General features: G+C 73.9%; 47 protein-coding genes, 1 tRNA gene and 1 pseudogene (2 of these 49 running past the window's edge). 21 read left to right on the forward strand and 28 right to left on the reverse strand.

The features are described from left to right. The 8 genes from topA to KIN34_RS03055 all read right to left on the reverse strand — a co-directional run. Nucleotides 1-156, reverse strand: partial view of a type I DNA topoisomerase gene (gene topA / locus KIN34_RS03020; RefSeq protein WP_214346469.1) — the 5' portion only. 2,559 nt of this gene lie to the left of the window's left edge; only the first 156 of its 2,715 coding nucleotides appear in the window; the start codon lies at nucleotides 154-156; its stop codon lies beyond the left edge, outside the window. Between the two features lie 97 nt (nucleotides 157-253). After that, the gene (locus tag KIN34_RS03025) at nucleotides 254-1,177 is read right to left on the reverse strand and encodes a phosphatase PAP2 family protein (protein ID WP_214346471.1); all 924 of its coding nucleotides are present in this window, start codon (nucleotides 1,175-1,177) and stop codon (nucleotides 254-256) included. 174 nt (nucleotides 1,178-1,351) lie between these two features. Then, nucleotides 1,352-2,443, reverse strand: coding sequence for an ABC transporter ATP-binding protein (locus KIN34_RS03030; protein ID WP_214346474.1), 1,092 nt, complete (start codon nucleotides 2,441-2,443; stop codon nucleotides 1,352-1,354). After that, nucleotides 2,440-3,429: an ABC transporter permease gene (locus tag KIN34_RS03035; RefSeq protein ID WP_214346489.1), complete on the reverse strand. Its 990-nt coding sequence runs from the start codon at nucleotides 3,427-3,429 to the stop codon at nucleotides 2,440-2,442. The genes KIN34_RS03030 and KIN34_RS03035 overlap by 4 nt, the downstream gene beginning before the upstream one ends. A 3-nt stretch (nucleotides 3,430-3,432) precedes the next feature. Then, nucleotides 3,433-4,410, reverse strand: a complete 978-nt coding sequence (locus KIN34_RS03040; RefSeq protein ID WP_214346492.1) for an ABC transporter permease — start codon at nucleotides 4,408-4,410, stop codon at nucleotides 3,433-3,435. Continuing rightward, complete coding sequence (locus KIN34_RS03045; protein WP_237689032.1) at nucleotides 4,407-5,525, reverse strand: ABC transporter ATP-binding protein; 1,119 nt, start codon at nucleotides 5,523-5,525, stop codon at nucleotides 4,407-4,409. The genes KIN34_RS03040 and KIN34_RS03045 overlap by 4 nt, the downstream gene beginning before the upstream one ends. A gap of 109 nt (nucleotides 5,526-5,634) precedes the next feature. Continuing rightward, nucleotides 5,635-7,332 carry an ABC transporter substrate-binding protein gene (locus KIN34_RS03050; RefSeq protein WP_237689247.1) on the reverse strand — a complete coding sequence of 566 codons (1,698 nt, stop codon included), beginning with the start codon at nucleotides 7,330-7,332 and terminating at the stop codon, nucleotides 5,635-5,637. Between the two features lie 212 nt (nucleotides 7,333-7,544). Next, a complete protein-coding gene (locus KIN34_RS03055; RefSeq protein ID WP_307858060.1) occupies nucleotides 7,545-10,109 on the reverse strand; it encodes a beta-d-glucosidase in 2,565 nt (854 codons plus the stop codon). A gap of 103 nt (nucleotides 10,110-10,212) precedes the next feature. On the opposite strand from KIN34_RS03055, the gene KIN34_RS03060 reads away from it, so the two are divergent. Further along, nucleotides 10,213-10,920: a TetR/AcrR family transcriptional regulator gene (locus KIN34_RS03060; protein ID WP_372449520.1), complete on the forward strand. Its 708-nt coding sequence runs from the start codon at nucleotides 10,213-10,215 to the stop codon at nucleotides 10,918-10,920. Between the two features lie 161 nt (nucleotides 10,921-11,081). After that, nucleotides 11,082-11,378, forward strand: a pseudogene (locus tag KIN34_RS03065) (winged helix-turn-helix domain-containing protein); the annotation flags it as partial. Nucleotides 11,379-11,525: 147 nt separating this feature from the next. Here KIN34_RS03065 and KIN34_RS03070 read toward each other — a convergent pair. The 4 genes from KIN34_RS03070 to KIN34_RS03085 form a co-directional block, all read right to left on the reverse strand. Next, a complete protein-coding gene (locus tag KIN34_RS03070; protein ID WP_214346507.1) occupies nucleotides 11,526-12,338 on the reverse strand; it encodes a hypothetical protein in 813 nt (270 codons plus the stop codon). Nucleotides 12,339-12,403: 65 nt separating this feature from the next. After that, on the reverse strand, nucleotides 12,404-14,050 hold the full coding sequence (locus tag KIN34_RS03075) for an ABC transporter permease (protein ID WP_307858061.1): 1,647 nt from the start codon (nucleotides 14,048-14,050) through the stop codon (nucleotides 12,404-12,406). Then, nucleotides 14,047-14,973 carry an ABC transporter ATP-binding protein gene (locus KIN34_RS03080; protein WP_214346510.1) on the reverse strand — a complete coding sequence of 309 codons (927 nt, stop codon included), beginning with the start codon at nucleotides 14,971-14,973 and terminating at the stop codon, nucleotides 14,047-14,049. Before KIN34_RS03080 ends, KIN34_RS03075 begins: the two co-directional genes overlap by 4 nt. Next, complete coding sequence (locus tag KIN34_RS03085) at nucleotides 14,970-15,716, reverse strand: TetR/AcrR family transcriptional regulator (protein ID WP_307858062.1); 747 nt, start codon at nucleotides 15,714-15,716, stop codon at nucleotides 14,970-14,972. Before KIN34_RS03085 ends, KIN34_RS03080 begins: the two co-directional genes overlap by 4 nt. Nucleotides 15,717-15,839: 123 nt before the next feature. Between KIN34_RS03085 and radA the strand changes: the two genes are divergently transcribed. Continuing rightward, nucleotides 15,840-17,318, forward strand: a complete 1,479-nt coding sequence (radA, locus tag KIN34_RS03090) for a DNA repair protein RadA (protein WP_237689033.1) — start codon at nucleotides 15,840-15,842, stop codon at nucleotides 17,316-17,318. 71 nt (nucleotides 17,319-17,389) lie between these two features. Beyond that, on the forward strand, nucleotides 17,390-18,466 hold the full coding sequence (gene disA / locus KIN34_RS03095; protein WP_214346513.1) for a DNA integrity scanning diadenylate cyclase DisA: 1,077 nt from the start codon (nucleotides 17,390-17,392) through the stop codon (nucleotides 18,464-18,466). Between the two features lie 14 nt (nucleotides 18,467-18,480). On the opposite strand, the gene KIN34_RS03100 is transcribed toward disA, so the two are convergent. Then, the gene (locus tag KIN34_RS03100; protein ID WP_214346515.1) at nucleotides 18,481-19,191 is read right to left on the reverse strand and encodes a hypothetical protein; all 711 of its coding nucleotides are present in this window, start codon (nucleotides 19,189-19,191) and stop codon (nucleotides 18,481-18,483) included. A gap of 133 nt (nucleotides 19,192-19,324) precedes the next feature. Between KIN34_RS03100 and KIN34_RS03105 the strand changes: the two genes are divergently transcribed. Beyond that, nucleotides 19,325-20,266, forward strand: a complete 942-nt coding sequence (locus KIN34_RS03105; protein ID WP_372449521.1) for an iron-sulfur binding domain-containing protein — start codon at nucleotides 19,325-19,327, stop codon at nucleotides 20,264-20,266. Nucleotides 20,267-20,424: 158 nt separating this feature from the next. Here the strand turns inward: KIN34_RS03105 and KIN34_RS03110 are convergent, their stop codons facing one another. After that, entirely contained in the window at nucleotides 20,425-21,414 is a 990-nt protein-coding gene (locus tag KIN34_RS03110; RefSeq protein ID WP_214346517.1) for a sugar-binding transcriptional regulator, read from the reverse strand. Between the two features lie 188 nt (nucleotides 21,415-21,602). Between KIN34_RS03110 and KIN34_RS03115 the strand changes: the two genes are divergently transcribed. The 5 genes from KIN34_RS03115 to KIN34_RS03135 all read left to right on the forward strand — a co-directional run bounded on the left by KIN34_RS03115 (nucleotide 21,603) and on the right by KIN34_RS03135 (nucleotide 27,119). Continuing rightward, entirely contained in the window at nucleotides 21,603-23,414 is a 1,812-nt protein-coding gene (locus tag KIN34_RS03115) for a glycerol-3-phosphate dehydrogenase/oxidase (RefSeq protein ID WP_214346520.1), read from the forward strand. 137 nt (nucleotides 23,415-23,551) lie between these two features. Beyond that, nucleotides 23,552-24,304, forward strand: a complete 753-nt coding sequence (locus tag KIN34_RS03120) for an MIP/aquaporin family protein (protein ID WP_214346523.1) — start codon at nucleotides 23,552-23,554, stop codon at nucleotides 24,302-24,304. Nucleotides 24,305-24,444: 140 nt separating this feature from the next. Then, complete coding sequence (gene glpK / locus KIN34_RS03125; RefSeq protein WP_214346526.1) at nucleotides 24,445-25,968, forward strand: glycerol kinase GlpK; 1,524 nt, start codon at nucleotides 24,445-24,447, stop codon at nucleotides 25,966-25,968. 215 nt (nucleotides 25,969-26,183) lie between these two features. Beyond that, nucleotides 26,184-26,321 (forward strand): hypothetical protein, encoded by a 138-nt coding sequence (locus tag KIN34_RS03130; RefSeq protein ID WP_214346529.1) that lies wholly within the window; start codon nucleotides 26,184-26,186, stop codon nucleotides 26,319-26,321. Between the two features lie 9 nt (nucleotides 26,322-26,330). After that, on the forward strand, nucleotides 26,331-27,119 hold the full coding sequence (locus KIN34_RS03135) for an exodeoxyribonuclease III (RefSeq protein WP_214346531.1): 789 nt from the start codon (nucleotides 26,331-26,333) through the stop codon (nucleotides 27,117-27,119). Nucleotides 27,120-27,126: 7 nt separating this feature from the next. On the opposite strand, the gene KIN34_RS03140 is transcribed toward KIN34_RS03135, so the two are convergent. The 4 genes from KIN34_RS03140 to KIN34_RS03155 form a co-directional block, all read right to left on the reverse strand. Next, nucleotides 27,127-28,635 (reverse strand): polyamine aminopropyltransferase, encoded by a 1,509-nt coding sequence (locus KIN34_RS03140; protein WP_214346533.1) that lies wholly within the window; start codon nucleotides 28,633-28,635, stop codon nucleotides 27,127-27,129. Between the two features lie 128 nt (nucleotides 28,636-28,763). Beyond that, on the reverse strand, nucleotides 28,764-28,967 hold the full coding sequence (locus KIN34_RS03145) for a DUF350 domain-containing protein (protein ID WP_214346535.1): 204 nt from the start codon (nucleotides 28,965-28,967) through the stop codon (nucleotides 28,764-28,766). A 40-nt stretch (nucleotides 28,968-29,007) separates the two neighbouring features. After that, a complete protein-coding gene (locus KIN34_RS03150; protein ID WP_214346537.1) occupies nucleotides 29,008-29,727 on the reverse strand; it encodes a hypothetical protein in 720 nt (239 codons plus the stop codon). Next, nucleotides 29,724-30,104 (reverse strand): S-adenosylmethionine decarboxylase family protein, encoded by a 381-nt coding sequence (locus KIN34_RS03155; protein WP_214346539.1) that lies wholly within the window; start codon nucleotides 30,102-30,104, stop codon nucleotides 29,724-29,726. The genes KIN34_RS03150 and KIN34_RS03155 overlap by 4 nt, the downstream gene beginning before the upstream one ends. 143 nt (nucleotides 30,105-30,247) lie before the next feature. On the opposite strand from KIN34_RS03155, the gene KIN34_RS03160 reads away from it, so the two are divergent. Together KIN34_RS03160 and KIN34_RS03165 are read left to right on the forward strand one after the other, a co-directional pair. Next, nucleotides 30,248-30,967, forward strand: a complete 720-nt coding sequence (locus KIN34_RS03160; protein WP_214346542.1) for a DUF4190 domain-containing protein — start codon at nucleotides 30,248-30,250, stop codon at nucleotides 30,965-30,967. Next, entirely contained in the window at nucleotides 30,964-31,578 is a 615-nt protein-coding gene (locus KIN34_RS03165) for a septum formation family protein (protein ID WP_237689034.1), read from the forward strand. Before KIN34_RS03160 ends, KIN34_RS03165 begins: the two co-directional genes overlap by 4 nt. A gap of 37 nt (nucleotides 31,579-31,615) precedes the next feature. On the opposite strand, the gene KIN34_RS03170 is transcribed toward KIN34_RS03165, so the two are convergent. From KIN34_RS03170 to clpB, 3 genes are all read right to left on the reverse strand, one after another. Then, nucleotides 31,616-32,662: a Gfo/Idh/MocA family protein gene (locus tag KIN34_RS03170; protein ID WP_214346545.1), complete on the reverse strand. Its 1,047-nt coding sequence runs from the start codon at nucleotides 32,660-32,662 to the stop codon at nucleotides 31,616-31,618. Between the two features lie 4 nt (nucleotides 32,663-32,666). Beyond that, the gene (locus KIN34_RS03175) at nucleotides 32,667-33,395 is read right to left on the reverse strand and encodes a DedA family protein (RefSeq protein WP_214346548.1); all 729 of its coding nucleotides are present in this window, start codon (nucleotides 33,393-33,395) and stop codon (nucleotides 32,667-32,669) included. Nucleotides 33,396-33,629: 234 nt separating this feature from the next. Next, nucleotides 33,630-36,221: an ATP-dependent chaperone ClpB gene (gene clpB / locus KIN34_RS03180; protein ID WP_214346561.1), complete on the reverse strand. Its 2,592-nt coding sequence runs from the start codon at nucleotides 36,219-36,221 to the stop codon at nucleotides 33,630-33,632. Between the two features lie 213 nt (nucleotides 36,222-36,434). Here clpB and KIN34_RS03185 point away from each other — a divergent pair, with 213 nt between their 5' ends. From KIN34_RS03185 to KIN34_RS03200, 4 genes are all read left to right on the forward strand, one after another. Then, nucleotides 36,435-37,091, forward strand: coding sequence for a histidine phosphatase family protein (locus KIN34_RS03185; protein WP_214346563.1), 657 nt, complete (start codon nucleotides 36,435-36,437; stop codon nucleotides 37,089-37,091). 108 nt (nucleotides 37,092-37,199) lie between these two features. Next, nucleotides 37,200-38,189, forward strand: a complete 990-nt coding sequence (locus KIN34_RS03190) for an alpha/beta hydrolase (RefSeq protein ID WP_214346565.1) — start codon at nucleotides 37,200-37,202, stop codon at nucleotides 38,187-38,189. Between the two features lie 2 nt (nucleotides 38,190-38,191). Next, nucleotides 38,192-39,070, forward strand: coding sequence for a YhjD/YihY/BrkB family envelope integrity protein (locus tag KIN34_RS03195; RefSeq protein WP_214346567.1), 879 nt, complete (start codon nucleotides 38,192-38,194; stop codon nucleotides 39,068-39,070). Nucleotides 39,071-39,184: 114 nt separating this feature from the next. After that, on the forward strand, nucleotides 39,185-40,741 hold the full coding sequence (locus KIN34_RS03200; protein ID WP_307858063.1) for a cellulose binding domain-containing protein: 1,557 nt from the start codon (nucleotides 39,185-39,187) through the stop codon (nucleotides 40,739-40,741). Nucleotides 40,742-40,781: 40 nt separating this feature from the next. On the opposite strand, the gene KIN34_RS03205 is transcribed toward KIN34_RS03200, so the two are convergent. Both KIN34_RS03205 and KIN34_RS03210 read right to left on the reverse strand, forming a co-directional pair. Further along, complete coding sequence (locus KIN34_RS03205; RefSeq protein WP_214346570.1) at nucleotides 40,782-41,798, reverse strand: cation diffusion facilitator family transporter; 1,017 nt, start codon at nucleotides 41,796-41,798, stop codon at nucleotides 40,782-40,784. Beyond that, nucleotides 41,795-43,216 carry a chloride channel protein gene (locus tag KIN34_RS03210; RefSeq protein ID WP_214346585.1) on the reverse strand — a complete coding sequence of 474 codons (1,422 nt, stop codon included), beginning with the start codon at nucleotides 43,214-43,216 and terminating at the stop codon, nucleotides 41,795-41,797. The genes KIN34_RS03205 and KIN34_RS03210 overlap by 4 nt, the downstream gene beginning before the upstream one ends. A gap of 56 nt (nucleotides 43,217-43,272) precedes the next feature. Here KIN34_RS03210 and trmB point away from each other — a divergent pair, with 56 nt between their 5' ends. Further along, on the forward strand, nucleotides 43,273-44,010 hold the full coding sequence (gene trmB, locus KIN34_RS03215; protein WP_214346587.1) for a tRNA (guanosine(46)-N7)-methyltransferase TrmB: 738 nt from the start codon (nucleotides 43,273-43,275) through the stop codon (nucleotides 44,008-44,010). After that, nucleotides 44,007-44,870 carry a LysR substrate-binding domain-containing protein gene (locus KIN34_RS03220; protein ID WP_214346589.1) on the forward strand — a complete coding sequence of 288 codons (864 nt, stop codon included), beginning with the start codon at nucleotides 44,007-44,009 and terminating at the stop codon, nucleotides 44,868-44,870. The genes trmB and KIN34_RS03220 overlap by 4 nt, the downstream gene beginning before the upstream one ends. A gap of 41 nt (nucleotides 44,871-44,911) precedes the next feature. Here the strand turns inward: KIN34_RS03220 and KIN34_RS03225 are convergent, their stop codons facing one another. Next, the gene (locus KIN34_RS03225; RefSeq protein ID WP_214351731.1) at nucleotides 44,912-45,292 is read right to left on the reverse strand and encodes a DUF5997 family protein; all 381 of its coding nucleotides are present in this window, start codon (nucleotides 45,290-45,292) and stop codon (nucleotides 44,912-44,914) included. A 127-nt stretch (nucleotides 45,293-45,419) separates the two neighbouring features. On the opposite strand from KIN34_RS03225, the gene KIN34_RS03230 reads away from it, so the two are divergent. Continuing rightward, nucleotides 45,420-45,578, forward strand: a complete 159-nt coding sequence (locus KIN34_RS03230; protein WP_214346591.1) for a hypothetical protein — start codon at nucleotides 45,420-45,422, stop codon at nucleotides 45,576-45,578. A 144-nt stretch (nucleotides 45,579-45,722) separates the two neighbouring features. On the opposite strand, the gene KIN34_RS03235 is transcribed toward KIN34_RS03230, so the two are convergent. Together KIN34_RS03235 and KIN34_RS03240 are read right to left on the reverse strand one after the other, a co-directional pair. Further along, on the reverse strand, nucleotides 45,723-48,197 hold the full coding sequence (locus tag KIN34_RS03235; RefSeq protein ID WP_214346593.1) for a glycogen/starch/alpha-glucan phosphorylase: 2,475 nt from the start codon (nucleotides 48,195-48,197) through the stop codon (nucleotides 45,723-45,725). A 105-nt stretch (nucleotides 48,198-48,302) separates the two neighbouring features. Next, nucleotides 48,303-50,123 (reverse strand): MSCRAMM family protein, encoded by a 1,821-nt coding sequence (locus KIN34_RS03240; RefSeq protein ID WP_214346595.1) that lies wholly within the window; start codon nucleotides 50,121-50,123, stop codon nucleotides 48,303-48,305. Nucleotides 50,124-50,269: 146 nt separating this feature from the next. Here KIN34_RS03240 and KIN34_RS03245 point away from each other — a divergent pair, with 146 nt between their 5' ends. Continuing rightward, a complete protein-coding gene (locus tag KIN34_RS03245) occupies nucleotides 50,270-54,694 on the forward strand; it encodes a beta strand repeat-containing protein (RefSeq protein ID WP_214346598.1) in 4,425 nt (1,474 codons plus the stop codon). Between the two features lie 126 nt (nucleotides 54,695-54,820). Here KIN34_RS03245 and KIN34_RS03250 read toward each other — a convergent pair. Further along, nucleotides 54,821-54,893 (reverse strand) — tRNA-Arg (locus KIN34_RS03250). Between the two features lie 129 nt (nucleotides 54,894-55,022). Here KIN34_RS03250 and KIN34_RS03255 point away from each other — a divergent pair. After that, the gene (locus tag KIN34_RS03255) at nucleotides 55,023-55,481 is read left to right on the forward strand and encodes a GatB/YqeY domain-containing protein (protein WP_214346601.1); all 459 of its coding nucleotides are present in this window, start codon (nucleotides 55,023-55,025) and stop codon (nucleotides 55,479-55,481) included. A 120-nt stretch (nucleotides 55,482-55,601) separates the two neighbouring features. On the opposite strand, the gene KIN34_RS03260 is transcribed toward KIN34_RS03255, so the two are convergent. Next, a protein-coding gene (locus KIN34_RS03260; protein ID WP_214346604.1) for a lamin tail domain-containing protein crosses the window boundary here: on the reverse strand, nucleotides 55,602-57,671 show its final stretch. The gene runs 3,129 nt beyond the window's last position; the window shows 2,070 of its 5,199 coding nt (coding positions 3,130-5,199); its start codon lies beyond the right edge, outside the window; it ends in the stop codon at nucleotides 55,602-55,604.

Consider the following 57,671-nt stretch of genomic DNA (forward strand, 5'->3'; position numbering starts at 1 on the left):
GCCCTTCTTCATGTCCGCCGGCAGCTCGGAGGGCTGCGGCAGGTCACGGATGTGCCCGACGCTCGCCTCGACGTCGAAGTCGTCGCCCAGGTACCCCGCGATGGTGCGGGCCTTGGCCGGCGACTCGACGATGACGAGCTTGCGCCCTGCCGACATGCGTGCGCCTCTTCCTCCGGGTCGTGGCTCCTGCCGCGCGGCGGTCGACGACCGCCCGGCGCACCAGGACTACCGCTGGGGACTCTACGACGAAGCGTCAAGCGCTCCGCAATCGGAGCGACGCCCCGGCCCGGAGCGCGAGGATGACCGCGAAGGCCCACGACGACGCCCAGACGGTCGCCGCGACGCCCCCGCCATAGGCGACGAGCAGCGCCTCGCGACCCTCGACGACCGGCAGCGCGTCGTACGTCTGCCGCAGCGCGACCAGCGCCACGACCCCCGCACCGACGCCCAGCGTGATGAGCCCGGCGAGCACCGCGTTGCGGCTGACGCGGGCCGGCGGCGGGCCCTCGAACCGGTCCTCGCGCGCCCGCGCCGGCCACAGCGCCGTGACCGCGCACGTGGCGGCGGTCCACGCGAGCACGACGAGCACGGCGGCCAGGACGTCCGAGGGCCGGTGCCAGCGCCCGACGAGCGTCGCGATCCCCGTCGCCGCGGTGTAGCCCGCGCCGATCACGGCGACCGGGGGACGCGCCCGGGCCGGCACGACGAGCAGCAGCACCACCGCGATCGACATCGCCGCCGTGGTGTGCCCGCTGGGCAGGGAGTTGTCCTGAGACCCGAGCGTGATCCCGTGGTCCGGCCGCGGCAGCAGCGCGTACTTCACGAGCTGCGTGGTGATGTTGGCGCCGCCCGCCACGATCGCGACCTGCACCGCGAGCTCCCACCGCCGCCGCACGACCGCGATGACGATGGCGACCAGCAGCACGATCGCGATCGCGCCGACCGACACGACGTCGAGCACCTTCTCCGCGACGCGCCACAGGTCCGTGCGCCCGTACCGCGCCCCGTCGAGCACGGCGGCCTCGACGAGCTGGCCGTCCTCGGTGTCGACGAACACGCGCCACAGCGCCCACACGCCGACCATGCAGCCGACGCACACGAGCAGGCACGCCACGACCACGCCCGCGCGGCCGCGCGGCGTCACCAGGCTCGTCGAGCTCGTCGTCGTGGTCACCACGCGCCCAAACTAGGCCACCGCGCCCACGCGCCACGGCCGCGTCCACACCCCCCACACGCGACCTACCCCACCCCCCGACGACACCCCCCGACGACGTGCCGGGGAGGGAGTGCGCCGCCCCGCCCGACGAGCGAGCTCGACGGAGGTGGGCGGGGCGGCGCGAGGACCGGCTCGTCAGGCCACGGTCAGCCGGTCCGGCAGGGGGCGGGGCTCGTACCCCGCGCGCGCGACGAGCTCGGGCGTGTGCAGGTGGCACGCGACCGAGCGCCGCGGGTCGTCGCCCGGCACCAGCGAGGGCGACAGCTCGGGCTGGATCGCGGCGCACGCGTCGAACGCGAACGCGCAGCGGTCCCGGAACGGGCAGCCGGACGGCAGGTGGGCCATGTCCGGCGGCGAGCCGGGGATCCCGCCCAGCTCCTTGCGCGGCCCGCGCAGCGGCGGGAACGAGTGGAGCAGCCCGTCCGCGTACGGGTGCCGCGGCCGGCGGTAGACGTCCTGCGCCGAGGCGTCCTCCACGATCTCGCCGGCGTACATGATCGCGATGCGGTCGGCGATCTCGATCAGCAGCGACACGTCGTGCGTGATGAAGATGACCGAGAACCCGAGCCGCTCCCGCAGGTCGGCGATCTGCTCGACGATCTGGCGCTGCATCACGACGTCGAGCGCGGTCGTCGGCTCGTCCATGATGAGGACCTGCGGGTCGAGCGCCAGCGCCATCGCGATCATCACGCGCTGCCGCATGCCGCCCGAGAGCTGGTGCGGGAAGTCCCGCAGCCGGTCGGGGTTGATCCCGACGAGGTCCAGCAGGTCCGCGGCTTTCTCGAGCGCCTCGGCCTTCTTCATGCCGGGCACGTGGGCCAGGATCGCGTCGGCGATCTGCCGGCCGATCCGGTGCACGGGGTTGAGCGAGTTCATGGCGCCCTGGAACACGATCGCCATGTCCTGCCACCGCGACGCGCGCAGCGCGGCGTCGTCGAGCGCCAGGACGTCCCGCTGCGTCCCGTCCCGGTCGGTGAACACCACCTGGCCGCCCGTGATCAGCCCGGGCGGCGGCAGCAGCCGCGTCGCCGCGTAGGCGAGCGTCGACTTGCCGCACCCGGACTCGCCCGCGAGCCCCAGCACCTCGCCGCGGTTCAGCGTCAGGGACACCTGCCGCAGCACGTGCGTCGGCTCGTCGTACCCGTAGTCCACCGACAGGTTCTTGATCTGGAGCACCGGGTCCTTCGCGGGGGCGAAGGCCCGGGACTCGGCGGCCAGCGCGCTCACGACCGGTCCTCCTTGGCCTCGTACACGACCGGCGTGAAGCCGATGCGGGGGCGGATGCGGCGCTTGCGCAGGCTCTTGGCGTTCAGCCCCGTGGAGCGCAGGCGCGGGTTGACGAACTCGTCGATCCCGAAGTTGATCAGGGTCAGCGAGATCCCGACGAGCGCGATGCACAGGCCCGGGAACATGTACCACCACCACGCTCCGCGCTGGAGCGCGAGCTGCGCCTGCGCCCAGTACAGGACCGTGCCCCAGTTCCACGTGTCCGTCGGCGTGATGCCGATGAAGGACAGCGTGATCTGGGAGAGCACCGCGAAGGACACGGTCCCGACGAAGCCGGCGGCGATCATCGCGGTGAGGTTGGGCAGGATCTCCGAGAGCACGATGCGCCAGGTGCTCTCGCCGTTGCCGCGTGACGCCTCGACGAAGTCGCGCTTGCGCAGGGACAGCGTCTGGGCGCGCAGCACCCGCGCCCCCCAGGCCCAGCCCGTGATGGCGATGACCACCGCCACGGTCAGGCCGCCCGCGGACGGCAGCATCCCCGCGATGATGATGATGAGCGGGAGCTGCGGGATGACCAGGAAGACGTTGGACAGGACCGACAGGCTCTCGTCGCCCACCCCGCCCACGTAGCCGGCCGTGATGCCGACCACGATCCCGATGAACGTCGCCAGGATGCCGGCGACGAAGGCGATCAGCAGCACGGACCGCGTGCCCAGGATGACCTGGGACATGACGTCCTGGCCCATGTGCGTGGTGCCCATCCAGTGCTCCCACGACGGCGGCTGCAGCAGGTCGCTGCTGCGCTCGTCGGGGTCGTACGGCGCGATCCAGGGCCCGATGACCGCGATCACGACGAAGAACGCGAGGATCGCCAGGCCGGTCAGGGCCTTGGTGTTGCGCGCCCACAGGAACCGGCGCTTCTTGCCGGTCGGTGCGACGTCCTGCTGGCCGATCGTGTCCGGCTCGAGGATGATCTCGGCTGCCATGGGTCAGCCCTCCTGACGCGTGCGGGGGTCGAGCACGCCGTACGCGAAGTCGGCGATGACGTTGGCGAGGAGCACGGCGACCGTGATGACCAGGAAGCACCCCTGCATGAGCGGGTAGTCCTTGGCGGCCGTCGCCTTGAGGAGCTGGTAGCCGATGCCCTGGTAGCTGAAGACCGTCTCCATCACGAGCGTGCCGCCGACGATGAAGCCGAGGGACAGCGCGAAGCTCGACAGCTGGGGCAGGATCGCGTTGCGCGCGGCGTAGCCGAACATCACCTTGCGCTCCGGCAGGCCCTTGGCCTGGGCGACCGTCACGTAGTCGTCCGACGAGACCGTCACCATCATGTTGCGCATCCCCAGGATCCAGCCGGAGACGGACGTGATGATGATGGTCAGCGCCGGCAGCGTGCCGTAGTAGATCACCGACCCGGCGAACTCCCAGCTGAGGTTCGGCACCATGCTGCGGTTGTAGCTCCCGCTCGCGGGGAACCAGCCCAGCCGCACCGCGAACAGCGCGATCACGACGAGGGCGAGCCAGAAGTACGGCACGGTCGAGAAGAACGTCGAGATCGGCAGCAGGATGTCGGCGCGCGTGCCGCGGCGCCAGCCGATCGCCACGCCCGCGAGCGTGCCGATCGTGAAGCTGATGATCGTCGCGATCCCGACGAGCCCGATCGTCCAGGGCAGGGACCGCGCCAGGATGTCGACGACCGGCTCGCGCCCCGAGAACGAGATGCCCAGGTTCCCGTGGAACAGCTGCGTCCAGTAGTTCACGTACTGCTGCCACAGCGTGGTGTTCTCGTCGAGCCCGAACAGCTTGGTGATCGCCTCGATCGCGTCAGGGCTGATCTTGCCCTGGTTGGCGGCGATGAGCGCCGTGACGGGGTCGCCCGGCATGACGCGCGGGATGAAGAAGTTGATCGTCATCGCGGCCCAGAAGGTGATGACGTAGAAGATCGTGCGTCGGACGAAGAACCTCATCGGTCGGCCTCCTGCAGGGCGTCGGGGAGGCCGGCGGCCGGTCCGGTGCCGCTCGCGGCGCCGCCGTCGACGCTCTCGGCGCCGGGGACGTCCGGACGGTCGGGACGGTCGGAGTAGCCCCAGCACGCGGCGGAGCGGCCGGGCCCGACGGGGATCAGGGGCGGCACCTCCGCGCGGCACACGTCCGTGGCGTACGGGCAGCGGGGGTTGAACCGGCAGCCGGACGGCGGCCGGACCAGGCTGGGCGCCTCGCCGCGGGCGCCGCGCGCCCGGGCGTCGAGGTCGTCCGGGTCCGGTGCGGACGCGATCAGCAGCTGCGTGTACGGGTGCTTCGGGTCCTGCGTGACGGACTCGGAGTCGCCCTGCTCGACGACGCGGCCCGCGTACATGACCATCGTCCGGTCCGCGAAGTACCGCGCGGACGCGATGTCGTGCGTGATGTAGAGGATCGCGATCTGCAGGCGGTCGCGCAGGTCGCGCAGCAGGTTGAGGATGCCCAGGCGGATCGAGACGTCGAGCATGGAGATCGGCTCGTCGGCCAGCAGCACCTCGGGGTCCGCGGCCAGGGCGCGCGCGATCGCGACGCGCTGGCGCTGCCCGCCCGAGAGCTCGTGGGGGAACTTGTCGACGTAGCGCGCGGGGGGCGTGAGCTGCACGCGCGTGAGCAGCGCGTCGAGCTCCGCCTCGAGCTCCGCGCCGCGCAGCCGGCCCTGGTGGATCCGGATGCTGCGGGTCAGGGTGTAGCGCACGGTGTGGACCGGGTTCAGCGAGCCGAACGGGTCCTGGAAGATCATCTGCACCCGCCGCACGTACGCGCGGAAGGCGCGGCGGCCGCGGGCGGTCGCGTCCTGGCCGTGCAGCAGGATCTGGCCGCCGGTCGCCGGCATGAGCTGGGCGAGCAGCCGCGCGATCGTCGACTTGCCCGAGCCGGACTCGCCGACCAGGGCGACGACGTGGCCGCGGTGGAGCTCGATGTCGACGTCGTCGACCGCGTGCACCACGGCGTGGGAGCGGAAGCCGCGCACCGGGAAGTGCTTGCGCAGCTGGACGGCCTGCAGGACGGGCGCCCCGTCACCGGGGTCCGCCGGCGGTGCCGGTCGGGGGGTTGTTGCCATCGGTTTCACCTTGGGGACGTGGGCCGCGGCGGGCCGGTGCGCGGGTCGGGTGGACCCGCGCACCGGCCTGCCTCTCGTGCAGGAGGCCGGCGAGCGGCCAGCGGGCGGCTCAGTCCGCGGTCGGCTTGAGCTTCGTCAGGATGAGGGCGGCCTGCGGACCCGTCGGCTGCGGGTTCGCGTAGGGGTCCTCGGCCGTCGGGAAGCCCGTGTAGTTGACCGTCGAGTACTGCGCGACGGCCGGGCGGGACCAGATGACCAGGCCGGGGACGTCCTCGACGAAGTGCTTCTGCACGGTGCCGAGGGCGGCCATGCGGTCGGCGTCGGACGTGGCCGACTTGAAGTCGGCGAGCGCCGCCGTGACCTCGTCGTCCTGGTACCGGCCGAAGTTCCAGTTGGCCGGCTCACCCTGGGGCACGTAGGACGCGCCGTCCATGATGTTCGAGTACAGGTTCCACGGCGTGGACCCGCCGTCGGTCCAGTGCAGCGACGCGTCGAAGTCGCCCAGGTTGATCACCTGGTTGAACCAGGTGTCCTGGACCACCGGCTCGACCTTGGCGTCGGCGCCGAGCGCCTTGGCGCCCTCGCCGATGATCGCCAGCGCGTCGAGGTAGTCGGTCCAGCCCTGCGGGTTGGTCAGCGTGAAGGAGACCTTCTCGCCATCCGGGTCGACGAGCGCGTCGCCGTCCCAGGTGTACCCCGCGTCGGTCAGCACCTGCTTGGCACCGTCGACGTCGACCGAGAGCTCCTGGCCCTTGTACTCGTCCATGATGAAGTCGTCACCCGAGGGCTGGGGCAGCCCGGTGACCGACTTGATCTGCGGCCACACGCCGTAGCCGGCGGTCGCGGAGATGTCCGCCCGGTCCACCACCATGTTCAGCGCCTTGCGGAACGCGACGTCGTTGAACGGCTTCTCCTCGTTGTTGAGGTAGAGCACGTCGACGCCGAAGCCACCGCCCGCGACCTGGTTGAAGTGGTCGGGGTCCTGGGCGATGAAGGTGTTCTCGAAGTCGGGGATGAAGACCCAGCCCCACTGCGCCTCGCCCGAGGTCAGTGCGGTGGTCAGGCCCGGGTTGTCCTTGAACGCGTCGTAGCGCAGCTCGCCGACCAGCGGCTTCTCGCCCCAGTAGGAGTCGTTGGGGACCAGGGTGACCGACTGCGGCGTGAAGCTCTTCAGCGTGAACGGACCGGTGCCGATCATGTCGTCGGCCGTGTACGTGACCGGGTCCTCGTTCTCCCAGATGTGCTTGGGCACGATCAGGAGCTTGTAGAGCTTGACGGCGTTGACGTACTGGCCGGAGGTGAAGCCGACCGTGACCGTCGAGCCGTCCGTGGTGATGTCGCCGTACTGGCCCGGGAAGTCCGGGTTGAGCTCGTCGTTGTCCTTGCGGATCTGCAGGGAGTACGCGATGTCGTCGGCCGTGAAGTCCTCGCCGTCGCTCCACTTGACGCCCGCGCGCGGGGTGATGACCGCCTCGGTGTAGTCGTCGTTCCACTCGATCTTCTCCGCCAGCCACGGGGTCGGCGGGTCGTTCGGCTTGATCTCGTTGACCTGCATCAGCGACTCATAGATCGCGTAGGCGTAGCCGAACGAGGTGGACCCGGCGCCGGGGGCGATCGGGTTCTGGTTGGCGGACGCCTCACCGTTCGGCATGCCGACGGTCAGGACCTTGTCCGACCGCTCGTTGCTCGTGGCCTGCGTCGGCTTGTCGCCGTCACCGTCGGCGGGGTCCTCGCCGCCACCGGAGCAGGCGGTGGCGAGCAGGGCGACGACCGCCGCGCTCGCCGCGACCGTCGTGAACTTGCGCATCCTCACGGAGTGCCTCCTTGCACTGTGTTCTTCCCGGATGTGTCTTCGGCGGACGGGTCGCCCCGCCCGGGTCTCGCAGGCCGGGTCTCCCCGGCCGGTTGACCCGACGGGACTGCGGAGACCGTCGGGCCGGCGTGCGGTGGATCAAGTCGTGCGGTGGATCAAGTCGTGCGGTGGATCAGGTGGTGCGGTGGATCAGGTGCTGCGGTGGATCAGGTGGTGCTGCCGGGCGGCTGCCCGGTCCCGGCCGGCGCGGCCTCGACGGCCACGTCGACGACGGAGCGCAGGTCGCCCGACGAGCGCCCCGCGTGGAGCCGGTACGTGCCGGCGGGGACCGCCCAGCCGCCACGTGCCGTGTCCCAGGTCCGGAACGCCGAGGCGTCCACCCGGACCCGGACGTCCTGCTGCTCGCCGGCGGCCACCTCGGTGCCGGCGAACCCGCCGAGCCAGCGCACGGGGCGGTCGGGCGACCCCGCCGGCGGCTCGACGTAGACCTGGACGACCTCGCGCCCGGCGCGGGTCCCCGTGTTGCGGACCGGGACGACGACCTCGACGCTCCCGTCCGCGGACCGCGTCGCGTGCGCGGCGCCGTGCTCGAACGTGGTCCACCCGAGCCCGTGCCCGAACGGCGCGGCCGGCGTGCGGCCCAGCCGGAGCCAGGACCGGTAGCCCACGTGCACGCCCTCGTGGTACTCGACGACCCCGTCGACCGGGACCGCGTCGCGCACCGGCACGTCGGACTCGTGCGCGGGCAGCGTCCACGGCAGGCGCCCCGCGGGCTCGGTCCGGCCGCTGAGCACGTCCGCGAGCGCCTCGGGCCACTCCTGGCCGCCGAGCCACGCCCACACCACGCACGGCACCTCGTCGAGCCACGGCAGGAGGACGGGTGCGCCGGCGTTCACCACGACGACCGTGCGCGGGTTGGCCGCGACCACCTCCTTGACGAGCTGGTCCTGCGTGCCGGGCAGCGCGAGCGACGTCCGGTCGTACCCCTCGGACTCGATCTCCTCGTTGGTGCCGACGACGACGACCGCGAGGTCCGCGGCCGCCGCGGCGCGCACGGCGTCCGCGAGCAGCTCGTCGGGCGAGGTCCCCGGCGTGCGGTGGACCAGCTCGGCGCGGGCGAACGACGCGTACCCGACCGGGTGCACCGCCTGGACGGTCGCGTCGAGCTCGACCGTCGTGGGCACCAGGGTCTCGACGACGAGCGTCGCGGGCACCGGGGCGTTGACGCTCGAGTCGAGGATGACCTCGGCGCCGACCAGGCCCTCGGCGGTCGAGAGCACCTCGCCGCCGACGACGATCCGGTGCCGGCCCACGGTGCCCACGCCGACCTCGTGCCGGCCGGGCTCGTCGAGCGCGACGGTCGTGCGCAGGCGGACGGCGTGCGCCTGCGCCGGCACGTCCCGCAGCCAGCCCGACCACTGCGTCACGGTGGTGGCGCTGATCACGGCGCCCTGCTCGTCGAGCAGCTCGACCAGCGCACCGGGCTCCCCGGCCGGGGACGTGCAGCGGGCCGCGAGGTCGAGGGCGGGCGGCAGCAGACGCGAGACCGCGCCGGCGTGCACCGTGACCTCGGCGCCGAACGCGTCGCGCGCGGCCTCGGCCAGGTCGCCGTGCCGCTGCGGGCGCACGTAGCCGGAGCCGCCGCCCTGCACGAACGGGGCGACCGCGTTGGGCCCGAGCAGGGCGACCCGGCGGACGTCGTCGGCCGCGAGCGGCAGCGAGCCCTCGTCGTCGCGCAGCACCACCATCGAGCGTCCGACGAGACGGCGCAGCGTCTCCCGGACGTCCACCCGGTCCAGCAGCCCGCGCAGCGCGCCCGCGGGCTCGACGCCCTCGAGCGCACCGACGCGCTGGGCGAGCAGGAGCAGGCGGTCGACCTTGTCGTCCAGCACCGCCTCGCTCACCTCGCCGGAGCGCACGGCGTCCAGCAGGCCGTCGCCCCACACGCCGTCGGGGCCGGGCATCTGGAGGTCGAGCCCGCCCTCCGCCGCGCCGGCGACGGACTTGGTGGCGACCCAGTCGCTCACCACGACGCCGTCGAAGCCCCACTCGTCCTTGAGCACCTCGGTGAGCAGGGGCCGGTGCTCGAGGACGGGCGCCGCGGTGGTGCCGTCGTCGACGCCCGAGTACGCGCCCATGACCGACCACGCGCGGGCCTCGTGGACCAGCCGCTCGAACGGCGCGAGGTACACCTCGCGCAGCGTCCGCTCGTCGACCCGCGCCAGGTAGCTGGTGCGCTGGGTCTCGGAGTCGTTGGCCACGAAGTGCTTGACGCACATGCCGACGCCGCGGTCCTGGGCCGAGCGCACCACGTGCACGGCGATGTCGCCGGTCAGCAGCGGGTCCTCGGAGTAGCACTCGAAGTGCCGGCCGGCCACGGGCGTGCGCTGCAGGTTGACCTGCGGGGCGAGCACCACGTCGACGCCGTGCCGCCGGGCCTCCGCCGCGAAGAGCGCGCCGACCTCGTCGGCCAGGTCCCGGTCCCACGTCGCCGCGAGGGCGCTGGGGGCGGGGAACGACGCGGAGGTCTCGGCCGGGTCGTCGGACACGCCGCGCACGCCGGCCGGGCCGTCCGAGAGGTGCAGGGCACGCAGGCCGATGTGCGGCACGGGCGTGGTGGACCACAGGCCGGCGCCGACGACGAGCCGCACCTTCTCCTCGAGGGAGAGCTGCCGGCGCAGCGCGGCGAGCGGGTGCTCGGTGCGCGTGGCCACGCCACCGGGGGTGGCGGGGCGGTCCGCAGCGGGGGGCTGCGCGGTGTCGAGGGACACGGGGTGGATCTCCTTCGTCGACTGCGTTGTCGTCTGGGCGAGATCCAAACACATGACTTACTGACTTGTCAGTAAGTGGGTAGGTCACAGTATGGTTGCGGTCATGGACGACGAGGTTCGGGCTGCGGCACCGTCCGCCGCAGCGACGCAGACGGGGCCCGCGGGCACTCCCGCGCCGGCGCCGGGCACGCGCGCGCCCCGGACCCGACGGCCGCGGCAGGCCACCGTGGAGCGCCGCGCGGAGATCCTGCGCGCAGCCGCCAAGACCTTCGGCTCCAAGGGCTACATGAACGGCTCGCTCGCGGACGTCGCGGAGCAGGTCGGCATCACGCACGCGGGCGTCCTGCACCACTTCGGGTCCAAGGACCAGCTGCTCGTCGAGGTGCTCGAGTACCGCGACAAGGAGGACGTGCGGGACCTCGAGGGCCAGCACATCCCCGGCGGCATCGAGCTGTTCCGGCACCTGGTGCGCACCGTCCACATGAACGAGGACCGTCCCGGCATCGTGCAGGGCTACACCGTGCTCACGGGCGAGTCCGTGACCGAGAACCACCCCGCGCGCGGCTGGGTGACGCAGCGCTTCACCGTCCTGCGCGGGGAGATCGCGGACGCCGTCCGGGAGGTGGGCGGCCCGGGCGTCTCCGACGAGGCCGCGCGCCGTGCGGCCAGCGCGATCATCGGCGTGATGGACGGCCTGCAGGTGCAGTGGCTGCTCGACGACACGCTCGACCTCGCGGCGGCCACCGAGTTCGCGATCTGCGCGATCCTGACCGCGACCTGCACGGACGTCACCATCCCGTCGCTGTCCTGACCCTCGACACCACCGTCGTCGCCCTCGTCGTCGCCCCGGGCGCCGCGCACCTCGTCCGGGGCGCGGCCGACCGCGTTCCCAGGCAATTCCCAGGCTCGGCCCAGGATCGCCACAGGCTGCGCTCGCACCGTGGGTGCATGACAGCCACGACCGACCAGCGCACGCTCGTCGTCGGCGACCTCTGCCTCGACGAGGTCAGCGGCGAGGTCACGCGCGCGGGTGAGCCCATCCACCTCACGCCCACCGAGCGGGACCTGCTCACGTACTTCATGCGCAACCCGCGGCGCGTGCTGTCCAAGCGGCAGATCCTCGACCGCGTGTGGCGCCACGACCGCGGCGGCGAGGCCGGCGTCGTCGAGCTCTACGTCAGCTACCTGCGCCGCAAGATCGACAAGGGCCGCGACCCGATGCTGCACACCCAGCGCGGCATCGGCTACGTCCTGCGCCCCACGGCCTGATCCCCGCTGCGCTGCCCGCGCGAGATCGTCAGGACGTGGCGGAGTCGTCGGAGAGCTCTGACGACCCCGGGCAACTACTGACGACTTCGGCGGCTGCCGGGTGCGGTGCCGCGGGTGCGGCGGCACGGTTGCGGCGGTCCGGTGCCGTCAGACGGGGTAGGCGCGGTAGAAGTCGAGGGCGTCGGCCACCGGGGCGACCACCCGGAACACGCCGGTGCCGTTGAACCAGACGACCACGGCCGTGCCGTCGCCCAGGTCGGCGGCGGTGTAGGTACCGACGCGCTGGTCGCCCACGCGCACCGGGCCCGTCTGCGGGAGCTGGTCCCGGCCGGCGGTCGGCGCGGGGTCGGGCGCCTTGCCGGTCGCGTCGTCCGCCGGCGCCGTGGCGTCGTCCGCCCCGCCCGCGGCCTGCGCGAGCGGGAGGTCCTCGGTCAGCGTCTGGGCGAGCTTCTTGGCGTCCTCGGCGGTCTCGAGCTGGCCCGCCTGCACCGTGACGGTGGCGTCGCCGCCGTCGGTGTACTCCTCCACGTAGGCCTCGAGCGCGCCCTGGTCGAGCCACCCCGCGGCCTCCTTCGAGGACGCCAGCGCGTACTGCAGGACGGTCGTCGGCAGGGTGGCCGCGAACGGCGTCGTGGCCGTGCGCGCCACCGGCTCCACCGAGGGCGTGGGCGAGGGCAGCCGGATCGTCGTAGCGACCACGGGCTCCGGCGGGAGCGCCTCCTCGTCGTCGCCGCCGGTCGCCAGCACGATGCCGACGACGACCGCGACGACGACCAGCACGCCGGCGCCGATCGCGACGGGCAGGAGCCAGCGCGGGCGGGCCGCCGGCTTCGCCGCCGCGTCGTCGGGCGCGGGCGGGGCCGCCGCGCTCCCGGGGCTCGCCGGACCGGCCGCCGCGCCGGGCTCGCGCGGCGGCTCGCCGGGTCGGTTCGGGTCGTCGGGACGTCCGCCGTCGCTCATCGCTCCCCCTCGGCTCGCGTGCGTCCGCCGGTCAGCCGGACCTCCCGCAGCCTACCGAGCGCGGGTCAGGCTGCCAGGTCTCGGCGCCGCACGCCCACCAGACCGAGCCCGACGAGCGCGCCGGCGACCGCCGAGACGACGAGCACCGGCGGCCACGTCATCGCATCGGCCGGCAGCGAGGGCAGGTAGGCGAACGGCGAGAGGGCGTCGGTCCCGTCGGGCAGGATCTCGCCGAACATCGCCCACACGCCGACGTAGGACACGTACGCCCAGACGGCGCCGAACGCGCGCGGCAGCCAGCCCAGCACCGCGACGGCGACACCCAGCACGACGAGCACGCCCGGCACGGTCACCGCGGCGGCGCCGAGCAGGCTCCCCACCTGGCTGTCGTCGTCGAGGGCCGCCGCGGCCGCGACCCCCATGAGGAGCCCGGCGACGACGAGCGCGACGGTCGCGACCACCGCCGCGAGCGCCACCTGCGCGCCCAGCCACCGCACGCGCGAGACCGGCAGCGCCAGGAGGTTCGCCGCGCGGCCGGACGTCTCCTCGGTGCGCGCCGCGCCGACCGCGGTGCCCGCGTACGCGGCCGCGAGCACCGCGAGGAACACCACGTACAGGGCGAACACCGAGGCCACGGCACCGGCCGGGCCGGCCGGGAAGAGCTGGCCGAGCTCCGGGTCGTCGGTGACGAAGTCGACCACGGCGTCCGCGAGGAACCCGATCAGCAGCGCGCTGAGCAGGATCGCGACCGACCAGGAGACGATCGACGTCCGCTGCCGTCGCCAGGTCAGCCCGACCACCGTGCCGAGCCGCCCGCGTGCGCGGCCGAGGCGCTGCTGGAGCAGCCCCGCCCCGTGGTCCCGACGGTCCACCAGGGCGAACGCGAGCGCCACCGCGACGACCGTCGCGCCGACGCCGACGAGCAGCGGCCACCAGCGGTCGAGCACGAACGGCGCGGTCGCCTGGCTCCAGCCGAACGGCGACAGCCACGTCCAGACGCTCCCGCTCTCGGGCTCCCGGACGTCGCCCACCGCGCGCAGCACGAGGGCCAGCCCGATCGCGGCCATGCCCAGGGCCGAGGCGGCGCGCGCCGTCCCCGCGACCTGCGACGCGGCCGCGGAGACGGCCGCGAACACCAGCGCCTGCACCACGACGCCGAGGCACAGCAGCGCGCTCCCGGTGGGGTCGAGGCTCGTCGTCAGCATCGCCACGAACGTCGCGGCCCCCACCGCGAGGGTCGCGACCGTCGCGGCGACCAGCCCGGCGACCACGGGCGCGGACCGGCCGACGGGCTGCGAGCGGACCAGCTCGAGGCGCCCGTCCTCCTCCGGCGCCCGCAGGTGCCGGGTCACCGCGAGCACCGCCATGATCGCGACCGGGATCATGATCCACAGCGCGAGCTCGTTCGCCGTCATGGCGCCGATCGTGTAGTCGTCGAGCCCGTACCCCGGGCCCGCCAGCGCGGTGGCGGCGGGCGAGGAGATCAGCTCGGCACGCGCCTGCCGGGCCTCGGCGCTCGGGAAGAGCCGGTCGTAGGCGGGGACCGAGACCGCCATCAGCCAGCCGACCGCCAGGGCCCACACGACGATCCGGAACCGGTCCGCGCGCAGCGCGAGGCGCACCAGCCCGCGCGTGCCCGCGAGCGCGTGGGTGGGACCGGCCGGCGCCCGACGAGCCAGCGCCGGACCGCCTGCCACCGCCGGCGCCGTCACCGCTCGTCCTCGGGCACGCGGGCGGCCGCGAGCTCGTCGGAGTACTCGCGCAGGAACAGGTCCTCGAGCGTCGGCGGGTGCGCGACGAGCGAGCGCACGCCGTGCTGCGGCAGGCTCGCCAGGACGCCGTCGAGCGCGTCGGTCTCGGTCTCGAACGCCAGGTGCTCGTCCTCCCGGCGCAGGTGGTGCACGCCCGCGATCCGGGCGAGCGCCGCCTGGGCGGCGTCCGCGTCGCGCACGCCCGCGGTCACCGAGGTCCGCGTGAGGCCGCGCAGCTCGTCGAGCGAGCCGGAGGCCACCGCGCGGCCGTGGCGGATGATCGTGACCCGGTGGGCCAGCGCCTCGACCTGCGCCAGGATGTGGCTGGACAGCAGCACCGTGCGGCCGTCCGCCGCGGCCTCCCGCACCACCTCCTGGAACAGCGCCTCCATGAGCGGGTCGAGCCCGCTGGTCGGCTCGTCCATCAGCAGCAGCTCGACGTCCGCCGCGAGCGCCGCGACCAGCGCGACCTTCTGCCGGTTGCCCTTGGAGTACGCGTGGCCCTTGATCCGCGGGTCGAGCTCGAACCGTTCCACCAGGTCGTCGCGCCGTCGCGGGTCCAGGCCGCCGCGCAGCCGGCCGAGCAGGTCGATCGACTCGCCACCGGACAGGTTGGGCCACAGGTTGACGTCGCCCGGCACGTAGGCGAGCCGGCGGTGCAGCGCCACCGCGTCGCGCCAGGGGTCCCCGTCCAGCAGCCGCACGTCGCCCTCGTCGGGCCGCAGCAGACCCAGCAGCACCCGGATGGTGGTGGACTTCCCGGCCCCGTTGGGTCCCAGGAAGCCGTGCACCTCACCCGTGGCGACGTGCAGGTCGAAGCCGTCGAGCGCCCGCTTGGGGCCGAACGTCTTCACGAGCCCGTCGACCGCGATCGCGTCCGTCATGGAGTCTCCTCGAGGGTGGTGGTGGTCGGAGGTGGGGTGGCCGGAGGTGGGGTGGTCGGAGGTGGCGTGGCTGGGGACGGGGACACGGGGGGTGGGGCGGCCTGCGCGGTGACCGCCAGGTCGTAGGCGTCCAGGTACGACGAGTCCGCGAACACCCCGTGCGTGTAGAGCTCGAGCACCGCGCGGACGTCCGCACCCATGGCGGCAATGGCCGCACGCGGGTCGCTGGTGGGTGCGGGCCCGGTCCCGGCGGACGCGCGGACCTGCGCGACGAGCAGGAGGCCGAGGTCCACCGCGACGAGCACGCGCGCCATCGCCGCGACGTCCGTGCCCGCGCGCACCGCACCGTCGGCGACGCCGTCGGCCAGGTACCGCGCGCTCGCCTCGACGAGCCCGTCGACCAGGTGCGCCGCCAGCGCACCGCCGGCCAGCAGCGAGCGGACGAGGTACGCGACGATCGGCGCCAGGTCGTCCGCCTCCGCGATCCGCGCGGCGGTCTGCTCCGGCGTCGCGTGCCGCATCGTGGTCGCGAGCTCGTCGCCCACGACCTCGAGCACGTGCGCGTCGCACGCCGCACGCAGGCCGTCCTTGGTGCCGAAGTGGTGGATGACCAGGGCCGCGGACACGCCGGCGTCGGCCGCGATCGCCCGCAGCGGGGTGTCGAAGCCGTCCCGGGCGAACCGCTGCATCGCCGCGTCGCGGATGCGCGCGCGAGCGGTCAGGTCGTCCGGTGATGAACGCACGTGCAGCAGGCTAAACACTTGTTCAGTCGCGCCGCAAGACCCTCGCGCGCGGGGCGGCCGGTGCGCGCCGGCGCCGCGGGCTCGTCGGTTCCGGTCCCGGTCTCCGGCGGGGGCGGGCTCGCCATGTCAGAGCCGGTGCGTACCGTGCTCCGCGTGACGAGGACCAGTACGCGCGCCGGCGCGACGAGCCGCGCGGGCTTCCGCTGCACCGAGTGCGGCTGGACCGCGACCAAGTGGGTCGGCCGCTGCGGCGAGTGCCAGGCGTGGGGGTCGGTGGTCGAGGACGCGGGGCCGGGTGGCGGCGCGCCGCGCACGGCCGCGGCTCCCCCGCCGCGCGGACCGGCGCTCCCGATCGACCAGATCCCGGGCGAGACCGCCCAGGCGCGCCCGACCGGGGTGGACGAGCTCGACCGCGTGCTCGGCGGCGGCCTGGTCCCCGGCGCCGTGGTGCTGCTCGCCGGGGAGCCCGGCGTGGGCAAGTCGACCCTGCTGCTGGACGTCGCCGCCCGCGCGGCGCGCGGCGGCCGCCGGGTCCTGTACGTCACGGGCGAGGAGTCGGCGGCCCAGGTGCGGCTGCGCGCGGGCCGGATCCGGGCGCTGGACCCGAACCTGCTGCTCGCGGACGAGACGGACCTCGGGGCGGTGCTCGGCCACATCGAGCAGTCCGCGCCGGACCTCTTCGTGCTCGACTCCGTGCAGACGGTCGCGTCGGCGCAGGTCGAGGGCACGGCGGGCGGCGTCGCGCAGGTGCGGGAGGTGAGCTCGGCGGTCATCCAGGCGGCCAAGTCGCGCGGCATGCCGGCGGTGATCGTGGGCCACGTGACCAAGGACGGCTCGGTCGCCGGGCCGCGCACGCTCGAGCACCTGGTCGACGTGGTGTGCCAGTTCGAGGGCGACCGCCACTCGCGGCTGCGTCTGCTGCGCGCCACCAAGAACCGCTACGGCCCGACGGACGAGGTCGGCTGCTTCGACCTGTCCGAGCAGGGCATCGTGGGCCTCGCCGACCCGTCCGGCCTGTTCGTCTCCCAGGCGCTGCACGCCGTCCCCGGCACGTGCCTGACCGTGACGCTCGAGGGCCGGCGTCCGCTCGCGGTCGAGGTCCAGGCGCTGGTCGCCCCGTCGGCGGCGCCCAACCCGCGCCGCACCACCAGCGGCGTGGACTCGGCGCGCCTCGCGATGGTGCTCGCCGTGCTGCAGCGCCGCCTCGGCGCGCGGCTCGCCGACCAGGACGTCTACGTCTCGACCGTGGGCGGCGCGCGCGTCGTCGAGCCGGCCGGCGACCTCGCGCTCGCGCTCGCCGCGGTCGGGTCGCGGGAGGACGTCGCCCTGCCGCGCGGGCTCGTCGCGCTCGGGGAGGTCGGCCTCGCCGGCGAGATCCGGGCGGTCCCGGGCATCGGGCGCCGGCTCGCGGAGGCCGCGCGGCTGGGCTTCCGACGCGCTATCGTCCCGGCGTCGTCGGTCGAGGACCTCGTGGCACCCGAGGGCGTCCACGTCGTCGGGGCGCGGGACCTGGCGCACGCGGTCTCGGTGCTCACCGCGTCCGCGGCCGCCGCCTCGGCGCCGGAGCCGCGACCCGGCGTCGACGCGGCCGCGCGCCGCTGAGGCACGCCGTCGACGCGGAAGTCACCCGCGCGGCGCCGGGGGTCCCACGATGGCGTCGTTACCATGCTCCCGTGGCCGCCTCGCACGCTTCCGATGACCTGCTGCGCTCGACGCTGGCCGCCGTCGCGCCCGGAGGCGAGCTGCGGGACGGTCTCGAGCGGATCCTGCGGGGCCGCACGGGTGCGCTGATCGTCCTCGGCTTCGACCGGACGGTCGAGAGCATCTGCTCCGGCGGGTTCGTGCTCGACGTCGAGTTCTCCGCCACGCGCCTGCGCGAGCTGTGCAAGATGGACGGCGCCGTCGTGGTCGACCGGGACATCTCCCGCATCGTGCGCGCGGCCGTGCAGCTGCTCCCGGACGTGACGATCGAGACCTCCGAGTCCGGCACGCGGCACCGCACGGCCGAGCGCGTCGCCAAGCAGACCGGGCTCCCGGTCATCTCGGTCTCGGCCTCCATGCGGATCATCGCCCTCTACGTCGAGGACCGCCGCTACGTCCTCGAGGACTCGACCACGATCCTGTCCCGGGCGAACCAGGCCCTGGCCACGCTCGAGCGCTACAAGTCCCGTCTCGACGAGGTCTCGGGCACCCTCTCCGCGCTCGAGATCGAGGACCTCGTCACGGTCCGCGACGTCTCCGCGGTGGTGCAGCGCCTCGAGATGGTGCGCCGCATCTCCGACGAGATCGAGAGCTACGTCGTCGAGCTCGGCACGGACGGCCGTCTGCTCGCGCTGCAGCACGACGAGCTCGTCGGGACGATCGGCTCCGACCGCGAGCTCGTGATCCGCGACTACGTCGAGAACGGGCGCACCGACCTCGACACCGTGCTCGCGGCGCTCGGCGAGCTGGACGCCACCGAGCTGCTCGACATCGCGCGCATCGCCCGCGTGCTCGGCCTGCCCGGCGCCGGCGACGCGCTCGACGCGGCCGTCGGACCGCGCGGCTACCGGCTGCTCTCGCGCGTGCCGCGGCTGCCCGGCGCGATCGTCGACCGGCTCGTCGCGCACTTCGGTGGCCTGCAGAAGCTGCTCGCCGCCAACATCGACGACCTCATGGCGGTCGACGGCGTCGGCGAGCAGCGGGCCCGTGCCGTCCGCGAGGGGCTGTCCCGGCTCGCCGAGTCGAGCATCCTCGAGCGCTACGTCTGACGCCCGGCCGCACGTCAGCCGAGGTCGAAGACCGCCTTGCCGACCGTCTCGCCGCCGAGCTGCAGCCGGGCCGTGTAGGTGCCCGCGCCGGGGGCGGTCCGTCCCGTGACGCACCCCGGCTCCGACCGCACGCGGGACCACGTGAACGTCTCCTTGCTGCTCACCCCGGGCCCCAGCAGCAGCCGCCGGCTCTCGGGGTCGGCGCCCAGGCAGTGGTTCGTCGACCAGACCACGTCGTCCCCCGAGGTGATGGTCACGCGCCGGTTCTGGTCGCCGGCCTCGAGCAGGCACGTCTCGTCGCCCGTCGTCCGGATCGTGATGGCGAGCTGGGGCTTCTCGGCGCCGGTGTACCGCTCGTGCGTGGCCTCGACCGTCACCCGCAGGTCGTCGGACGCGCACACCGCGACGCCCGCGGCGCGCGCGGCGACCTCGACGTCCGAGAGGGTGGGCGACGGGTCCGGTGCGGCGGGGGACGACGCGTCGGGCGACGGGGTGGTGGGCACGGTCGCCGTCGAACGCGTCGTGCCCGCTGTGCTCGTCGTGCCCGTCGTCCCTGCGGCGTCGGCGGGTGAGGACCCGCCCCGGCCGGTGAGCCACCACACCAGGAGCAGCACGAGCAGCACCGGCACGGCCAGGACGACGAGCCGCCGCAGGAGGTAGACCCGCCGCGGCAGCGGAGCGGGTCGCTGCGGGCCGGGTCGCTGCGGGCCGCTGCTCTGTGCCACGGAGCTCCTTGTCGTCGCGGGACCGGCCGCGGGGTGGACGGCGGCGCCCACCACGGTACGAGCCGGGCGGCACCGCCCGGGTGACCGTGCACCGGCGCGCCGCGTGACCCCGATCGCTTGGCAGGATGCGGGGGTGACCGCCTCGACCCCGCCGCGCCCGCCCGTCCCGGGCCTGGGTGCGGGCATCGCCGGCGCCCTCGTCGGCGTCGTCGTCGGCTGGTACGACGAGCACGCGCGCGACCTGCCGTGGCGCGCCCACGACCGGACGCCGTGGGGCGTCCTGGTCAGCGAGGTCATGCTGCAGCAGACGCCCGTGGTGCGGGTCGAGCCGGCGTGGCGGGCGTGGTTGGAGCGCTGGCCCACGCCCGCCGACCTGGCCGCCGCGTCCTCCGCCGACGTCCTGCGCGCGTGGGACCGGCTCGGCTACCCGCGGCGCGCGCTGCGGCTCCAGGAGTGCGCCCGCGCCCTGGTCGAGCGGCACGGCGGCGCGGTGCCGGACGACGAGGCCGCGCTCCTCGCCCTGCCCGGGATCGGCTCCTACACCGCGGCGGCGGTGCGGGCCTTCGCGTTCGGCCGCCGCGCGGTGGTGCTCGACACGAACGTGCGCCGGGTCCTGGCCCGCGCGGTCGACGGGCACGCGCTGCCCGCGCCCTCGCAGACCGTCGCGGAGGTCGCCCGCGCCGCGGCCGTGGTGCCGCCCGACGACGCGTCCGCCGCGCGCTGGGCCCAGGCGAGCATGGAGCTCGGCGCGGTGGTGTGCACGGCCAGGTCGCCGCGCTGCGGGGCGTGCCCGCTGGTCTCGTCGTGCGCGTGGGTGGCGGCCGGACGCCCGGGCGACGTGCACGCCCACCGCCGTCGCACGCAGGGCTGGGCGGGCACCGACCGGCAGGTGCGCGGGCGGCTCATGGCGCTGCTGCGGGACGCGCCGGCCCCGGTCCCCGAGCCCGCGCTGGACGACGCGTGGCCCGCGACCGAGCAGCGCGCGCGGGCGCTCGCCGGCCTGCTCGCGGACGGCCTCGCGCGCGAGCTCCCGTCGGCCGACGACGCCCCGCCGTCGTACGCGCTGCCCTCCTGAGGCGCCGTCGTCGTCCCGGCCTCGCTGCCGGGGCGCGGTGCACGCGCACCCGGGCACCCGGGCACGGCACCCGGCGACCGTCGCCCGGCACGGATGTGCAGCGGTACGGATGAGGTGCGCCGCCGTGCGGTGGCGGCGACCCGGTGACCGGTGCGCGGTCAGCCGGAGCGGGACCGCGTCCGGCGCGCGGGCGGGTCCGCCGCCTCGAGGAGGACGCCGGCCGTCATCTCGTCGACGACGAGGTCGGTGACCACGCCCGCGCGCAGCGCCGCGAGCAGGGGCGTCACCTTGTTGTCGCCCGCGACCACGCACACGCGGCGCGGCAGGCGCTGCAGCTCCGTCGGCGTCGGGCCGGTGGCCCGCGCGTTGAGCGGCACGTCCTGCCACGAGCCGTCGGCGCGCAGGAAGACCGTGCACACGTCGCCGACCACGCCCTCGTCGTGCAGGACGCGCACGTCCGCGTCGTCGAGGTAGCCCGCCGAGTACACGTGCGACGGCACCGCGCCCGCCACCGCGCCCACCGAGAAGACCGCGATGTCCGCGCGGTGCTGCATGTCGAGCACGCGACGCACCGAGCGCTCGCGCCACATCGCGGCCTTGGTGTCCGAGAAGTCGAAGAACGCCGGGACCGAGAAATGGTGCACGGCCGCCCCGAAGGCGGTGCCGAAGGAGGAGATCAGGTCGCTTGCGTAGTCGACGCCCGACGTGCGCATGTTCGCCGCTCCGTTGAGCTGGACCACCGCCGCGCCGCGCGTGGGCTTGGGCGCCAGGAACCGCGAGACCGAGGCGAGCGTGGTGCCCCACGCGACGCCCAGCACCATGTCCGAGTCGAACCACGAGGACAGGAGCTTGGCGGCGGTCATCGACACCTGGTCGAGGCGTTCGATCTGCGACGACGAGTCCGGCACGGGCACCACGTAGGCGTCGATGCCGAACGCGCTCGCGAGCGAACGCCCGAGCCCGGGCGCCCGCGTGCTCGCCGGGCGCAGCGTGATCTCGACCAGGCCGGTCTCCCGCGCACGCTTGATCAACCGGGAGACGGTGGACCGGGACGTGCCGAGGTGCCGGGCGATGACCTCCATCTTGAGGTCCTGGAGGTAGTACATCGAGGCCGCCCGGAGCACGTCCTGCTCGCGTTCGGTGTCCATGCCCACGACCCCCTCGCCGCCGCCGCTGCCGGCGCGTCCCGGGATGCACGTATGTGCACTCGGGTTGCGCATCTGTTCCGCCCGTGATGACCATAGCGAGCGACGGCCGCGGCGGCGAGGGGAAGCCCACGCCCGGGGACGTCGACGGGAGCCGGGTGAACCGGACGGCGACACCAGGAGGACGTGCGATGAGGACGGCGCCGCTGACGGCCCAGGCCCGGCAGGACGCGCTCACGAGGCTGCGGGACTCGGCGCAGCAGGGCGACGAGCTCGACGTGCTCGTCATCGGCGGCGGCGTGACCGGCGCGGGCATCGCGCTCGACGCCGTGACGCGCGGGCTGTCCACCGCCGTCGTCGAGGCGCAGGACTGGGCCAGCGGGACCTCGAGCCGGTCCAGCAAGCTGGTGCACGGTGGCCTCCGCTACCTGCAGATGCTCGACTTCCACCTGGTCCGCGAGGCGCTGACCGAGCGGGACCTGCTGATCACCCGCATCGCGCCGCACCTGGTCAAGCCGGTGTCGTTCCTCTACCCGCTCGAGAACCGCGTCTGGGAGCGGGCGTACGTCGGCGCCGGCGTGGCCCTGTACGACACGCTGGCGAGCGTGTCCGGCTCGCGCCGCGCGATGCCGATCCACAAGCACCTGTCCCGCAAGGGCATGGAGCGGCTGTTCCCCGACCTGCGGCACGACGCGGCGATCGGCGCGGTCCGCTACTGGGACGCGAGCGTCGACGACGCGCGCCTGGTCTCGACGCTGGTGCGGACCGCGGTGAGCTACGGCGCGCACGCGGCCAGCCGCACGCAGGTGCTGGACCTGCAGACCACGACGGGCGGCGCCGTCACCGGCGCGGTCGTCGAGGACCTCGAGACGGGCGAGTCCATCGACGTCCGGGCGCGCCACGTCATCAACGCGACGGGCGTCTGGACCGAGCAGACCGAGTCGCTGGCGGGCTCCGAGGGCGGGCTGCGGGTGCTCGCGTCCAAGGGCATCCACATCGTGGTGCCGCGCTCGCGCATCGCCGGGAACACCGGCCTGATCCTGCAGACCGAGAAGTCCGTGCTCTTCATCATCCCGTGGTCGCGCTACTGGGTGATCGGCACCACCGACACCCCGTGGGAGCAGGAGCTCACGCACCCCGTGGCGACCAGCGCGGACATCGACTACGTCATCGACCACGCCAACGCCGTGCTCTCCCGCCCGATCACGCGGGACGACGTCATCGGCACCTGGGCCGGGCTGCGGCCGCTGCTGCAGCCGGGCACCAAGGAGGGCACCTCGTCGGCCAAGGTGTCCCGCGAGCACACGGTCGCGTCGCCGACGCCGGGCCTCACCGTGATCGCCGGCGGCAAGCTCACCACCTACCGCGTGATGGCCAAGGACGCCGTCGACTTCGCGATCGGCTCGCGCGCCACCACGCTGCCGTCGCTCACGCACGACCTGCCGCTCGTCGGCGCCGAGGGGCTCGCCGTGGTCCAGCGGCAGGCCCGGGCCATCGGCAAGCGCTACGGCTGGGACCGTCCGCGGATGGACCACCTGCTGCACCGGTACGGGTCGCTGCTGAGCGAGCTCACCGACCTGGTCGACGAGCGTCCCGACCTCGCGCAGCCGCTCGCCCACGCGCCGGCGTACGTGGGTGCCGAGATCGTCTACGCCGCGAGCCACGAGGGCGCGCTGCACCTGGACGACGTCCTCATGCACCGCACGCGCCTCAACTACGAGGTCGCGGACAAGGGCGTCGCCGCGCTGGAGGAGATCGCCGACCTCGTCGCGCCCGTCCTCGGCTGGGACGACCGCACGCGCAGCCAGGAGATCGAGGCGTACCGCGCCCGCGCGGAGGCCGAGGAGCAGGCGGCCGAGCAGCCCGACGACGACGCGGCCGAGCGCGTCCGCCTCCGGGCGCGGGACGTGGCGCCGATGCGCCGGATCGGCGAGGGCGCGTCCGGCGGCACCAAGCCCGGGTCGCCGCCCGGCCGAGGAACCTCGGGGCCGGCCGGCACCTGAGCGGCGGTGCGGCGGCAGCCGCCGCGCCGTCAGCACCACCCGCGCGGTGCCCGCACCGCGCACAGCACACCCCCCGCACGCACGCGGGTGCACGTGACAACGAGGTCCGTCAGAAGGGATAGGCCGTGGACACACTGATGCAACAGGCATTCTGGTCCGAGATCCTGGGTACAGCGATGCTGCTGCTGCTGGGAGCGGGCGTCGTCGCGAACGTCATCCTGCCCAGGACCAAGGGGTTCGGCGGCGGCTGGCTCCTGATCAACTTCGGGTGGGGCCTCGGCGTCTTCGCCGGCGTCTACGTCGCGTTCAAGTCCGGGGCTCACCTCAACCCCGCGGTCACGGTCGGCCTGCTGACCGCCGACCAGCCGTTCTTCCAGATGAAGGACGACGCGGGGATGGTCACCGACTCGATCGACCCCACGTTCGGCAACGCGATGTGGTACATCCTGGCGCAGATGATCGGCGCCTTCGTGGGTGCGGTCCTGGCGTGGCTCGCGTACAAGAAGCACTTCGACCAGGAGGCCGACCCCGCCGTCAAGCTGGGCGTCTTCTCGACCGGCCCGGAGCTGCGCTCCTACGCGTGGAACTTCATCACCGAGGTCATCGCGACCTTCGTGCTGGTCTTCGTGGTCCTGGCGTTCGGCCCGACGCCGTCCGGGCTCGGCCCGCTCGCGGTCGCCCTCCTCGTCGTCGGCATCGGCGCCAGCCTCGGCGGACCGACGGGGTACGCGATCAACCCCGCACGTGACCTGGGTCCGCGCATCGCCCACGCCGTCCTGCCGATCCCGGGCAAGGGCTCCAGCGACTGGTCGTACGCCTGGGTCCCGGTGCTCGGACCGCTCGTCGGCGGCCTGCTCGCCGGCCTGCTCGGCCTGGCCTACATCTACTGACCGGTGGTGGCGGGGCGCCGCGCGCGCCCCGCCACCCGTCGAGCGACGCGCCGAGCCCTCGGGGCTCGCCTCGCTCCCCTCGACCAACTCCCCCGTACCTCCCCCGCACCCGGCCGCACTCCGGAGCAAAGGATCACCCCATGGCTGACACGAAGTACGTCCTGGCGATCGACCAGGGCACGACGAGCACGCGCGCGATCGTGTTCGACCACGGCGGCCAGATCGTCGCCACGGGCCAGAAGGAGCACGAGCAGATCTTCCCGCGCGCCGGCTGGGTCGAGCACGACCCGGAGGAGATCTGGACCAACACGCGCGAGGTCGTCGGGCTCGCGCTGACGCGGGCCAACCTCACGCACAACGACATCGCCGCGGTCGGCATCACCAACCAGCGCGAGACCGCGGTGGTCTGGGACCGCACCACGGGCAAGCCGGTCTACAACGCCATCGTCTGGCAGGACACCCGCACGCAGAAGATCGCCGACGAGCTCGGCAACCTGGGCGGCGGCGCCGAGCGGTACAAGGCCAAGGTGGGCCTCCCGCTGGCGACGTACTTCTCCGGCCCGAAGGTGCGCTGGATCCTCGACAACGTGGACGGCGCCCGCGAGGCGGCCGAGCGCGGCGACCTCGCGTTCGGCAACACCGACTCGTGGGTCCTGTGGAACATGACGGGCGGGACCAACGGCGGCGTGCACGTCACCGACGTCACCAACGCCTCCCGCACCATGCTGATGAACCTCGACACGCTGACGTGGAACGAGGAGATCGCCGGCGAGATGGGCATCCCGGTCTCGATGCTGCCCGAGATCCGCTCCTCGTCCGAGGTCTACGGGCAGGGCCGCGAGGGCGGCATGCTCCCGGGCGTGCCGATCGCCGGCATCCTCGGCGACCAGCAGGCCGCGACGTTCGGTCAGGCCTGCTTCGAGGTCGGCCACGCCAAGAACACGTACGGCACGGGTAACTTCATGCTGCTCAACACCGGCACGGAGATCATCCCGTCGAAGAACGGGCTGCTGACGACGGTCTGCTACAAGATCGGCGACCAGGACACGGTGTACGCGCTCGAGGGCTCGATCGCCGTGACCGGCTCGCTGGTGCAGTGGCTCCGGGACAACCTCGGGATCATCTCCTCGGCGCCCGAGATCGAGCAGCTCGCCAAGACGGTCGACGACAACGGCGGCGCCTACTTCGTCCCCGCGTTCTCCGGCCTCTTCGCCCCCTACTGGCGCTCGGACGCCCGCGGTGCGCTCGTCGGGCTCACCCGGTACGTCAACAAGGGGCACATCGCCCGCGCCGCGCTCGAGGCCACGGCGTTCCAGACCCGCGAGGTGCTGGACGCGATGAACGCCGACTCGGGCGTGGACCTCACCGAGCTCAAGGTGGACGGCGGCATGGTGGCCGACGAGCTGCTCATGCAGTTCCAGGCGGACATCCTGGGCGTCGACGTCGTCCGGCCGAAGGTGGCCGAGACGACCGCCCTCGGCGCTGCGTACGCCGCGGGCATCGCGGTCGGGTTCTGGGAGGGCGAGCAGGACGTCATCGACAACTGGGCCGAGGACAAGCGCTGGAGCCCCGACATGGCGGACGACGAGCGCGACCGCCAGTACCGCCTCTGGAAGAAGGCCGTCACCAAGACCTTCGACTGGGTCGACGACGACGTGAGCTGACGCATCGGCAGGCGAAGCCTGTCAGAGCGTTCCTCCACGCACACCGCCGCGAGGGGGCCGGGCGCCCGGACGCCCGGCCTCCTCGCGGCGTCCGGGTGCGGCGCGTCGGCGCGCGCCGCGTTCGGTGCAGTGCCGCGTTCGGTGCGGTGCGCCGTTCGATGTGCTGTGGCCCGTTCGGTGGGCGTTCGGCGGGAGGGAGTGTCGGCGTCTGGCCTGTGCACGACGACGGCCCGGTCGCCGTGCGTGGCCTGGCGTCGCTCCGCATGGGCTGGGGCGACGAGGACGACGACCTGTTCCTGGAACGCATCGAGGCCGACGCACGGGCCCGCATGGCACGGGGTCGGCACGGGTAGGGTCGGCGCGTGCTGCTGGCGACGTGGAACATCAACTCGATCCGAGCGCGCGTGGAGCGAGCCACCGCCTTCCTGGAGCGCAGCGGCGTGGACGTCCTGGCGCTCCAGGAGACCAAGTGCAAGGACGAGCAGTTCCCGCACGAGGCGTTCGAGGCGCTGGGGTACGAGGTCGCGCACGTGGGGCACAGCCAGTGGAACGGCGTGGCGATCGTGTCCCGCGTGGGCATCGAGGACGTCGCGGTCGGCTTCCCCGGCATGCCGACCTGGGGCGACCCCGCGGCGGCGGAGGCGCGCGCGATCGGCGCGACGTGCGGCGGCGTGCGGCTCTGGAGCCTCTACGTGCCCAACGGCCGGGAGATCGACGACCCGCACTTCACCTACAAGCTCGACTGGCTCGCCGCGCTCCGGGAGGCCGCGGGCGGCTGGCTGAGCACCGACCCGCAGGCGCAGGTGGCGCTCGTCGGCGACTGGAACATCGCGCCCCTCGACACCGACGTCTGGGACCCTGCGTTCTTCGCCGGGCGCACGCACGTCACGCCCGCGGAACGCTCGGCGTTCGCCGCGATCGGCGAGGCGGGCTACACGGAGGTCTCCCGCGTCCACGTGCCCGCGGAGCACACCTACACGTACTGGGACTACCAGCAGCTCCGGTTCCCCAAGAACAAGGGCATGCGCATCGACCTGACCTACGCGTCGCCGGCCCTCGCGGCGCGGGTCCAGGGCGTGACCATCGTGCGCGACGAGCGCAAGGGCAAGCAGCCGTCCGACCACGTCCCCGTGGTCCTCGAGCTCGCATGATGCCGGGTCAGTAGCGCCACCGGCGCATGTCGTCCTGGTAGGCGCGGTAGATCGCGGGCGACAGCAGGGTCGAGGCCGGCATCGCCTCCTCGGTCAGGTCGCCCGGCAGACGGGCCGTCGCCGCGAGCGACGTGGCGTCGTGGAACCGCAGGCCCGCGGGCAACGGTGTCGCCGCGAACAGGCCGGAACCCGAGCCAGGCAGCGAGAGCGCGAAGCCCCACTCGCCGAACGACGGCACGTTGACCGTCAGCGGCACCACGCTGCGCCGCGGTCCGCCTTCCCGCATCGTCGCGACCACCTGCCAGAACGCGTGGGGCGTGAAGTACGTCGAGGTGGCCTGCGTCGCGAACGCTCCGCCCGGCCGCAGGTGCGCGACGACCGAGGAGTAGAACTCGGCCGAGTACAGCTTCGCCACGCGCTCGTCGGACGGGTCCACGAGGTCGATGAGCACCGCGTCGAACGTCGACGCGGCGTCGCGCATCCACCCGAACGCGTCCTCGTTGACGACCGACACCCGAGGGTCCGCGAGCGCGTCCTCGTTGAGACCGCGCAGCAGCCGGTTGGTCTGCGCCAGGCGCGTGACCGCGGGGTCGAGGTCGACGACGACGACCTCGCGGACCGTGGGGTAGCGCAGCACCTCGCGGGCCAGCAGACCGTCGCCGCCACCGAGGATCGCCACGGACGCAGGGGCCTGCACCGACGTGAGCGTCGCGTGCGCGAGGGTCTCGTGGTAGCGCGCCTCGTCGAGCGAGGAGAACTGGAGCTGGTCGTTGAGGTACAGGCGCACGTCGCCCTGGTACTGGGTCACGACGAGCTTCTGGTACCGCGATGTCGTCGCCGTCACGACCGGGTCCTGGTAGAGCCGCGTCGACAACGCGGCCTCCAGCCCGGACGACGCCGCGAAGACGACGAGCAGGGCCGCGAGGGAGCCCGCGGTCACCCACGTCCACCGCGGGCGGTGGCCCATCCGCGCGAGCATGAACAGCGCCACGCCGACGTTGAGGATGGCGACCGCGAGGGCGGTGCGGACCAGACCGAGGACAGGCAGCAGCAGGAACGGGAACAGCAGCGACGCGAGCAGCGCACCCAGGTAGTCGAGCGCGAGCACCTTCGACAGCAGCGAGACGGACTCGTCGCGGCCCTGCTCCTTGAGCAGCGCGACGAGCAGCGGGATCTCGATGCCGATCCCGATCCCGATGCTCACCGACAGCAGCACGAAGACCGGCCAGTACAGGTCGGTCTGGCCGTACGCCCAGAACAGCACGAGCACCGACGAGCCGCCGACGAGGCCGAGCAGGAGCTCGTTGCGCACGAACGCGAGGCCCGACGGCCCCGGCAGCCGTGGGGCGAGCAACGAGCCGACCCCCATGCCGAACAACGACAACCCGGTCGCCACCGAGAACGCGACGACCGAGTCGCCGACGAGGTAGGACGCCGCGGTGCCGAGGATCAGCTCGTAGACGATCCCGCCGACCGCCACGAGCAGCGCCGCGGCGAAGACGGTCGGCCGGTCCATCGCCCGCGCTCGACCGCCGCCCGTCCTGAGCCCCACAGGCTCGGGTGCAGCGGGCTCGGGTGCAGCGGGCTCGGGCGCAGCGGGTTCGGGCGCAGTAGGCCCCGGTTCGGGCTCGACGAGAGACACGCTCAGGAGCTGATCGTGCCCGCGATGATCAGGCCGATCGCCACCGCGACCCCCGCGATGAGGATGCCGAACGCGACGTTGTGCTCCTCGACGAGCTCGTGGCGCAGGTTGAGCCGGAACATCTTGTCCGCCCCGACGATCGCGAGCAGCAGCAGCACGATGCCGAGCACCGAGTACAGGATGGTCGACAGGAACTCGATGATCACGCGTTCTCCTCGTTGGTCGGGCCCGCGCTCGTCGGGCCGGTCACTTGCCCACTCCGGAACCGCCGCCGCCGTACAACGGCCGCATGTGGCACTCCTCCTGCGTCGTCACCTGCCCCGTGACGCTCGTGACGGTGCGCGGCGTGCACTCCTGACGCACCGGCACGCACGACGCGGCGACCATGCCGACGAACAGCACGACGAGCACCAGGCACCCGATCCCGCCCATCCGCCGGCGCGCCACCCGCTTGCCGAAGTGCGCCTTCTGGTCAGCGGTGTCCAGGACGATGCCGTGGTAGACGTCCAGCACGCGCTCGTCGAACCGCTCGACGGACAGGACGAAGCCCTGGCCCTTGAGCTCGGCGTACGCGACCTCCTGCCCGATCGTCAGGTCGTACGTGAACGCCCCGTCGAGCGACGCGATCCGTCCGACCCCCACCTCGTGCACCCGGACGTCGTGGCGGTACCCGCCGAACGTGACGACGAGCTCCTGACCCTCGCGCAGCTCGGACGGGTCCAGGCGCTCCGCGACCCGCATCGGACGGTAGAGGGTGACGGCATTCGTGTAGTGGTCGTACTCCACCCAGAAGTCGAGGTTCTCGTAGCCGAGGACCTCCCACTCCTCCCAGGTGTACGTCGTCTTGTCCTCCGGGTCCCACTCCTCGTACACGACGACGCCGTGGGGCATCGAACGCCACGGCGGCAGCCCGACGAGGTGGCGGCCCAGCTTCATCCGGGCGCGCGGCCGTCGGCCGACGCTCACGAGCCCGCCACCGCAGGGCGTGCGGGCGTCAGGGTGCGGACGACGGCGTCCCCCGCGAAGCGGCGCGCCAGGTCCGCCCGCGTCTGCTCCGCGAAGCCGTCGGGGGGACGCCGGCACGACGTGAGCGTGACGTACGCGGCGCCGTGCTCCGGCCACGTGTGCACCGCGACGTGCGACTCCGCGAGCAGGATCGCCAGGCTGAGCCCGTGCGGCGCGAACCGGTGCTCCGCCTCCGCCCCGACCGGGTGCAGCCCCGCGCGCTCGACGACCGCGTCGAGCGCCGCGCGGACGGTCGCCGCGTCGTCGAGGAGCCGCGACCCGGCACCGAGGACGTCGAAGACGTAGACGTGGTTGAGGGGTGGCTCGCGCCCAGGCACTCCGCGGCCTCCCGTCGTCCGAGCGCCCGACGGCGCGGTGGTCGGTGCGCACCGTATCCGACCCCCGGCCACCCCGGGTGGAGTTGTGCACACATCGAGCCAGCACTCGACCCGCGAGCGCCGGCGTCGGCTAGGTTGCGCGCATGAGCAACGCCGCCGGGGAGCCGAACCCCTTCGGTCCGCCTGCCGAGCGCAGCGACCCGCCGGTCCCGCCCACGACGCTCTACGGGTCGCCCCCCGGGTACGGGCACCAGCCGACCGACGGCACCGCGCCGGGCTACGCGCCGACCGCGCCGTACGGCACCGCGCCGGGCTACGCGCCGACCTCGCCGTACGGCCCCCCCGCGGGGTACGGGGCGCCCGCCGGGTCCGCCGCGCCGACGGCGTACCCCGGGTCCGCCGCGCCCGCCGCCTACCCCGGCTACGCCGCGCCCAGCGCCTACCCCGGCTACGCCGCGCCCGGCGCGTACCCGGGCTACGCCGGCCCGCCCGGGTGGGCCGGCTACGTCCCGCAGGTGCCGCTGCCGACCGACGGGCTGGCGATAGGCTCGTTCGTCACCAGCCTCGTCGGGCTCGTCCTGCTGGCCGGCCTCAGCTCGCCGGTCGGGCTGGTGCTCGGCATCGTGTCCCTGCGGCGGATCCGGCGTACCGGGAAGGGCGGGCGCGGGTTCGCGATCGCGGGCATCGTCACCGGCGTCCTCGGCACGCTCTACCTCCTCGCCCTCGTCGCCCTGTTCCTGTGGGCCGCCCTGTCGCTGCCCGGCTCCGGGTCGGACCCGGGCTGGACCGGGGGCTACACCACCACGGCGTGGGCGCCCGGGCCGGCCGCGGCGACGAGTCCCGCCGGGGCCGCGACGCCATGACCGCCTACCCCGAGCCCCACTACGCACCCGGCTGGGACCGGCCGGCCCGCCGCGGCACCGACGGGTTCGCGGTGGCGTCGATCGTCACGGCGCTCCTGGGCCTCGGCCCGCTCGCGCTCGGGCTCGGCATCACGGGCACCATCACGACGCGACGGCGCGGCACCGCCGGGCGCGGGGTCGCGATCGCCGCCGTGGTGCTCGGCGCCCTGGAGACGGTCGCGCTGCTGGTCGGCGTCGCGCTGCTCGGCACGTCCTGGCTGCAGTCCCGGCCGCTGCCGGCGGACGTCGCGGAGCCGCGCACCGCGCACGCCGTGCAGCTCGTCGTCGGCAACTGCCTGGCGGACCTGCCACCGGACGGCGACGTCGACACGGTGCGCGTGGTGCCGTGCGACGGACCGCACACCGCCCGCGTGGCGAGCAGCTACGCGTTCAGCGCGGACGCGATCTGGCCCGGCCAGGGCGACGCGGACGCGCTCGTCGCGCGCTCCTGCGTGCTGACCGCCGACGAGCAGGCGGTCGGCCGGGTCGTGGTGACGTGGGCACCCACCGAGCAGAGCTGGGACCGCGGCGACCGCACCGGCCTGTGCGTCGTCGTGACCCCCGCCGGCTGAGCCGCCCGGGCGACGGCCGGTCCGCTGCGTGACCGGGTCAGCCCTCGCCCGGGAACACGACCCCCAGGGACGCCCGCACGGCGTCGGCGACCTCGAGCGTCGCGACCACCTCGTCGAGCGGGTGCAGCGGGCTCTGCGTGCGGCCCTCGGCGACGTACCGGGCCAGGGCGGCGGCCTGGAAGCACAGCCCGTCGTGCTCGGTGACCCGGTTGTCGTCCCACGTCGCCCGCTCGTCGTCGACCTGGACGTGCAGGCTCGTCGGGCACCAGAACCGCGGCCCGGTGACGGCCCACCCGCGCTCGCCGTGCACGGCGGCGACGTCCGGCGTCGGCGCGAGGATGGACGTGAAGAGCTGCGCCTCCAGCCCCGGGTAGGCGAGCTGCAGGGAGACCTGGGCGTCGACGCCGGTGCGCGCCAGGCTGCCGGACGCCTGCACCGCGGACGGCCGCAGCGGGGCGCCGGCGGTCGTCGCGACGAACGACGCGAACGACAGCGGGTACACACCGATGTCGAGCAGCGCCCCGCCCGCGAGCGCGGGGTCCATGAGGCGGTGCTCGTCGGGCACCACGGTGCGGCCCGCGAACTCGGCCGTCACCCGACGCACCGTGCCGAGCGTGCCGTCCTCGACGAGGCGGCGCAGCACGTCGACGTGCGGCAGGTACCGCGTCCACATCGCCTCCATGAGGAGCACGCCGGCGGACTCGGCCGCGGCGACGAGCGTGCGCGCCTCCGCCGCGTTGCGCGTCAGCGGCTTCTCGACCAGCACGTGCTTGCCCGCCGCGACCGCGTGCAGCGCCAGGTCCAGGTGGTGCGAGTGCGGGCTGGCCACGTAGACCACGTCGACCTCGGGGTCCTCGACCAGGCCCTGGTACGACGAGGCCGCGCGCTCCACGCCGTGCGCGGCGACGAACTCCTGCGCGCGCGCCGCGTCCCGGCTCGCCGCGGCGACGACGCGCTGGTCCGTGTGCCGGCGCACCGCGTCCACGAACAGGCCGGCGATCCACCCGGGCGCGAGCACGCCCCACCGGAGGACGGGCGCGTCGCGCGGGTCGGGGAACCGGGGCTCGGGCAGCACGAGGGTCACGCGCTCACCCTGCCACGCCTCCGTCGTCGTGCGGGCTCGTCGTGCCGTCCCCCGACGCCCCCGAGCGGCGACGACGCACCCGGGCCCAGACGAACCGGCCGACCAGCCACGCGAGGATCACGTACACGACGAGGTTGAGCCAGTCGCTGTACCGGCCGATGTCCTCCCACCGCTCCCCGAGCGCGTACCCCGCGACGACGAGGCCGCCGTTCCAGACGAGCGAGCCGAGCGTCGTGTAGAGGCTGAACCGCCCCAGCGGCATCCGCTCGACGCCGGCGGGGACCGAGATCAGGCTCCGCACCACGGGCACGCACCGGCCGACCAGCACCGCGGTGCCGCCGTGGCGGCCGAACCAGTCCTCGGCGCGGTCCAGGTCCGCCACCTCGACGAGCGGCACCTTCTCGAGCCACCGCCGCAGTCGCGCCCGCCCGACCGCCGCACCGATCCCGTACAGCGCCCACGCCCCGACGAGCGAGCCCAGCGTCGCGGCGACCACGGCCCAGACCAGCGACATCCCGCCCTGGCTCGCGACGTACCCGGCGACCGGGAGCACGACCTCGGACGGCAACGGCGGGAACAGGTTCTCCAGCCCGACCAGCAGGCCGACGCCCAGCGGGCCGAGCGACTCGATGACCGAGACCACCCACCCGACCAGCCCGGTGAGCTCGGCGTCCCCGGACGTGCTCGTCAGGACGACGGTCGCGCTCAGGGCGTGGGGGACGGCAGGGGTCACCGCCCCGATGCTGCCATCCCCCCGCACCCCCCGCCCCCGGGCCCCCGGGCCGGGCCCCCCGGGCCCGGGCCCCCCGGCGGCCCACCCCACGCCGACCACGCGATCTCTCCGGCTCTGAGCGCTCAGAGCCGGAGAGATCACGTGGTCGCGGGGTGGTTCAGGACGTGTCGCGGGGGTCAGGACGTGTCGCGGGGGTTCAGGACGTGTCGCGGGGGTTCAGGACGTGTCGCGGGGTCAGGACGTGGTGAGCGACAGGCCCCCGTCGGTGCGGTCGACGTGGACCGTCTGGCCGTCCTTGACCTCGCCGGCCAGGAGGGCGCGGGCCAGCGTGTCGCCGATCTGCCGCTGGACCAGGCGGCGCAGCGGGCGCGCGCCGTACGCCGGGTCGTAGCCCTCGAGCGCGAGCCACTCGCGCGCGGCGGACGTCACGTCCAGGGTCAGGCGCCGGTCCCGGAGCCGACGAGCGAGCGCCTCGACCTGCAGGTCCACGATGTGCCCGATCTCCTCGAGCGACAACGGGTCGAAGAGCACCACGTCGTCGAGCCGGTTGAGGAACTCCGGCTTGAAGGAGGTCCGAACGGCGCCCATCACGGCGTCGCGCTTCTCGGCCTCCGTGAGGAGCGGGTCCACCAGGAACTGGCTGCCGAGGTTCGACGTGAGGACCAGGATCACGTTGCGCAGGTCGACGGTGCGGCCCTGCCCGTCGGTGAGGCGGCCGTCGTCGAGCACCTGGAGCAGCACGTCGAACACCTCGGGGTGCGCCTTCTCGACCTCGTCGAGCAGCACCACCGAGTAGGGCCGGCGGCGGACGGCCTCGGTGAGCTGGCCGCCCTCCTCGTAGCCCACGTACCCGGGAGGCGCCCCGACGAGCCGCGCGATTGAGTGCTTCTCGGCGTACTCCGACATGTCGATGCGCACCATGGCGCGCTCGTCGTCGAACAGGAAGTCCGCGAGCGCCTTGGCGAGCTCGGTCTTGCCGACGCCCGTGGGACCCAGGAACAGGAACGAGCCCGTGGGCCGGTCGGGGTCGGAGATGCCGGCCCGGGCGCGGCGGACGGCGTCGGAGACCGCGGCGACGGCCTTCTTCTGGCCGATCAGCCGCTCGCCGAGCACCTCCTCCATGCGCAGGAGCTTGGCGGTCTCGCCCTCGAGCATGCGGCCGGCGGGGATGCCGGTCCACGCGGCGACCACCTCGGCGATCTCGTCGGGCCCGACCTTCTCCGCGATCATCGGGGGCCCGTCGACGACGTCCTCGGCCGCCGCCTCGGTGGCCTCCGCCTCCTGGATCTGCTGCTGGAGCGTCGGGATCTCGCCGTACATGATCCGGGCGGCGGCGGCGAGGTCGCCCTCGCGCTGCAGGCGCTCGGCGTCGGAGCGCAGCGTGTCCAGGCGAGCCTTCAGGTCGCCGACGAGGTTGTGGCCCGCCTTCTCCTTCTCCCAGCGCGCGTTGAGCGACGCGAGCTCCTCCCGCCGGTCCGCGAGGTCCCGGCGCAGCCGCTCGAGCCGGTCGATCGAGCCCGGGTCGTCGGACTCCGCGAGGACGACCTCCTCCATCTCGAGGCGCGTCACGGCGCGCTGCAGCTCGTCGATCTCGATGGGCGAGGAGTCGAGCTCCATGCGCAGACGCGACGCGGCCTCGTCGACCAGGTCGATCGCCTTGTCCGGGAGCTGGCGGCCGGTGATGTACCGGTCGGACAGCGCCGCGGCGGCGACCAGCGCCGCGTCGGAGATCGTGACCTTGTGGTGCGCCTCGTAGCGCTCCTTGAGCCCGCGCAGGATCGCGACGGTGTCCTCGACCGACGGCTCCCCGACGTAGACCTGCTGGAACCGCCGCTCGAGCGCGGGGTCCTTCTCGATGTGCTCGCGGTACTCGTCGAGCGTGGTGGCGCCGACCAGCCGCAGCTCGCCGCGGGCCAGCATGGGCTTGAGCATGTTGCCCGCGTCCATGGCGCCCTCGCCGCCCGCGCCCGCCCCGACGACCGTGTGCAGCTCGTCGATGAACGTGACGACCTGGCCGTCCGATGCGGTGATCTCCTCGAGGACGGCCTTGAGCCGCTCCTCGAACTCGCCGCGGTACTTGGCGCCCGCGACCATCGACGCGAGGTCGAGCGAGACCAGCTTCTTGCCCCGGAGCGACTCCGGGACGTCCCCCGCGACGATGCGCTGCGCGAGGCCCTCGACCACGGCGGTCTTGCCCACGCCGGGCTCGCCGATGAGCACGGGGTTGTTCTTGGTGCGGCGGGACAGCACCTGCACGACGCGGCGGATCTCGGCGTCACGGCCGATCACCGGGTCGAGCTTGCCCTCGGCGGCCCGCTGCGTGAGGTCGAGCCCGTACTGCTCGAGCGCCTTGTAGGTCCCCTCGGGGTTGGGGGTGGTGACGCGCGCGTTGCCCCGCACGTTCGGGAGCGCGGCGAGCAGCGCCTCCCGGGACGCGCCGGCCGAGCGCAGCGCGTCCGCGACGCCGGACTGCCCCGCGGCGAGCCCGATCAGCAGGTGCTCGGTCGAGACGTAGTCGTCGCCCAGGGTGCGGGCCTCGTCGTTCGCGGCCAGCAGCGCCGCGGTCGTCGCACGCGAGGCGGGCGGCTGGGCGACGGTGTCACCTGACGACGACGGCAGGTTGACCAGGATGCCGCGCACGGCGCGACCCAGCGCCCCGCGGTCGGCGCCCACCGCGTCGAGCAAGCCGTTGGCGACGCCGCCCTCCTGCTGGAGCAGGGCGTCGAGGACGTGCGCCGGCTCGAGCTGCGGGTTGCCGGCGGCGCTCGCCGACTGGAAGGCGCTCCCGAGCGCCTCCTGCGAGCGGGTGGTGAGCTTCGCGTCCACGTGACCTCCCAGCGCGACGACGCGCGCGATGTTCCGATTGCTGACTCTACGGCTCTCAACGCTGCGAACTTGAGTCTATTCCGCTCAACTCTGCGCCGCCCCCGGGGCGGCCGGCGTGCACCGGATGGTCATCAGGTGGAGGGGTGGTCGTCGTCGCGGCGTCACCCGGGGTGCCTAGCGTCGTCGGCGACCACCGACGACGAAAGGGCAACGATGACCCTCACCATGACGCTCGTCCGGCACGGGCGCACCCACTTCAACGCCCGCCGGATCCTGCAGGGCAACAGCGACTCCCCGCTCACGAGGACCGGCCGCGAGGGCGTGCGGACCACCGCCCGCCACCTGGCCGGCACTCCGTTCACCGCGGCCTGGTGCTCACCCTCCGGCCGCGCGGTCACCACGGCCGTCGAGCTCCTGCGCCACCACCCCGAGCTGCGGCTGCGGGCGGACGCCGGCCTCCGCGAGTACCACTTCGGAGCCTACGAGCGCCGTCCGGAGAGCGCGCTCGACCAGGTGATCGACTGGTCGACGCTCGTCACCTCCGTCCTCGACGGCACGCACCCCGGCCTGCCCGGCGGCGAGTCGGCCGCGCACTTCATGGGCCGCACCCGGGACGCGTTCGCGCGGATCGTGGCGCGGCACCACGGGCACGACGAGCACGTGCTCGTCGTCGGGCACGGCCTCGCCCTCGGCGCGTACCTGGCCACGGTCGAGCCCGTCGGGCTGGTGCCGCTGCCGAACGCGTCGGTCTCGACGGTCGAGGTCGACGACGAGGGCGCGGCCCGGATCACGTCCATCGCCGTCGACGTCGCGCACCAGGGCCCGCTCGCCGCGCGCGGCACGCTGTCCCCGCTCGCTCCGGTCGCCTGAGCCTCGTCCGCACGGCGGGGTCCCCGAGGACTGCGGGGATCTGGCGACGTCAGCGACCAGATCCTCGCAATCCTCGGTGCTCCCGCGTCCGGGTGCGACGATGCGGGCATGGCGGCTGACGCGGGCAGGGGCGGGGACGAGGTCGTCGACGTGCTCGGGGAGCCGTGGGTCGCGCGGACGCTGCCGCTGCGGGACGACGCGGAGACCGCCCGCTCGGGCGTGCCGCCGGTCGCCACGCTCGTGCACCGCGCCGCCACGCCGGCCCGGACCCACCGGCGGGCGGTGCTCTACCTGCACGGCTTCGTCGACTACTTCTTCCACCCGCACCTCGCCGACGCGCTCGACGCCGCCGACTGGGACCTGTACGCGCTCGACCTGCGCGACTACGGCCGCTCGATCCGCGAGGGCCGCCGGCCCAACCACGTGCGCGAGCTCGCCACGTACGCCGAGGAGATCGACGCGGCGGTCGCCGTGCTGCACGCCGAGCACGACGAGGTCGCCCTCCTCGGTCACTCGACGGGCGGGCTCGTCGCCGCGCTCTGGGCCGACGCGCGCCCCGGCCGGGTAGACGCCGTCGTCCTCAACTCGCCCTGGCTCGACCTGCGCGGGAGCTGGTTCGAGCGCACGCTGCTGACCTGGGCGCTGCGGCCGGTCGGCCGGGTGGCCCCCGGCCTCGTCGTCGGCCACATCGCTCCGCACTACGGGCGCGCGCTGCACCGGGACACGGGCGGCGAGTGGGACTACGACCTGGCGTGGAAGCCGCACGAGGGCTTCCCCGCGCGGGCGGGGTTCATCCGCACCGTCCGGCTGAGCCAGGCGCGCGTGGCCCACGGGCTGCACGTCGAGGCGCCGGTCCTGGTCCTCACGTCCGACGCGTCCGGTCCCGACGACCGCGAGCACGACGCGCTGCTCACCACCGACTCGGTGCTCGACGTCGCGCACATGGCCGCCCGTGCGCCGCTGCTCGGCGACGACGTCACGCTCGTCGTGGTCCCCGGCGGCGCGCACGACCTGGCCCTGTCCGCCGCCCCCGCGCGCGAGCGCTACCTCGCGGAGGTCGTCGGCTTCCTGGACGCCCGCCTCCCGCGGCGGGACTGACCGTGGCCGGCGGGACCGCGCGCCGCGTCGAGGCCGCGCGCGGCTGGGGCGAGCGACGCTGGGAGAGCACGCGCCGGACCGCGACGGGCCGCCTGCTCGAGCGGGTCGTGCGGGACCTCGTCGGCATCGAGCTGTTCGACCGGGCGATGACCCTGGCGGCCCAGGCGTTCACCTCGATCGTGCCGCTCCTGCTGGTCGCGGCGGCCCTCCGGCCCGGCGAGGACGGGTTCGGCCAGACCGTCTCGGACTCGCTGGGCCTGCCCGACGAGACCCGCGCGGCGCTCGCCGGCGCGGTGCCGGACGACAGCACGGTGCTCAGCACCGTCGGCGTCCTCGGCCTGCTGGTGACCCTGGTGTCCGCGACCTCGTTCTCCCGCGCGCTGGAGCGGATCTACCTGCGGGTCTGGCAGGTGCGGCGGCCCGGGCTCCGCACCGCCTGGCGCTGGCTGGCCACCGTCGTGGCCGTGGCGCTCGCCGCGCTCCTCATCGGGTTCACACGTCGGGTGGTGGACCCGCAGTGGCTCGGCCTCGTGCAGCTGGTCCTCCAGCTCGTCGTGTGGACGGTGGTCTGGACGTTCGTGCCCTGGGTCCTGCTGCGCGGGCAGGTCGCGGTCCGTCCGCTGGCCTGGACCGCGCTCCTCACCGGCGTCGGGCTCGCGGTGCTGGGCCGCGTCGGCGCGTTGTACCTGCCCGTCGTGCTCTCGTCCGGCGCACGGCAGTTCGGGGTCCTCGGCCTGGTCTTCGCGTACCTGGGGTGGCTGTTCGCACTGTCCTTCGTGGTCGTCGCCGCCGCGGCGATCGGCCACGCGTGCGCGACCGACGACGGCCCCGTGGGCCGGTGGGTACGCGGCCGGGACTCGTGGCAGGAGGTCCAGGGCTGAATCGCTTCGGCCGGTGGGCCCGCTCGACCCGCACGCGGTAGGAAGGACGGAACGCCCCGCGCCGCAGCGGGGTCGGACCCGCGGCGCCGGGGGCGCTCGCAGCGAGGAGCAGCCGTGCGACACGCGACCGACGGGCAGGACCCGGGGACGACGAGCGCGCCGGGGGGCCCGCGACGCCGGACCGCCCGCACGTACGTCACCCTGGCCGCCGCCGCACTCCTGACCACGGGCGCCCTCGCCGCGGGTCCCCTCGCCGCGAGCGCGGCGCCGCTGGACCCGGACCTCGCCCGCACCGTGCACACCGCGGGCCGGGTCGCGGTGGGCGCGGACGGCGGTGCGCTCTTCAGCTGGCCGGGCATCTACCTCGAGGGCCGGTTCGAGGGCACCGGGATCGGGGTCGACCTGACCGACCCCGCGAGCGACTACGACGTCGCGATCGACGGCGAACGTGTCACCACGCTCGTCGCACCGGGCCCCGGCACGCACTGGGTGGACGGCCTGGCACCCGGTCAGCACACCGTGCGGGTGGTCAAGCGCAGCGAGAGCACCTGGACGACGAGCCGGTTCGACGGGTTCGTCGCGGCGCCCGGCGGCCGCCTGCTCGACGCACCGCCCGCGCGCGAGCGCCAGCTCGAGCTCGTCGGCGACTCCTTCACCGCGGGGTACGGCAACGAGTCCACCGAGCGCGAGTGCACGGGCGACCAGGTGAACCGCACCACCAACGCCGACCTGTCGTTCGGGGCGATCACGGCGCGCAACCTCGACGCGGACTACCAGGTGAACGCGTTCTCCGGGCGGGGGATGGTCCGCAACTACGGGGGCGGTGAGGCGGGGACCAGCTACCGCACGTACGCCGACCGTGCGCTGCTGGCCGTTCCCGGCGACGTGTGGGACCGGCCCGACGACTGGCAGCCCGACGCCGTCGTGATCGGGCTCGGCATCAACGACTTCTCGACGCCCGTGTCCTCCGGCGAGCCGTGGACCACGCAGTCGCTGCGCACCGCGTACGTCGAGGCGTACACCGGGTTCCTCGACACCCTGCGCGCGCGCTACGGCCCGCAGACGTACCTCGTCGTGAGCTCGACGTCCTACGCGGGTCCGGAGCTGCCCCCGCTCGTCCAGGAGGTCGTGGCGCAGCAGCGGGCGGCCGGTGACCAGCGCGTGCTGATCTGGGACTACGCCGACGCACCCCTCGACTACCTGGGGTGCCACTGGCACCCGTCGCTCGCGGACCACCGGGTCCTGGCGCAGCGGCTCACCGCCCTCCTGACACCGCTGCTCACCGACCCGCAGCCGACGCCGACAGCGACACCGACGCCGTCCGGCTCGCCCACCGGATCGCCCACCACGCTGCCCAGCCCGACCGTCCCGGCTCGGGCCTGCCAGGCGACGCTGACGGTCGTCGGCTCGTGGCCGGGCGGTTACCAGGCATCGGTCCGGGTGACCGCCGGTCCGAGCGGCGTGGCCGGTTGGCGGGCGGGGTTCTCCCTGCCGGGCGGCAGCACCGTGGTGCAGGGCTGGTCGGCCGACTTCACGAGTGCAGGCCCGTCCGTCACCGCGACGTCGAAGGACTGGAACGCCCGGCTCGGGGCGGGTCAGACGGCCGAGGCGGGCTTCATCGGCTCCGGACCCGTGCCGACCGACGTCCACGCGTCCTGCACGTCGCCCTGATCCCGCAGCCCGCCTGCCGCCCGCCCAGCCCGAGCACGGGTCAGACGGCGCCGCCGGAACGGGGTGCGAGCGCGGGCTCGTCGGGCTCGGAGAGCGACAGCAGCGCGCCCACGATGCCGGGCGTGTCCCGCAGACGCCGCTCGAGCGCGGCGAGCTCGTGCGCCGCGGCGGTCTCCCGGGGCTCGCCCTCCAGGTCGACCGCCCCCGACAGGAAGATCCGACGAGCACCGACCAGCTCGAGCCGCAGCTCGGTCACGCGGCTGACCTCCGGCTGAGACAGCAGCGTGGAGAGCGCGGCGTCCCAGACCCGGTCGTCGGCGACCTCCCCGACCAGGAAGCGCCGGTTGCGCTGGATCAGCACGACGGCCACCACGCCGAGGAGCACGCCGACCAGGATCGAGCCGATCGCGTCCGGCACGGCCGAGCCCGTGACCTGGTGCGCCGCGATGCCGCTCCCGGCGATGAGGATGCCGACCAGCGCCGCCGCGTCCTCGAAGAACACCGCGCGCACGGTCGGGTCGGAGGTCCGCAGGATGTGCGGGAGCAGGTCCATCTCGCGGCGCCGGGCGTCGGCCCGCGCCTGCCGGTTCGCCTGCAGGAAGGACACGCCCTCGAGCACGAAGGACACCGCGAGCACCGCGTACGCGATGCCGAAGTCGGTCGCCGGCTCGGGGTGCTGCAGCTCGCTGATCCCGTGCGTGATGGATACCCCCGCCCCCACCGCGAACAGGCCGATGGCCGCGAACAGGGACCACACGTAGACCTCGCGGCCGTAGCCGAGCGGGTGCGTGCGGTCCGCGGGGCGCGCCGCCTTGCGCTGCGCGATGAGGAGGAAGACCTCGTTGCCCGTGTCCGCCCACGAGTGCGCGGCCTCCGCGAGCATCGAGGCGGCGCCGGTGAGGACCGCCGCGGCCGTCTTGGCGACCGCGATGAGCAGGTTGGCGGCGAAGGCGATGATCACGGTGAGGGCGCTCTCCGCGTGCGCGTCCTCGGGGGCCGCGTCGAGCGGCGCGGCCGTCGGGCCGCCGGTCTCGGGTCCGGGCGTGGATCCGGTCATGGCGCTCCCGGGACGGTGCTGGTCGGGTGGCCGGGGTCCGGCGCGGGCGTGCCGGCGCGCACCGCGGGCAGCACCGCGCCCGGCGGGGCGACGGAGGAGGCGCCGTCCGTGGCCGCCGCGGCCTCGTCGGACCGCTGGCGCCGCAGCAGCAGGCGATGGTCCAGCACGGCGGACGCGAGCCACGCGGCGGTGGTCGCGAGCACGGCGACCGGCAGCGCCTCCAGGCCGGGCCGCCCGACGAGCAGGCCCGCGAAGAGGAGCGGCGAGACCACCATCCGCGTCATCGCGGTCATCCCCGCGGCGGTCCCCATCGCCACGGCGACCGTCACCGACATGTCGAACGCGACCACGCCGAGCGTGGCGAGGCCGACGCCGAGGAAGACCGCCGGGAAGATCGGGCCGCCGCGGAACCCGGCACCCATGCTCACCGCGTACGCGACACCCTTCGCGACGACCAGCACGAGCACGGTGACGGCGGACGCCTCACCGACCAGGTGAGGCAGCGCGCTCTGGCCGGAGAACAGCACGTCCTCGGCGTCGGCCCCCAGTGCCTGGGCCAGCAGCGCCAGCAGCCCGACGGCCAGACCGCCCCCGACGAGGAGCAGCAGGCGGCCGGTCCGGACCTCCAGGCCGTGCAGCACGGTCGCCCCGCTGCGCACCAGGTGGGCGGCGAGCGACGCGAGGACGCCGACGACGACCGCGACGAGCAGGTCCCGGGCCTGCACGCTCTCGTACGTGGGCAGGTCGGGCAGCGCCAGGCTGGGCATCGGCAGCCCGGACCACTCACCGAGGCCGGTGATCAGGAGGTACGCCATGGCCGAGGCGGCGAGCGCGGGCAGGATCAGCGGGATGACCAGGGCGCCCGCACCGACCCCGCCCTCCAGCAGCATCAGGCCGGCGACGAGCGGGCCGCCGAACAACGTGGACATGGCCGCGCCCGAGCCCGCGACGCCGATCGCGACGCCGCCCTGCTCCTTGAGGTGGGCCCAGCGGGTCACCCACGTCCCGACGATCGCCCCGAGCGCGATGAGCGGCGCCTCGGGGCCCAGGACGAGCCCGAACGGCAGGGTCGCGAGCGCGGCGAGCGCGACGCTGCCGACGTCACGCGGCCGGACCGCGCCCATGCTCATGCCCTCGATCGGCGAGTGCCCGCCGTCGCCCGGCAGCATGCGCGCGAGGTGCACGAGCACGCCGCCGAGCATCGGGAGCCCGAGCACCAGGTACCAGGGCGCTGTCGCGGTGCCGAGCGCCTCGGGCAGGTCGTCCCACAGCAGTTGCTCGAGCCAGTGCACGGCACCGAAGAACGCGAACGCGACCAGCCCGGCGGGCAGACCGACCAGCAGCCCCAGGAGCGTCAGCCGCAGCAGGTCGCGCGGCGGGACGTTCGCGGGGCCCCGCGCGGGCTGGGCGTCGGTCATGCGCCGACAGTAGCGACCACCGGCCCGGCCGCGCGCGGGGTCCGTACGCTGGCCCGGTGACCCCCGCCGACGCGCCAGCGTTCCGCACCGTCGCGGCCCGGCCGCACGAGCCGCTGCGCACCTTCCACGCGCGGCGCGCCGCGCTGGGCCGGGACCGGACCGACGCGCTGGAGCGCCTGTTCCCCCGGTACGGGTTCTCGGTGCACGACGAGGCCGCGCCCGCCCCCCGCGACGCGCACGGGCTGCTCGACGCCGCGGCGCTGTTCGGCCGCCGCGCTCCGCTGGTCCTGGAGATCGGCCCGGGCATGGGCGCCACGACGGCGGCGATGGCGGCGGCCGACCCGGACCGCGACTACCTGGCCGTCGAGGTCCACCTGCCGGGGCTGGCGAACCTGCTCGTGCTCGTCGAGCGCCTGGGCCTGACGAACCTGCGCGTGGCGCACGGCGACGCGCTCGAGCTCGTCCGCACCGCCGTCGCAGCCGACTCCCTGGACGCGGTGCACGCGTTCTTCCCCGACCCCTGGCCCAAGGCGCGGCACCACAAGCGCCGGCTGGTCCAGCCCGAGCACGTCGCGCTGCTGGTGTCTCGCCTGCGCCCCGGCGGCACCCTGCACGTCGCCACCGACTGGGCGCCGTACGCGGAGCAGATGGTCGAGGTGCTGGCCGCCGATCCCGGCCTGGTCAGCGACGGGCTCGTCGCCCGGCCCGCGCACCGGCCCGTCACCAAGTTCGAGCAGCGCGCCCTCGCCGAGGGCCGCGCGTCCCACGACATCGTCGCCCGGAGGCTGCCGTGACCGACCCCGCGACGGGCCCGTCGGCCGACCCCTCGCCCGCACCTCGGCGCACGTTCCGGCTGGGGATGGTGCCGGGCGCCAACCCGGGCCGCTGGGCACGCGTGTGGGCCGAGCGGATCCGGGACGTGCCGCTCGAGCTCGTCCCGGTCGCGGCGGCCGACGCCCAGGCAGCGCTGCGCGCCGGCGAGCTCGACGCCAGCCTGCTGCGGCTGCCCGTCGACCGCGACGGCCTCGACGTCATCCCGATGTACACCGAGGCGACGGTCGTCGTCGTGCCCAAGGACCACCTGTTCACGGCGGCCGACGAGATCGCGGCCTCGGACCTCGCCGACGAGACCGTCGTGGTGCCGGGCGACGACGTGCTGGGCTGGGCCGACGTCCCGGGCGAGCCGTTCGCGGGCGACGTCGCGACGACGAGCGACGCCGTCGACCTGGTCGCGGCGGGTCACGCGGTGCTCGTCGCGCCGCACTCGGTGGCGCGGCTGCACCTGCGACGCGGGCTCGCCACGCGGCCGGTGACGGACGCGCCCGGCTCGTCCGTCGGGCTCGCGTGGGTCACCGAGCGGCACGACGAGCTCACCGAGGAGCTCATCGGCATCGTCCGCGGCCGTACCGCGGCCTCGTCACGCGGTCGCGGCACGCCGGAGCCGCCGCGCGCGGGCGCCGGCTCGGGCACGCGCAGCGCGAGCACGGGCGGAGCGAGCAAGGGAACGGGCAAGAACAGCCCTGGCAAGAACAGCTCGGGCAAGAACAGCACTGGCAAGAACAGCACCGGCACGAGCAGGTCCGGCACGACGGCTCGTCGGCCGGGAGGGAAGGGCTCCGCCGGCAAGGGCAGCACCCGCGGCAAGCGGCGCTGACGCCGCGGGAAGGATCGAGCGCGCCGCGGTCCGGGGGCGGCTCAGTCGCCCGCGGTGCGCGCCTCCTCGGCACGCCGGTCGGCGTCCCGCGCGGCCAGGCGGCGCTCCTCGCGACGGACCTCCTCGAAGGTCTGCCGCTCCCGCTCGAGCCACTCCGGCGGCTCCTCGACGAGCGCGTTGATCTCGTCGGTGGTCAGCGGGTCGGTGATCCCCGCGCGGGCGAGCCCCGAGGTCGAGACGCGCAGGCGCGCGGCGACGACGTTGCGCGGGTGCGGCCCGTTGCGCCGCAGGTCCGTGAGCCACTGCGGGGGGTTGCGCTGGAGCTCCGCGAGCTCGTCCCGCGTGACCGTGCCGGTGCGGAACTCCTCGGGCGTCGCAGGCAGGTACACGTCGAGCTTCGCCGCTGCGGTGGACGGCTTCATCTCCTGCGTCTTCTTGGGCACGACCCCAGCCTAGGCGGTGCGCCGGGGCCCGCCCGCGCTCGCCGTGCGGGCCCGGCCGACCGGTGAGAGGGTTCAGCGACTCTTCCACGACCCGAAAGGACGCACCGTGGCTCTGTGGCTCGTGCTCATCATCGCCGGCCTGGTCCTGCTCGTGCTCGGCCTCGCCGGGCTCGGCCAGTTCTTCATCTACGTCGGTCTGATCGTCGCCGTCGTCGGCGTCGTCCTCGTCTTCGTCGGACGAGGCAACCGCCCCGTCGGCAGATAACCCCCGGCCCCCGCCCCCGCCCCCCGGTCCCCGCCCCCGGACCCCCCGACCCCCACCCCGAGAACGCCATCGCTCCGGCTCTAGAGGTTCAGAGCCGGAGCGATGGCGTTCTGGGTCTCGGGGTGACGACCGGTCCGGGCGGTGTCAGGCCGGGGGGACCGGCGGGGTGTGCCAGATGCGGTCGATGTAGTCCCGCATCGAGCGGTCCGAGGAGAAGAAGCCGCCGCGCGCCACGTTGAGCACCGCGGAGCGGGTCCACGCCTCGGGGTCCGCGTACGCCGCGTCGACCTTGGCCTGCGCGTCGACGTAGGCCTGGAAGTCCGCGAGCGCCAGGAAGCGGTCCTCGTTGAGCAGGTTGGACACGATCGGCTCGAAGACCGTCCGGTCCCCGCCGGAGAACGCGCCGGAGGCGATCAGGTCGAGCGCGTGCCGCAGGTCCACGTTCGTCTCGTAGTACGCCGACGGGTGGTAGCCGCGGTCCACGAGCTCGGCCACCTGCGGCTCGTCGAGCCCGAACAGGAAGAAGTTCTCGTCGCCGACGAGCTCGCGGATCTCGACGTTCGCGCCGTCGTCCGTCCCGATCGTCAGCGCGCCGTTGAGCATGAACTTCATGTTGCCCGTGCCCGACGCCTCCTTGCCCGCGAGCGAGATCTGCTCCGACAGGTCGGCCGCGGGGATCAGCGTCTCCGCGAGGGTGACGTTGTAGTTGGCCGGGAACGCGACCCGGAGCCGGCCCTCGAGCGCCGGGTCCTCGTTGATCGTCGCCCCGACCGCGTTGATGAGCCCGATGATCTGCTTGGCCATCACGTAGCCGGGCGCCGCCTTGGCGCCGAACGCGAACGTGCGCGGCGTGACGTCGCCGATCGCGAGCTTGCCGGTGGAGACCTTCTCGTACAGCGACACGATGTGCAGCAGCTTGAGGGTCTGGCGCTTGTACTCGTGCAGCCGCTTCACCATGACGTCGAACATCGTGTCCGGGTCGACCGTGATGCCGTCGCGGTGCGCCAGGACGTCGGCGATCCGCAGCTTGTTGGCGTGCTTGACCTCCCGGAACCGGCGCCGGAACTCGGCGTCGTCGGCCAGCGGCTCCAGCCCCCGGAGCTGGTCGAGGTCCGTGACCCAGCCGTCGCCGATCGCCTCGGTGACCAGCGTCGACAGGCCCGGGTTGGACAGCCGCAGGAAGCGTCGCGGGGTGACGCCGTTGGTGACGTTGGTGAACTTGTCCGGCCAGTACCCCGCGAAGTCGTCGAGCACCTTGTCCCGCAGCAGCTGGCTGTGCAGCGCCGCGACGCCGTTGACCTTGGTGCCCGCGACCGTGGCCAGGTAGGCCATGCGCACCGCGCGCACCGGGTACTCCGCGATGATCGACATGCGGCGCACGCGCAGCTCGTCGTCCGGGTACGCCTCGCGCAGCTCGGCCAGGAACTCGTCGTTGATGCGGTAGATGATCTCCAGGTGCCGCGGCAGCAGGCGGCCCAGCAGGTCCACCGGCCACACCTCGAGCGCCTCCGGCAGCAGGGTGTGGCACGTGTACGCGAAGCACCGCTGCGTGACCGACCAGGCGTCCGCCCAGTCCCACCCCTTCTCGTCGACGAGCACGCGCATGAGCTCCGGGACCGCGATCACCGGGTGGGTGTCGTTGAGCTGGAAGACGATGCGCTCGGGCAGGTCGTGAAGGTCGAAGTCCTCCGGGAGGACCTGGTCGACGAAGTCCTTGATCGAGCACGCGACGAAGAAGTACTGCTGCTGCAGCCGCAGCTCCTTGCCCTGCGGCGTGGAGTCCTCCGGGTACAGGACCTTGGAGATGTTCTCCGCGAACGTCTGGGCGCGCACGGCCTCGGCGTAGTCGCCGGCGTTGAAGATCTGGAGGTCGAACGCGCGGGTGGCCTGGGCGCTCCACAGGCGCAGCGTGTTCACGCGCCCGTTCTCGTAGCCCGGCACCATGTAGTTGTAGGGCACGCCCTGGACCGACCAGCCCGGCACCCACCGGCGCTTCACCACGCCGTCGTCGTCCTGGTACTGCTCGACGCTCCCGCCGAAGCTCACGGTGACCGCCGACTCGGGGTGCGGGAACTCCCACGGCGACCCCAGGCGCAGCCAGTCGTCGGGCTTCTCCACCTGCCAGCCGTCCACGAACGTCTGGCGGAAGATCCCGTACTCGTAGCGGATGCCGTAGCCGATGCACGGGACGTTCATGGTGGCGAGCGAGTCGATGAAGCACGCGGCCAGCCGGCCGAGGCCGCCGTTGCCCAGGCCGGGCTCGACCTCCTCCTCGCGCAGCTCGTCCAGGTCGATGCCCAGGCTCGCGAGGCCCTCGCGCACGATGTCCTGCAGGTCCGCGGCCAGCAGCGCGTTGTCGAGCTGGCGACCCAGCAGGAACTCCGCGGACAGGTACGCCACCGACTTGGCCTGCAGCTGGCCCTGGCGGCGCAGCGTGGAGAGCCAGCGGGTCATCAGGTAGTGGCGCACCGTGCGCGCCATCGCCAGGTACTTGTCGTTCGCGGAGGCCCGCGTCAGGTCCACGCCCTGGCCGAAGTTGAGCTCGCGCAGGAACTCCCGCACGAAGCCGTCCACGGTGTGCTCACGCGTCGCGATGGGGGGTGTCGTGTCTGCCGTCACCGGTCCACCGTAGCCAGATCGTGTGTACGGCGGATGACGTAAGTCCTTGCAAATCTTGCGTACGTGCTCGTATCGCCCCGCGAGTTCACCCGTTCGGGTGACCCGTTACCGCAGGAGCCTCAGGTCGACGGTGCCCAGGTCGAGCGTCGTCCCCGACGACGGTGTGGTGACGGAGCGGACAGCGGCGGGAAGCACGAGCCGGAACGGCACGTCACCCACCGAGGCCGGCAGGCCGAGCGTCCTCAGCCGGACGTGGGAGCCCCAGCCCCGCAGCGGGGGGACGACGAACTCGCCGGTGCTCTTCACCTGGATGGACTCGTGGCCGCGCGCACCCTCGGCCACGAGCAGGCCTCGGTAGGGTCGCCCGTCGAACGTCAGCCGGCCGGTGATCGCACCCGCGGGATCCGGCAGACGTGTCGCCAACGGCACCCCGGGCGCGACTCTCACCCACCGGTCGATCTGGCTGCCGGAGTCGGTGAAGCCCCTGACCTTGAGCCGCTGACGCCTGCCCGGGACGACGCTCTCGAGCACGTAGTAGCCCGAGCTCGAGGTCCGCGTGTACGCCGCGCCGTTCCCGTCCTGGGCCGGCCCGTAGATCCAGACCGAGGACGGCCGTCCTCCGCCGTTCTGCACCACGCCCGAGATCCGCACCGTCGCGCGCATCGGCTGGGGGGCCACCGTCGTCGTCCGCCCCGCCGTCACCACGACCTCGCGCTTCAGGTACGTGCGGGCGGTGAGGTCGTGCACGACGAGCGTGTACGTCCCGGGGACCGCGTGCAGGCTCCGGGAACCACCCGTCGAGCGCGTCACGTCGTCCGTCACCGTGCGGTTCGCCGAGTCCGCGAGCGCCATCTCGACCTGGTGATCGGCCGTCGCCGCGCCCGTGCTCACCGAGACGGCGCCCGTCCGTCGCACGTCCACGTCGTGCGTGGCGACCGTGTCGGCGGTGAGCTCGACCGTCTGCGGGACCGCACCGAGAGAGTCCGACGTCGCCGTCACCAGGTACGACCCGAGCGGGAGGATGCCGGGACCCACCCGGTAGCGACCCTTGCTGTCCGTCGTCACCCGCGCCCAGCCGCCGGCGGGGAAACCACCGATCCCCGCGATCGTCGACGCGCGCTCGAGGTCGACCGTGGCGCCCGGCACCGGGGTCCCTCCATGGCGCACCACGCCGGACACCTCACCCGACACGTCCCCCAGATCCGGCGTCACCGTCGTCCGCTCGCCCGGGCGCACCACCACCTCGCCCAGCTCGGTGCTCCAGGACGGGGTGGCCAGGGCGCCGGGCTCCTGCAGGGTGCTGACGGCCTTGACCGAGTACCGGCCCGGCACCAGGTCCCGCCAGGTCGTGGGGCCGTCGCCCTGGGCCACCTGGCTCCCGTCGGCGGCCATCAGCGCGATGCTGTCGTAGCGCGCGGCGTCGGTCCCCACCACCGCGACGGAGCCCGTGCGATCGAGCTCGAGCGCCAGCGTCCGGGGCCCGACGAGCGTCGGCAGCGGCTCGAGCATCTGCGAGGCGTAGGCGTGCGCACCGGACCGCCCGACGAAGACGGGGGCGAACCCGGCCAGCTCCCGGCCGCGCTCGCGGAAGTCGCCGACCACGTTGGCCGAGACGTAGAACGGAGCCGTCCCGGGTGCCCGGATCGCGTAGGCGCCGGTCTCCGCGTCGGACAGCACCGACTTCCGCACGCCCGTGCTGGGCTCCCAGTACGTGACCGTGACCCGGGCACCGCGACCGCCGACGGCGGGCAGCGGCCGGCCGTCGACCTTCACGACGCCGCTGATCGTGGCGACCGCCGCCTCGGCGGCGGTGCTCGGCACGACGCTCAGCGCCAGCGCCGCGGCGACGACGCCGACGAGCGCCGCTCGGACGCGGCTCCCACCGCGCGGCGCCTGCCGTGCAGGGGGGAGGGAGAGCGACGACATGGGTCGTTCCTACCAGGTCGGCGCGCGCCGCGGGACAGTGCCCAGCCCCGGGTGGTGCACGGCCTTGTCCATCACCCGATCGAGACCTCATGCGGGGGCACGGTGGGTCGATGTTCCGGGGGACCCGTCCCCTCCCGAAGGCCATCATGCCCAGCACCCGCTCCTGGCGCGCCCGGCTCAGCGCGCTCACCGGCGTCCTCGCCGTCCTCGCCGTCCTCGCGGCGACCCTGCTCGGCGGGTCGCTGCCCGCGAGCGCCGCCAACATCGCCCCGTTCACACCGGTGTTCTCGACGAACGCGCACGGCACGGTGCTCATGGCGGCCAACACGCTCATGACGTGCTCGACCACCTCCGGCACCGGGTCCGGGACCTGCGCCACGGCACGCGCGAGCAACGACGTGTCGCTCACCAGCACCGTGCGCAACAACAACTTCACGGGTGCGTTCGTCGACGTGCTGGCGGACGGCGCGACGACGTTCAACTCGTCGTCCGCCCGCCTCACCGTGCCGGACGACAGCTCGGTGCTGTTCGCGGCGCTCGTGTGGGGCGGTCGGACGTCGACGAGCAACGCGACGTCGAGCAACGCGGCCAAGCGCCAGACGGCGTACCTGAAGGTCGACAGCGACGCGGGCGAGGACGTCGCGGGCCGGGCTATCACGTCGACGTGGTTCGCCGAGACGAGCGCGACGCAGGGCTACCAGGCCTACCTCGACGTGACCGACGTCGTCACGGCCGCCGGCTCGGGCAGCTACACGGTCGGCAACGTCCAGTCGACCACCGGGACCGACAACACGTTCGCCGGGTGGTCGCTCGTCGTCGCGGTCTCCGACGCGACGCTGCCCATGCGCAACCTCAGCGTGTTCCGCGGGTTCTCGGAGATCCAGAACGCCGTCGGCAGCCGCGAGGTCGCGTTCGACGTCAGCGGCTTCCTGACGCCGCCGAGCGGCGCGGTGCGCACCACGCTCGGTGCCGTCACCTACGAGGGCGACCGCGGCTCGACCGGTGACCGGTTCACGCTCAACTCGACGGACCTCAGCGACGGGCTCAACCCGACCACGGACGTGTTCAACTCGACGATCAGCGACCGGGGCACGCGCGTGAGCGCCGGGCAGAACCCGGACTACGCGAACCAGCTCGGGTTCGACGCCGACCTGTTCGCGGCGGACGGCATCCTGCCGAACGGCGCGACGAGCGCGACCCTCAAGGCCACCACCTCGAGCGAGCAGTACTGGATCGGCCTCGTCACGTTCGCCACCGACCTGTACGAGCCGAACGTGCACGGCAACAAGTCCGTCACGCTCGTCGACCGCGACGCGAGCGCGACCACGACGGTGGGCGACGAGCTCACGTACAGCGTGATCGTCGAGAACACCGGGCTGGACGTCGCGTCCGGCACCGTGCTGTACGACGCGATCCCGACCGGCACGACGTACGTGCCGGGCTCGCTGAGCATCACGCGCGACCCGGTCATGGACGGGGACGAGGCGTCCGGCACGTACGTCCCGGACACGACCTGGGCCACCGGTGGCGCGATCCGCGCCGCCCTGGGCGACGTCCCGGTGTCGACCGGCACCACCCCGCGCTACGTCGTCGAGTTCACGGTCACGATCGACAGCGCGGTGCGCGCCGGCCAGGAGCTGCTCAACATCGCGCAGGTGACGTCGCGCGGCGCGACCACGCGGACCGTCACCGGCGCGGTGACCAACACGACGCTGAACGTGGTGCCCGTGGGCGGCGCGACGGGTGTGCCGACCGTCCGCGACCACACCGCGGTGCTGGTCCCGACTCCCACGGTCGCCTCGGCGACGGTCGACCTGCTCGCGGGCGCGTCCGAGACCGGCCTCACGGTCGTCGGGTCCACGATGCCCGCGCGCGGCACGCTCGTCGACGGCGGCGACGGCACGGTGAGCTACACGCCCGAGCCGGACTTCGCGGGACGCGACGCGTTCACCTACACGGTGCGCGACGCCGACGGCAACGCCGCCACGGGCACGGTCGTCATCGAGGTCGTCAACACCGCACCGACCGCCGTCGACGACCCCGTCGACCTGGACGTCGACGTCCCCGCCGCCACGGCGACCCCGGTCGCGGTGCTCGGCAACGACACCGACGCCAACGGGGACGCGCTGCGGGTGCGCAGCATCACCGTCGGCACGACGACCGTCACGTCCGGCCCGCTCACGACCGCCGCGGGCGGCACGGTGACGCTCACCGACGGCGCCGTGACCTACACCAAGCCGGCCGGCGGTCTCGCGGTCGGCGCGACCGACACGTTCGACTACGTCGTCGAGGACACCCGCGGCGGGTCGGATGCCGGGACGGTCACCGTCACGGGCCGGCAGATCAACTCGGCGCCGACGGCGGGCGACGACGAGGCCGACGCGCTCGTCGGCGGCGCCGCCGTCACCATCCCCGTGCTGGCGGACGACGTCGACCCCGACGCGGGCGACGCGCTCACGGTCACGGTCGAGTCCGGCCCCGCGCGCGGCAGCGTGACGGTGGTCGGCAACCAGCTCCGCTACACGCCGCCGGCGACGGGTGCGGGCGGCGAGGTGACGTTCACCTACCGGGTCACGGACGGGGCGGGCGCCTTCGACGTCGCGACGGTGACCGTCACGCTCGACGCGGCGCCGGTCGCGGCCGACGACACGGCCACGACGCCGTCGGCCACCGCGGTCGTCGTCGACGTGCTCGACGACGACACCGACCCGGACGGCGACGACCTGCGGGTCACCTCCGTCGGCACGCCGAGCCACGGCGCCGCGAGCGTCGTGACCGTCGACGGCCGGACCCAGGTCCGTTACACGCCCGCCACCGGCTTCGTCGGCGACGCGACGGTCACCTACACCGTGTCCGACGACCGCGGCGGCAGCGACACCGCGACCCTCACCGTGACGGTCGCCAACGCCGCGCCCGTCGCGAACGCCGACACGCGTGGCACGACGGTGGGCGCGACGCTCACCGGCGTCGACGTCCTGGCGAACGACACCGACGCGAACCTCACCGCGGGCTTCGGGGCGCAGGAGCTCTCCGTGACCGGCGCCACCGCCACCCACGGCACCGTGACCGTCGCGTCCGACGGCACGCTCACCGTCGTTCCCGACGCCGGGTACGTCGGCGACGTCGTCGTGACCTACACGATCAGCGACGGCGCGGGCGGCACCGCGACCGGCACCCTCACGGTGACGGTCACGAACACCGACCCTGTCGCCGTGCCGGACACGGCGACGACCGGCACGTCCCAGGCGGTGACGGTCGACGTCCTCGACAACGACACCGACGGGGACGAGGAGACCCTCACGATCGTCGCGGGCTCGCTCACCGCGCCGCGCGACCAGGACGACGTGGTGCGCGGCGAGGTCGCGGTCGTCGACGGCCGGGTGGTCTACACGCCACCCACGGGCTGGACCGGCACGGTCACGTTCGACTACGCCGCGACCGACGGCCACACGCAGGACGCCGCCACGGTCACGGTCACGGTCACGAACGCGGCGCCGACCGCGGACGGGACGGCAGCCGGCACCGCCACGGGCACCGCCGTGACGGTCGACGTGCTGACGTCCGCGTCCGACGAGAACTCGGCGTACCAGACGCTGACGGTCGTCGGCGCGACCGCGGACCACGGCGCGCAGGTCGTCGTGAACCCGGACGGGACCCTGACGGTGACGCCGGCCCCCGGTTTCGCCGGCGACGTCACGGTGAGCTACACCGTCTCCGACGGCACCGACACCGTGACGGCGACGCTCGTCGTGACCGTCGCCAACGCGGCGCCCGCCCCCGTCGACGACGAGGTGGTGACCGCACCCGGCGTCACCGCGCGCATCCCGCTGCTCACCAACGACACCGACGAGAACGGGGACCCGCTCACGGTCACCGGGGTCAGCGCGCCGCGCGACGCGTCCGGCGCCGTGCGCGGGACCGTCACGGTCGACGCGGACGGCGTCGCGACGTACGTGCCCGCGGCCGGGTTCACCGGGGTCGTCACGTTCACCTACACGGTCAGCGACGGCAGCACGACGAGCACGGCGACCGTGACCGTCGCGATCGGTGCGCAGGTCACGCCGACCGACGGCCGCGTCACGACACCCAACGACACCGCGGTCGTCGTGGACGTCACCGGACCAGACGAGACCGTCGTCGGTGTCGAGGAGCCCGAGCACGGGACGGTCGAGGTCGTCGACGGGACGCTCGTCTACACGCCCGACCCGGGCTTCGTCGGCGAGGTGGTCCTCGAGTACGAGGTCGAGGACGGCGACGGCAACCGCGAGACCCGCACCGTCACCATCGTCGTGACCGACCCGTCGGACACGACGCCCACGCCGACGCCCACCCCCACCCCGGACCCCACGACGGACCCGACCCCGACGCCGGACCCCACCACGGACCCGACGCCGGACCCGACGGGCGACCCGACGCAGGAGCCCACCGCGGAGGCGTCGCCCACGCCGGAGACCGGCGACGGCGACGACCTCGCCGTCACCGGCAGCGAGGCGGGCGCGCTGGCCGGCCTGGCCGTCCTGCTCGTCGTCGCGGGGGCAGCGCTGGCCCTGGCGGTCCGCCGCCGGGCCTGACGGACAGGGCGGCGGCACGCCTCACGCGTGCCGCCGCCCTGGCCCGGCGTGGGTGTGGCGTGGTGTGGTTCCCGAACGACGAAGGCCTCTGGCCGGCGTTCCCGCCTGGTCAGAGGCCTTCTTCTGTGCGCCCGAAGGGACTCGAACCCCCAACCTTCTGATCCGTAGTCAGATGCTCTATCCATTGAGCTACGGGCGCGCGGTCCCAGCAGGACCGGGGTAGACGATACAGGTCGGCCCGCCGTGTGCCCAAACCGGATCGACGTGACGGTGCGCACGCCGGCGATCTCGGGTGCGCACGGGCGACGCCGCGCGAGACGATGGGCGCATGAGCAGCCCGACGCTGGACCGACTGACCGCCGACCTCACCACCGCCATGAAGGCGCGCGACACCGACCGCACGAGCATCCTGCGCCAGGTGATCGGCGCCGTCCGTGCCGAGGAGAAGGCCGGCCCCGAGGTCAAGGAGCTCACCGAGGACGACGTCCTCGCAGTGCTGGCCCGGGAGGTCAAGAAGCGCCGCGAGAGCGCGCAGATCTACGCGCAGGCCGGCGCCGACGACCGCGCGGGCGTGGAGACCTCGGAGGCGGACACCATCGAGACCTACCTGCCGGCGCGGCTGTCCGACGACGAGCTGCAGTCCCTGGTCACCGCCGTGGTCGCCGACCTCGGCGCCACGTCCATGAAGGACATGGGCGCGGTGATGAAGGAGGCCACGGCGCGCGCGGGCCTCTCGGCGGACGGCAAGAAGCTGAGCGCCCTGGTCCGCACCACCCTCGCGAGCTGACCACCCAGCCCGCTGCTTCAGTGAACGCGTGGTTGTGCGACACGCCGCATCGGACACGGCGTGTCGCACAACCACCGCTTCACTGAACCGAGCCACTGCGGTGGATGCAGGGAGTCGGGGTCAGCGGCGGATGGTCACCGCCGGGCTGGTGCGGGTGAGCGAGGTGTAGCCCGGCTGGGTGCCCGTGACGCGGACCGTGAGGCGCTTGCCCGCGTACGCCGTGCCGGGCGTGAACGACGAGTACGTGGCGTTCGCGATGCGGCGGCCGTCGGCGTACCAGGCGTAGGTGAACCGGGTGCCCGGGGTCCAGGAGCCGCGGGTGGCGGTGAGCCGCTTGCCCACCTTCGCGGTGCCGGTGACCTTCGGGCGGGGGCCGACGAGCGTGCCCTTCGCGACCGCCTTCGACGGCGCGGAGGTCCGGGCGACGGTGGCGTACCCAGGACGCGAGCCGGTGACGCGCACCGTGATCCGCTTGCCCGCCTGGGCCGCCTTCGGGGTGAAGGACGACCACGTCGCGCCGGGGATCGCCACGCCGTTCGCGGACCACTGGTACCGCAGGGCGACCGGCGCCGGCCCCCAGGAGCCGGTGCGCACCGTGAGCCTGGCGCCCACCTTCGCGGTCCCGACGAGGCTCGGCGTCACCGCCCGCAGGCGCCCGGCGGCCACCGGCGGGGTGGCCGACGAGGTCCGCGCGGCCGCCGTGTGCCCCGCGAGCGACCCGGTCACCCGCACCGTGATCCTCTTGCCCAGCTGGGCCGGCGCGAGGGTCAGGGTCGGGGACGTGGCGCCCGTGATCCGAGTGCCGTTCGCGAACCAGGAGAACGCGAGCGTCGTGCCCGGCGTCCAGGTCCCCGTGACGGCCCGCAGGGTCGAGCCGACCGCGGCGGTGCCGCTGATCGTCGGCGTCGGGGCACCCGGCACCGCCGGCGGGGTCACCGCGACGAACGTGCGCACCGCGGAGCGGTCCACGCCGCCGAAGGGACCCGTGGTCTGCACGTACCAGCCGTGCTCGCCGGCCGGCACGTCACGCCAGACCGCGGTGACCGTGGTGCCGCTGGGCACGTCGTCGATCGAGGCGATGACCTTGGAGGTCAGCACGTCGGCGCGGAACGAGTCCGTGGCGAGCGTCTTGGTCGTCGACGCGAGCCCGACGGCCGCGTAGGGGATCTCGAACTCCTGCATCCCGGCGGGGCTGTTGAGCGACGCGTCGTCGGAGTCGAAGTCGTCGAGCGACGGCGAGTACGTGCGCACGACGACGCGCTCGCCCTGGTTGTCGAAGTGCAGGAGCCGCAGGTAGCCGAGGCCACCCTCGGGCAGGCCCTGGTAGTCGAAGAGCATCGAGTAGACCGTGCGGTCGGCGGTGCCGTCGCCGTCGTCGTCGAACTCGTCGGTGCGCGTGTAGGCGTCGTGGTAGTGCCCGGAGCTCACCGCGAACACGTTCGGGTTGGTCGCCACGACCTCGTCCATGATGCGCTGCGGGATCGGGCCGAGCCCGCCCGTCGTCAGCATGAACTCGTGCAGGTTGATCCAGACCTTGCGCTCGGGGTACCGCGCGATGACGTCGTTCATCCAGTCGATCTGCTCGTCGCCCGGGCCCCAGCCCATGGACAGCAGGAGCAGGTCGACGCCGTTCGCGCTCACCAGGTCGTAGTGGCCCCGGTTGTCCTGGAGCTGGCCGCCGTACCAGGGGTTGTCCTGGAAGCGCGCGGCGCCGAAGTACTTCGAGTACTCGGTGTAGTCCTCGTCCGCGTGCCCCACGTCGTGGTTGCCGGCCAGGACGCCGTACGGCAGCCCGGCCTCGTCGAGCTTCGCGTACGCGGCGTCCGCACGCTCCCACTGGGCCTGCTCGCTCGACACGTTGACGATGTCGCCGGTGTGGATCAGGTACTGCAGGTTCAGCGGGTCGCGCTGCTCGAGCAGGAAGTCGTGGATCGCGAGCTGGTGCGGGTAGAAGCCCGGCGTCTCGTTGTAGTACTGCGTGTCGGACTCCCACGCGATCGTGAAGTCGTACTGGTCACGCGGCGTCGCGTCCGGGTGGTACGGCGTGACGTCCGACGAGCGCGTCGAGCGCACGTCGCCCGCGAAGCCCTCCGAGTGCTGCACCAGCACGGTGACCTTGCCGTCGGTCACGTGTCCCCCGACGGGGACCAGGGCGTCGAGCGTGAAGTCCGTCGCGCCGCCCTCGGTCGT

The sequence above is a fragment of the Cellulomonas fulva genome, from assembly GCF_018531375.1.
Classification (GTDB): domain Bacteria; phylum Actinomycetota; class Actinomycetes; order Actinomycetales; family Cellulomonadaceae; genus Cellulomonas; species Cellulomonas fulva.

Excerpts from the sequence above, each read along its gene's own strand:
- KIN34_RS03080 (WP_214346510.1), bottom strand. The coding sequence starts at position 14,973 with ATGACGGACGCGATCGCGGTCGACGGGCTCGTGAAGACGTTCGGCCCC.
- KIN34_RS03110 (WP_214346517.1), bottom strand. The coding sequence starts at position 21,414 with ATGGACACCGAACGCGAGCAGGACGTGCTCCGGGCGGCCTCGATGTAC.
- KIN34_RS03035 (WP_214346489.1), bottom strand. The coding sequence starts at position 3,429 with ATGGCAGCCGAGATCATCCTCGAGCCGGACACGATCGGCCAGCAGGAC.
- KIN34_RS03160 (WP_214346542.1), top strand. The coding sequence starts at position 30,248 with ATGAGCAACGCCGCCGGGGAGCCGAACCCCTTCGGTCCGCCTGCCGAG.
- KIN34_RS03185 (WP_214346563.1), top strand. The coding sequence starts at position 36,435 with ATGACCCTCACCATGACGCTCGTCCGGCACGGGCGCACCCACTTCAAC.
- KIN34_RS03225 (WP_214351731.1), bottom strand. The coding sequence starts at position 45,292 with ATGAAGCCGTCCACCGCAGCGGCGAAGCTCGACGTGTACCTGCCTGCG.
- KIN34_RS03050 (WP_237689247.1), bottom strand. The coding sequence starts at position 7,332 with ATGCGCAAGTTCACGACGGTCGCGGCGAGCGCGGCGGTCGTCGCCCTG.
- KIN34_RS03120 (WP_214346523.1), top strand. The coding sequence starts at position 23,552 with ATGCAACAGGCATTCTGGTCCGAGATCCTGGGTACAGCGATGCTGCTG.
- radA (WP_237689033.1), top strand. The coding sequence starts at position 15,840 with ATGTCAGAGCCGGTGCGTACCGTGCTCCGCGTGACGAGGACCAGTACG.
- KIN34_RS03210 (WP_214346585.1), bottom strand. The coding sequence starts at position 43,216 with ATGACCGACGCCCAGCCCGCGCGGGGCCCCGCGAACGTCCCGCCGCGC.
- KIN34_RS03165 (WP_237689034.1), top strand. The coding sequence starts at position 30,964 with ATGACCGCCTACCCCGAGCCCCACTACGCACCCGGCTGGGACCGGCCG.
- KIN34_RS03245 (WP_214346598.1), top strand. The coding sequence starts at position 50,270 with ATGCCCAGCACCCGCTCCTGGCGCGCCCGGCTCAGCGCGCTCACCGGC.
- KIN34_RS03070 (WP_214346507.1), bottom strand. The coding sequence starts at position 12,338 with ATGAGCGACGGCGGACGTCCCGACGACCCGAACCGACCCGGCGAGCCG.
- KIN34_RS03140 (WP_214346533.1), bottom strand. The coding sequence starts at position 28,635 with ATGGACCGGCCGACCGTCTTCGCCGCGGCGCTGCTCGTGGCGGTCGGC.
- KIN34_RS03205 (WP_214346570.1), bottom strand. The coding sequence starts at position 41,798 with ATGACCGGATCCACGCCCGGACCCGAGACCGGCGGCCCGACGGCCGCG.
- KIN34_RS03045 (WP_237689032.1), bottom strand. The coding sequence starts at position 5,525 with ATGGCAACAACCCCCCGACCGGCACCGCCGGCGGACCCCGGTGACGGG.
- KIN34_RS03115 (WP_214346520.1), top strand. The coding sequence starts at position 21,603 with ATGAGGACGGCGCCGCTGACGGCCCAGGCCCGGCAGGACGCGCTCACG.
- KIN34_RS03255 (WP_214346601.1), top strand. The coding sequence starts at position 55,023 with ATGAGCAGCCCGACGCTGGACCGACTGACCGCCGACCTCACCACCGCC.
- KIN34_RS03040 (WP_214346492.1), bottom strand. The coding sequence starts at position 4,410 with ATGAGGTTCTTCGTCCGACGCACGATCTTCTACGTCATCACCTTCTGG.
- glpK (WP_214346526.1), top strand. The coding sequence starts at position 24,445 with ATGGCTGACACGAAGTACGTCCTGGCGATCGACCAGGGCACGACGAGC.
- KIN34_RS03060 (WP_372449520.1), top strand. The coding sequence starts at position 10,213 with ATGGACGACGAGGTTCGGGCTGCGGCACCGTCCGCCGCAGCGACGCAG.
- KIN34_RS03190 (WP_214346565.1), top strand. The coding sequence starts at position 37,200 with ATGGCGGCTGACGCGGGCAGGGGCGGGGACGAGGTCGTCGACGTGCTC.
- KIN34_RS03240 (WP_214346595.1), bottom strand. The coding sequence starts at position 50,123 with ATGTCGTCGCTCTCCCTCCCCCCTGCACGGCAGGCGCCGCGCGGTGGG.